We start from the raw sequence: 47,799 nt of genomic DNA, 5'->3' as shown, positions 1-47,799 counted from the left end.
CGGCCTGGAAATTGCGTTCTTGAGCGCAGCTGAAAAACAGGCTCTGCGCGATAAAGTCGCTGGCTAAGAAGTAAAAGGCCGGCAAATTTGCCGGCCTTTTTTATTACGCCAGACAGAGCGTCGAGCGGTGTTTCGCTGATTCGATGCCCAGCTCAATCAGTTCCATAATCTGAATCGCCTGGCTTGCCGGAACCGGGTTTTCGCCCGTGCCGTTCAGGGCATCGCGGATCGCCGCATAGTAGGCCGGATAGTTCCCCGGCAGAGTCAGCCAGGTTTCCTGCACCTGCTCCTCCCCTTCGACACGCGTTAACACGCCGTCACGCATATCGTAGCCCCAGTCTTCCTGCGGCAGGCGTTCGCCGTTTTTCAGACGGTCTTCCTGCGGGTCCAGACCAAATTTCACGTAGCTCCCGCGCGTACCGTGCACGATATAGCGCGCAGATTCTGCCGCCGCCAGCATGGTGCCGTGCAGCACCACACGACGCTGCGGATAGGTCAAAATCGCGTGGAAATAGTCCGTGGCCTGTGCGCCCGGGCGCAGCTGCGCCAGATCGACCGTCACGCTGACCGGCAGACCAAACAGATTCACCGCCTGATCCAGCAGATGCGGGGCCAGATCGTACCAGATACCGCTGCCCGGACCGGCCTGCTCGCGCCAGCGGTTGCGTACCTGTGGGCGGAAACGATCGAAATGGGATTCGAAGTACGCCACTTCACCCAGCGTCCCTTCGTTCATCAGCGCCTTAAGTGTGAGGAAATCACTGTCCCATCGACGGTTGTGGAACACCGACAGCAGACGTCCCAGACTTTTTGCCAGCGCATCCAGCTCGCGTGCTTGAGACAGCGTCACGGTAAAGGGCTTATCCACCACCACATGCTTACCCGCTTCCAGCGCCGCTTTTGCCAGCGGGAAGTGGGTGTCGTTTGGCGTTGGGATGACGATTAAATCGATATTTGGATCGTTAAACAGGTGCTTAGGTTCAGACACTACCGGAACCGCAGGCCAGTCGGCATGCACTTTCGACGCATCGCTGCTTGAAACCGCCGCCAGTTCCATTCCAGGCGTACCGGCAATCAGCGGTGCGTGAAACGTCTTGCTCGCATAACCATAACCAATTAATCCGACGCGGATTTTGTCACTCATGTCGTTGCCTCTCGTCTTGTCTTTCACTCATTTCACACTATCAACAAGCCTGTCACAACCGTTTTGTAATGGATTACAAAAAGTAAAACAGCACGACTGACCAGCGGTCTTTGTTACAATTATATAACCTGCTGAATTCATACAGAGAAACCGTTCCCAAAGGACTTGCGATAGTGGAAATCGCGCTGTAACATTCTCAATCTGTATTTATGGATAAATCACAAACAAGAATCATGACGTCAATTATCAATCGAATCGTTGAATTAGCAGGATGGGTTGTCCTGGGTGTTTCCGTCATTTTACTCGGCGTTGCCAGCCATATTGATAACTACCAGCCACCAGAACCGGTTGCGGCGTCTCAGACCAAATAAGTTCTGCTGGCAAAAGAGTGACATATCCTGTCAGTTGCCGGTTGCCAGCCACGGTCATCAGAGTTAACCTTCTTCTGCAGGCGTCGTCCGACGCCTGAAACTTTCAAAGAAAACTCCTAATTTAGTCTTAACCCTTAAGTGGGTTGTTTACGTCTTTATTTATCCGTTTATTATTCGAGCGAATTACCCTACTGATAAAATTTACTTTTAAAAATGGAAGCTTATTAAATGACAGTTCAGGATTATTTATTAAAATTTCGCAAGATCAGTTCTCTCGAGAGCCTGGAAAAACTGTTTGATCATTTGAACTACACGCTGACCGATAATCAGGACATCATCAATATGTACCGCGCTGCCGATCATCGTCGCGCAGAGCTGGTTTCCGGCGGTCGTTTGTTCAATATCGGCGAAGTCCCTAAATCAGTTTGGCGCTACGTGCTGTAAGACGGTAGCCATCGGCGCGAAATGTTATATACTCACGCCCCGGTAAATTTGCCGGGTATCATTTCGTGCAGACTGAGGGAGATAACATGACCGCATCGCCTGGAGAAAAAATCGGAGGCTGGTTACTCGCCCCGCTTGCCTGGTTACTGGTGGCTTTGTTAAGCGCATCGCTTGCGCTGCTGCTGTATACAACGGCTCTCGTGACGCCGTATGCGCTTAAGAATCTGACCTCCCAGAGCACAATGAATATTGCGCTGTGGTTTATCTCCTTCGGTTTTGCCATTGCCATGTGGTATTACACCCTTTGGCTGACCATTGCGTTCTTTAAACGCCGTCAGAAAGTGCCTAAGCACTATATTATCTGGCTGCTGATCTCTGTGCTGTTGGCGATCAAGGCCTTTGCCTTTTCACCGGTTTCAGACTTACTGGCTGTGCGCCAGCTGCTGTTCCCGCTGCTGGCCGCCGCGCTTTTCGCGCCCTACTTCAGGCGTTCCGCCCGGGTCAAAAAGACCTTCGTGAACCCGTAATAACCCTACAGTTATCCTGTTGTCGCCCGTTGTGGTTTATCCGATAATAGGCGGCTTTTTTATTTCAGGCTAAATAATGACCGATTACTTACTGCTCTTTGTCGGAACTGTGCTGGTGAATAACTTCGTGCTGGTGAAGTTCCTTGGCCTGTGCCCGTTCATGGGGGTTTCCAAAAAGCTGGAAACCGCAATGGGCATGGGACTGGCAACCACCTTCGTGATGACACTGGCCTCTATTTGCGCATGGTGGATTGATACCTGGATATTGATCCCCCTCGGCCTGATCTATCTGCGCACGCTGGCGTTTATTCTCGTGATTGCCTTTGTGGTGCAGTTTACGGAAATGGTGGTGCGCAAAACCAGCCCGGCGCTCTATCGCCTGCTCGGCATTTTCCTGCCGCTGATTACCACCAACTGCGCCGTGCTCGGCGTGGCGCTGCTCAACATCAACCTTGGGCATAATTTCCTGCAATCGGCCCTGTACGGTTTCTCCGCGGCGGTCGGTTTCTCGCTGGTGATGGTGCTGTTTGCCTCTATTCGTGAACGCATGGCCGCTGCCGATATTCCGGCGCCTTTTCGCGGTAACGCCATTGCACTGGTCACCGCTGGTTTGATGTCTCTGGCCTTTATGGGCTTCAGTGGTCTGGTGAAGTTGTAATGAATGCTATCTGGATTGCCATAGCCGCCATCAGCGTGTTGGGGCTGTTTTTTGGCATTATTCTGGGTTACGCTTCGCGCCGTTTTGCGGTTGAAGGCGATCCTGTCGTCGAAAAAATCGATGACCTCCTGCCGCAAAGCCAGTGTGGGCAATGCGGCTATCCTGGCTGCCGTCCCTATGCTGAGGCGGTAGGCAACGGTGAAAAAATTAACCGCTGTGCGCCGGGTGGCGAAGCCGTGATGTTAAAAATCGCGGCGCTGCTTAACGTCGATCCGCAGCCCGTTGATGGCGACGAGAGCGTACAAGAGCCTGCGCGCGTGCTGGCGGTCATCGACGAAGAAAACTGCATCGGCTGTACCAAGTGTATTCAGGCCTGCCCGGTGGACGCCATTGTTGGCGCAACCCGCGCGATGCACACCGTGATGGCGGATCTTTGTACGGGCTGCAATCTTTGTGTGGCCCCCTGCCCGACGCAATGCATCGAGCTGCGTCCGGTCGAAACGACTCCCGACAGCTGGAAGTGGGATCTTCAAACCATTCCGGTTCGTATAATTCCTGTGGAACACCATGTTTAAGTTATTTTCTGCGTTCAGAAAAGAGAAGATTTGGGATTTCGACGGCGGGATTCATCCGCCAGAGATGAAAACCCAGTCCAGCGGCACGCCGCTGCGCCAGATCCCGTTAGCAAACCGGTTCGTCATGCCGCTGAAACAGCACATCGGTGCGGAAGGCGAGCTGTGCGTGAAAGTCGGTGACAATGTGCTGCGCGGTCAGCAGCTGACCTTTGGACGCGGACGTATGCTCCCGGTCCACGCACCGACCTCCGGGAAAGTGGTGGCGATTGCCCCTCACACGGTTCCCCACCCTTCGGCACTGGCCGAATTAAGCGTCATGATCGAGCCGGACGGTGAAGACCGCTGGATCGACCGCGACGGCTGGAGCGATTACCGCGCTCAGACTCGCGAAGCTCTGATCGAGCGCATCCACCAGTTCGGCGTAGCCGGTCTTGGCGGCGCAGGCTTCCCGACCGGCACCAAGCTTCGCGGTGGTGGCGATAAGATTCAGACCCTGATTATCAACGCCGCAGAGTGCGAACCTTACATCACCGCTGATGATCGCCTGATGCAGGACTGCGCCGCGCAGGTCGTCGAAGGGATTCGCATCCTCGCCCATATTTTACAGCCGCGCGAAGTGCTGATCGGCATTGAAGATAACAAGCCGCAGGCGATCTCCATGCTGCGTGCGGTGCTGGCGGGCAGCCACGACATTGGCCTGCGCGTTATTCCCACTAAATACCCGTCCGGCGGCGCAAAACAGCTGACGCAAATTCTGACCGGGAAACAGGTTCCGCACGGCGGCCGCTCTTCTGACATTGGCGTGCTGATGCAGAACGTCGGTACGGCTTACGCGGTGAAACGCGCGGTGATCGACGGGGAACCGTTGACCGAACGCGTAGTGACGCTCACCGGCGAGTCCGTTTCGCAGCCGGGTAACGTCTGGGCGCGTCTGGGTACGCCGGTGCGTCATTTGCTGGAGCAGGCCGGGTTCTGTCCTGGCAGCGATCAAATGGTCATTATGGGCGGGCCGCTGATGGGCTTTACCCTCCCCTGGCTGGACGTTCCGGTCGTCAAAATCACCAACTGCCTGCTGGCCCCTTCCGCAAGCGAGATGGGCGAAGAGCAGGAAGAAAAAGGCTGTATCCGCTGTAGCGCCTGCGCCGACGCCTGTCCGGCCGATCTGCTGCCGCAGCAGTTGTACTGGTTCAGCAAAGGGCAGCTGCACGATAAAGCCACAGCCCACAACCTGGCCGACTGCATTGAGTGCGGGGCCTGCGCCTGGGTCTGCCCAAGCAGCATTCCGCTGGTGCAGTATTTCCGTCAGGAAAAAGCCGAGATCTACGCCATTTCGCTGGAAGACAAACGTGCCGCCGAAGCCAAAGCCCGCTTTGAAGCGCGTCAGGCGCGTCTTGAGCGTGAGAAACTGGCGCGTCAGGAACGTCATAAAAAGGCTGCCGTTCAGCCAGCCGAAAAAGATCAGGATGCCATTAACGCCGCGCTCGCGCGGGTGCGTGAGAAGAAAGCCTCTGCCGCACAGCCGGTGATCATTCCGGCCGGTGAAAAACCAGACAACAGCGAAGCCATCGCCGCACGTGAAGCGCGCAAAGCACAGGCCCGCGCCCGTCAGGCAGAAAAAGCCCAGGACGCACAGCCGAACGCTGAGAGCGATCCGCGCAAAGCCGCCGTTGAAGCAGCCATTGCCCGCGCCAAAGCGCGTAAAGCGGAGCAACAGGAAAAGAGCGTCGAACAGGAACCATCTGTCGATCCGCGCAAAGCCGCCGTTGAGGCCGCCATTGCCCGCGCCAAAGCGCGTAAAGCGGAGCAACAGGACAAGAGCGTCGAACAGGAACCAACTGTCGATCCGCGCAAAGCCGCCGTTGAGGCCGCGATTGCTCGCGCGAAAGCGCGTAAAGCGGAACAACAGGAAAAGAGCGTCGAGCAGGAACCGCCTGTCGATCCGCGCAAAGCGGCCGTTGAAGCCGCCATTGCCCGTGCAAAAGCGCGTAAAGCGGCCCAGCAGGACCCCGAACCCGCCGCCAATGACGACCCACGCAAAGCCGCAGTCGCCGCCGCGATTGCACGCGTTCAGGCTAAGAAAGCCGCACAGCAGGCAGTAAACGAGGATTAAATGGTTTTCAGAATCGCAAGTTCCCCTTACACCCATAACCAGCGCCAGACGTCGCGCATTATGATGCTGGTCTGCCTGGCGGCCTTACCGGGCATTGCCGTGCAGCTCTGGTTTTTTGGCTGGGGGACGCTGTTTCAGATTGTTCTCGGCTGCGTCAGTGCGCTGGCCGCCGAAGCGCTGGTGCTTAAGCTTCGAAAAATGCCTGTTCCCCGCATTCTCGCCGATAACTCAGCCCTGCTGACGGGCCTGTTACTGGCGATCAGTATTCCGCCGTTTTCCCCCTGGTGGATGGTGGTGCTGGGCACCGTTTTCGCGGTTATTATTGCCAAACAGCTGTACGGCGGCCTGGGGCATAACCCGTTTAACCCGGCGATGATCGGCTATGTGGTCTTGCTGATCTCCTTCCCGGTGCAGATGACCAGTTGGCTGCCGCCGCACGAGATTGCCGCGACGGTACCGGGATTTATGGATGCGCTTCAGGTGATCTTCACCGGCCACACGGCAACGGGTGGCGACATGACCACCCTGCGCATGGGCGTGGATGGTATCAGCCAGGCGACGCCGCTCGACACCTTTAAAACGTCGTTGCATGCCGGTCACAGCGTTGAGCAGATCATGACGTACCCAATCTACAGCGGCGTGCTGGCGGGCGCTGGCTGGCAGTGGGTTAATATCGCCTATCTGTTGGGCGGCGTGTTCCTGCTGTGGAAGAAGACGATTCGCTGGCACATTCCGGTCAGCTTTCTGGTGACGCTGACGATCTGCGCCACGCTCGGCTGGATGTTCTCGTCCGAGCCGCTGCCAAGCCCGCAGATGCATCTGCTCTCCGGTGCAACCATGCTGGGTGCTTTCTTTATCCTGACCGACCCGGTGACCGCATCGACCACCAACCGTGGACGCCTCATTTTTGGCGCGCTGGCGGGGCTGCTGGTCTGGCTGATCCGCAGTTTTGGCGGCTATCCGGATGGCGTGGCGTTCGCCGTACTGCTGGCCAATATCACGGTGCCGCTCATCGACTACTACACGCGTCCTCGCGTGTATGGCCACCGCTAAGGGATTCGCCATGCTGAAAACAATGCAAAAACACGGCGTGACGCTGGCGATCTTCGCCGCTGCCCTGACGGGGCTGACCGCGCTGGTGAATGAAATGACCAAAACGACGATTGATGAACAGGCATCGAAACAACAAAAGGCGCTGTTCGATCAGGTGATCCCGTCAGATTTCTACGATAATGACCTGCAGAAAAGCTGCTTTATCGTGCAGGCACCGCAGTTAGGCAAAGGTGAACACCGCGTTTTCATCGCCCGTAAAGGGGATACCGCCGTGGGTGCCGTGATGGAAGCGACCGCACCGGACGGCTACTCTGGCGCAATTCAACTGCTGGTCGGCACCGACTTCTCTGGTACGGTTCTCGGCACCCGTGTAACGCAGCACCACGAAACGCCAGGGCTTGGGGATAAAATCGAGCTTCGCCTCAGCGACTGGATTTTACATTTTGCCGGAAAATTGATTCACGATGAGAATGACACCGCCTTTGCCGTCAAAAAAGACGGCGGTGAGTTCGACCAGTTTACCGGCGCGACCATTACCCCACGCGCCGTGGTGAATGCGGTGAAACGCGCGGGGCTGTACGCCGAAACGCTGCCTGCGCAAATCAACAATCTTCCCGCCTGTGAGGAGTAATCATGAGCCAGGTTAAAGAGGTTATTGTCCAGGGTCTCTGGAAAAACAACTCCGCGCTGGTCCAGCTGCTGGGGATGTGCCCGCTGCTGGCGGTGACATCCACTGCCACGAACGCCCTCGGCCTTGGACTGGCGACCACGCTGGTGCTGACCCTGACCAACCTGTCGATCTCCGCCCTGCGTCGCTGGACGCCGTCAGAGATTCGTATTCCGATTTACGTGATGATCATCGCCTCGGTGGTGAGTATCGTGCAGATGCTGATCAACGCCTACGCGTTCGGCCTTTATCAGTCGCTGGGGATTTTTATTCCGCTGATCGTAACCAACTGTATCGTCGTAGGCCGCGCAGAAGCTTTCGCGGTGAAGAACGATCCGCTGATCTCGGCGCTGGATGGCTTTTCTATCGGCATGGGTGCCACCTGCGCGATGTTTGTGCTGGGCTCAATGCGTGAGATCCTCGGTAACGGTACCCTGTTTGACGGCGCTGACGCACTGCTGGGCGGCTGGGCGAAGGCCCTGCGTATTGAGGTCTTCCACACGGATACGCCGTTCCTGCTGGCGATGCTGCCGCCGGGCGCATTTATTGGCCTTGGTATGATGCTGGCGTTAAAATACCTCATTGATGAGAAGCGTAAACGCCGCGCCGCCGAGCGTAGCGTGCAGGAAGGACTCCCTGAGAAGGCTGTATGAATAAAGAGAAACGCATCACGATCCTGACTCGTCTGCGTGATAACGACCCGCATCCGACAACGGAGCTGAATTTCAACTCCCCTTTTGAGCTGCTGATCGCGGTGCTGCTCTCCGCCCAGGCCACCGACGTGAGCGTCAACAAAGCGACGGCGAAGCTCTACCCTGTCGCCAATACGCCGCAGGCGATGCTGGAGCTGGGCGTGGACGGCGTGAAGTCGTACATCAAAACCATTGGCCTGTTTAACAGCAAGGCCGAGAACGTGATTAAAACCTGCCGTATCCTGCTGGAACAGCACGGCGGCGAAGTGCCGGAAGACAGAGCCGCGCTGGAAGCGCTGCCTGGCGTGGGGCGTAAAACCGCCAACGTGGTGCTCAATACCGCTTTCGGCTGGCCGACCATTGCTGTCGATACGCATATTTTCCGCGTCTGTAACCGCACGAATTTCGCACCGGGCAAGAATGTTGAGCAGGTTGAAGAAAAGCTGCTGAAGGTGGTACCGGCGGAGTTTAAAGTGGATTGCCACCACTGGCTGATCCTGCACGGACGTTATACCTGTATCGCCCGTAAACCCCGCTGCGGTTCGTGTCTGATCGAAGATTTATGCGAATATAAAGAGAAAGTGTACGCCTGAATTTCCGTCACCTACCTCCTCTGCTCAATATATCAATCCCTTACTAAAGGAAGGTCTAACCGTAAACCTTCCTTTTGCCCATTTATTATCCGCTTCGTTCACTTTCAGACCTCTTGATTGTTCGGTTCATTAACACCCTGGCAGGTTAATTGTTTTTTCGTCAGCGAAATTTTCTATACATCTGTGATCGCGATCACTCTGATAACGTCATGTTGGATTTTTGTATATAAAAACCCACTAAGCCCTTGCGTGAACAAGCTATGACCGATCGTTCACAACAGATTAAACCAGTTGATTTTCAGAATATGGACCATATCACTGCCACAATGACCATATAGCAGAACATATCGCCATACAGCCCTTTTTTACGGGTCTCAGTAGTGAAAAAAACCACCAATTCTCATGCTGAAAGATTTAACGCTAAATAACATTTGTCTGACCCGCGTATTATACCACTGTGGTTATATGTAACAGAGTATTACAAACACCTTGCCAGATGGGTCAGGATAGTGAACATTACCCGCCGTTTCCCCTCCCAATATAACTATAAGGCGAATGGACTCCGGTCAATTACGCTATGAACACCCCCGTTAATATGGGATGTAAAAAAAGAGGTATATGTGTCTACTGCAAACAATAAACCAACAGAAGAGAGCGTAAGTTTAAACGCTTTCAAACAGCCTAAAGCGTTCTATCTCATCTTCTCTATCGAGTTATGGGAGCGTTTTGGCTTTTACGGCCTGCAAGGGATTATGGCTGTTTACCTGGTTAAACAACTGGGTATGTCCGAAGCGGATTCAATCACGCTGTTCTCCTCTTTCAGTGCACTGGTTTACGGCCTGGTCGCCGTCGGCGGCTGGTTAGGCGATAAAGTTCTTGGCACCAAACGCGTGATCATGCTCGGCGCCATCGTTCTGGCTGTCGGCTATGCGCTGGTTGCGTGGTCCGGTCACGATGCTGCGGTTGTCTACATGGGTATGGCGACAATTGCGGTTGGTAACGGGCTGTTCAAAGCGAACCCGTCCTCCCTGCTTTCTACCTGCTACAGCAAAGATGACCCGCGTCTCGACGGTGCATTCACCATGTACTACATGTCGGTGAACATCGGTTCCTTCTTCTCTATGCTGGCAACACCGTGGCTGGCAGCGAAGTTCGGCTGGAGCGTAGCGTTCTCACTCTCCGTTGTCGGTATGCTGATCACCGTGGTTAACTTTGCCTTCTGCAAACGCTGGGTCAAAGACTACGGCTCTAAACCTGACTTCGAACCGGTTCATATGGGCAAACTGCTGGCGACTATCGTGGGCGTTGTGATCCTCGCTACCATCGCCACCTGGCTGCTGCACAACCAGGGCGTTGCTCGCGCGGTACTGGGCGTGGTTGCTCTGGGTATCATCTGCATCTTCGCGAAAGAAGCGTTCGCTATGCAGGGCGCTGCGCGTCGTAAGATGATTGTGGCCTTCATTCTGATGCTGCAGGCGATTGTCTTCTTCGTGCTGTACAGCCAGATGCCAACCTCCCTGAACTTCTTCGCCATTCGTAACGTTGAGCACGCCATTCTGGGTATCGCGTTCGAACCTGAGCAGTTCCAGGCACTGAACCCTTTCTGGATCATGATTGGTAGCCCGATTCTGGCCGCTATCTACAACAAGATGGGCGACCGTCTGCCGATGCCGCACAAATTTGCCATCGGTATGGTGCTGTGCTCTGGCGCATTCCTGGTACTGCCGCTGGGCACTAAGTTCGCGACCGACGCGGGTATCGTGTCTGTTAACTGGCTGATTCTGAGCTACGCGCTGCAGTCTATCGGTGAGCTGATGATCTCGGGTCTGGGTCTGGCAATGGTTGCACAGCTGGTTCCACAGCGTCTGATGGGCTTCATCATGGGTAGTTGGTTCCTGACTACTGCGGGTGCCGCTATCATCGCAGGTAAAATTGCAAACCTGATGGCCGTTCCGGAAAACGTCACCGACCCTCTGGTCTCCCTGGAAGTGTACGGTCGCGTATTCATGCAGATCGGTATCGCCACCGCAATTATCGCCGTGCTGATGCTGCTGACTGCACCTAAACTGAATCGTATGACCCAGGACGACGACAAAACCGCTAAAGCGACGGATACCGCTACCGCGTAATTGTCATCGGGAAACGACTGAAGAGAAGCCGCTAACTGTGCGTTAGCGGCTTTTTTTTTATTCTGCCGCGCATTACCATGACCCCAATCTCAGCAAAAAGGAGTTACCGATGAAACTGTTCTACAAACCAGGCGCATGCTCTCTTGCTTCACACATCACCCTGCGCGAGAGCGGCAAGGATTTCACGCTCGATAGCGTCGACCTTATGAAAAAGCGTCTGGAGAATGGCGAGGATTATTTCGCGATTAACCCGAAAGGACAGGTTCCGGCTCTGGCGCTGGACGACGGCACGTTGCTCACTGAAGGCGTCGCCATTATGCAGTTCCTGGCCGATTCAGTACCCGATCGCCATCTGCTGGCACCGACGGGCAGCATTTCCCGCTATAAAACCCTCGAGTGGCTGAACTACATCGCGACTGAGCTGCACAAAGGCTTCACGCCGCTGTTCCGTCCGGACACCCCTGAAGAGTACAAACCGACCGTTCGTGCCCTGCTGGAGAAAAAACTGCAGTACGTTAATGACGCCCTGAAAGACGATCAGTGGATTTGCGGCCAGCGCTTTACCATTGCTGACGCTTATCTGTTTACGGTTCTGCGCTGGGCGCGGGCAGTGAAGCTGAATATGGAAGGATTAAGCCATATTGCGTCGTATATGGAACGCATGGCGGCACGTCCGGGCGTGGCGGCGGCGCTGAAAGCGGAAGGGTTGAACTAAGATATCTCTGCATTGCCCGGCGGCGCTGCGCGCTTGCCGGGCACTGTTTTTAAAGCTGCGTCGCGCTAAAGTAGTGCTCCGGCTTCGCAATACGCTCCTGCGCCGCCACGACCTGCAACTCATACTCATCCATCTGTTTCGTCGCGATCATGATTTCATAGACCGCTGCGGTCACATGCTCCAGCGCGTCGCGCAGGGATGCGCCCTGCAACAGTTTCACCAGCAGTAAACCACTCGTCACATCACCCACGCCCACCGGCTGGCGAGCGCCAAAGTCCACCAGCGGACGGCTGATATGCCAGGCGTCATCTTTCGTCACCAGCAGCATTTCAAAGCGGTCCGGGCTAAACCCCGCGCGCGCCAGATGTTTTACCAGCACAATCTCCGGTCCCTGAGCTATCAGCTCACGTGACGCTGTCACGGCTTCTTCTACGCTGTTCACCGGATGCTCGCAGAGAATTTCCAGTTCGATGAGATTTGGCGCGATGATATCGCTTGCCGGCATCGCATGACGCACATGAAACTCCGCCACACCCGGCGCCACGATGCACCCTTTTTCCGGATGGCCCATCACCGGATCGCAGAAAAATTTGGCCGACGGGTTCGCCGCTTTAACCTGACGTACGATACCCAGGATATGTTCGCCCTGCTCCGCCGATCCCAGATAACCGCTTAAAACGGCGTCACAGCGCTTTAGCTGATCGATATCCGCGATACCCTGCACAATCTCCGTCAAATGCGATGCAGGCAGCACGCAGCCTGTCCATTTACCGTATTGTGTGTGATTGGAGAACTGAACGGTGTTGAGCGGCCAGACGTTGGCCCCAAGGCGGCGCATCGGGAACTCTGCGGCGCTATTGCCGGCATGGCCAAAAACAACGTGGGACTGAATGGCGAGGATGTTATTCATTTTTCTTACCACAACCCTGAAAAAATAAAGGGGCGTGGTTTCCCACGCCCCTCAAACACTTGTGATTACTTCCAGCAAACCAGACAGTAATTCTTCTTACCGCGACGCAGCAGGGTGTAGCGCCCGTACAGACGATCGCTTTCTGCGAAGGTGTATTCCGGATCGGCCTGCTTCTCACCGTTGATGGTGATGGCATTGGAGGCGATGGTCTTACGCGCCTGACCACGGGACGGCTGCAGCTCGGAATCGACCAGCGCCTGCATCAGATCGGCGCCCTTTTCCATCTCAACCATTGGCACGCCATCCTGCGCCAGCTGCTCGAAATCTTCCACGCTCAGATCGCTCAGGGTGCCGTTAAACAGACTGGCAGTAATGCGTTTCGCCGCCGCCAGACCGTCTTCACCGTGAACCAGGCTGGTGACCTGATCGGCCAGCACATACTGTGCGCGAGGCGCTTTACCGCTGTTCTTGTCTTCTTCTTCCAGAGCATTGATCTCTTCGATGTCCATGAAAGTGAAGAACTTCAGGAAGCGATAAACGTCCGCATCGGCGGTGTTGATCCAGAACTGGTAGAATTTGTACGGGCTGGTTTTCTTCGGATCCAGCCAGACTGCGCCGCCTTCGGTTTTACCGAACTTGGTGCCATCAGCTTTAGTGATAAGCGGTACGGTCAGACCGAATACCTGGTTCTGATGCAGACGACGCGTCAGGTCGATACCGGACGTGATGTTGCCCCACTGGTCAGAGCCACCAATCTGCAGCGCCACGCCGTGCAGTTTGTTCAGACAGGCGAAGTCATAACCCTGCAGCAGGTTGTAGGAGAACTCGGTAAAGGAGATGCCCTGATCGTCACGGTTCAGACGCTGCTTCACCGCTTCTTTGTTGATCATCTGATTAACGGAGAAGTGCTTGCCGATATCACGCAGGAAGGTCAGCACGTTCATGTTGCCAAACCAGTCGTAGTTGTTGGCAGCAATCGCAGAGTTTTCACCGCAATCGAAGTCGAGGAATGGCGCAACCTGCTTGCGAATTTTGTCCACCCACTCCTGCACGGTATCTTCCGTATTCAGTTTACGCTCGGCGGCTTTAAAGCTTGGGTCACCAATCAGACCGGTTGCACCACCCACCAGCGCCACAGGCTTATGGCCCATCTGCTGGAAGCGTTTCAGGCATAACAATGGAACAAGATGCCCCAAGTGCAAGCTGTCAGCGGTGGGATCGAAGCCGCAATAGAGCGCGATCGGGCCTTGCGCCAGTCGCTCTGCTAACGCTACTTCGTCCGTCACCTGGGCCACCAGGCCCCGCTCTTGCAATTGTTTAATCAAGTTACTGCTTGCCATCAAATTCTCCATGTATAAACGACTGCACCTCTGTCGGTACACGACTTTTCGCCTAGCGCGAAAGAGACATAGAATAAAGCGCCAGCCCATCCAGCGCTAGCGCTTAAAACAACAAATTTCGAGGATTACGGGGCCAGTCGGTCGATTTTCCACGCGTCGTTGTCGCGCTGGTATAAAAAGCGGTCATGCAGACGGTGTTCGCCCCCCTGCCAGAACTCCATCTGCTCGATGGGAACGCGGAACCCCCCCCAGAAGCTTGGCAGAGGCACTTCGCCCTGCTGGAATTTTTGTTTTAGCTCGAGGAATTTGCTCTCCAGCACGCCACGTGCCGAAATGCGGCTCGATTGTTTCGAAACCCAGGCGCCAATCTGGCTGTCGCGAGGACGGCTGTGGAAATACTTCAGCACTTCGAGCGTTGAGAGGCGTTCGACTTTCCCTGTCACCATCACCTGACGCTCCAGCATGTGCCACGGGAACAGCAGGCTGATGCGCGGATTGTTTTCCAGATGGTGAGCTTTACGGCTGCCGAGGTTGGTATAAAACACCAGCCCTTTTTCGTCGTAATGTTTCAGCAGAACGATACGCTGGTAGGGCTGGCCGTTCTCATCGACGGTGGCGACGACCATGGCGGTCGGATCGGCCAGTTTGGCCTCACAGGCCTGTTTCAGCCAGCGCTCAAAAAGTACGAGGGGTTCAGCGGGAAGATCCTGGCGACGCAGGCCGCCTTTGGTGTACTCACGGCGCAGATGCGCAATTTGCTGCAATTCATCGTTATCTGACATGGCGTTAGCTGAAATTAGAATTGGGTGGCGCTATTGTGCGCCGCCCCTGTAAAAATCTCAACGCTTCGGATTTTGCAGCACGCAGTTGTTGAGCACTACGCGGTCGCGTTTGTAGACGGTGGCATCGTCACCTTTGGACCAGAATACATAGATGCCGTCCGTGTAACGCGCACCGGAGGCGGACATGCCCTGTTTCAGGTTCAGCATTTTATTGTCGTAGATGAAACTGGCTTCCTGACGCGGATTATTGAGCTTCACGGTCAGTGGTTTTTCATCACAGCGATACTCGAGGGTGTCGGTATTGAGGCGATCGACAACCTGGTTGTAGTAGCTACAGCCCGCGAGTAAGAGAGGGGCAAACGTAAGAAGAAGTTTTTTCATGAGCCTGTTCCGAAGACTATCCTGGTCATGGAGGGTGAAGTCACCCTCCTGTATTCCTTTCGATTTTAACGGCAACGGGCAGGGCTGGAATTCAGTTAACTCTGATTATGCCGTGGATTGGCCGGAAAAATCGCCCCCAGTACGCTGGCTTCGCGCGCACCGGTAACGGAAGGCAGATTCCCCGGCAGACCGGCGACCGTGCGCCAGGCAAGCCAGGCGAAGGCCAGGGCTTCCATATCGTCGCCGCTGATGCCTGCCGCATCGGTAGTGGTCACCTCGGTGCCCGGTAACAGCCCGGCGAGGCGCGCCATCACCAGCGGATTTCGGCTGCCACCGCCGCACACCAGCAGTCGCTCGCAGCCGCCGCTCAGCAAAACTTGCTCAGAAATCGAGATTGCCGTCAGTTCCACCAGCGTCGCCTGTACATCCTGCGGGGCCAGCGCCGGGAACTGCGCCAGCTGGCGCTCAAGCCAGCCGTAATTAAAATATTCGCGCCCCGTACTTTTTGGCGCAGGCGCGGCGAAATAGGGATCGCTCAGCATCGTTTGCAGCAGTGGAATAATGACTTTTCCCTCGCACGCCCACTGCGCGTCTTTGTCGTACGCTTTGCCACGCTGACGCCAGATCCAGGCGTCCATCAGCATATTGCCAGGCCCGGTATCGTAACCGCGCACCGGTCGCCCAGGAATGAGCATCGACAAATTGGCGATGCCACCAATGTTCAGCACCATGCGACGTTCATCCGGATGTGCCAGCAGCGCCTGGTGAAACGCAGGAACCAGCGGCGCGCCCTGCCCGCCAAGGGCGATATCGCGACGGCGGAAATCTCCCACGACCGTCACACCGGTTTTGGCGACGATCTGATTATTATCGCCAATTTGCATCGAATGCGGCGCGTCTCCAAGCGGTTCATGCCACACGGTTTGCCCATGACAGCCAATCGCCACGATGTCCTTTGGCTGAAGATTTTCCTGTTGCATGAGCGCCAGCACCGCATCGGCAAACAGCGATCCCAGCTGCACATCGAGCCGCCCCAGTTGCGAAAGGGTCAGCTGCTGTCCCTGGCAAATGCTCAGAATCGCTTCTTTCAGTTCAACGGGAATCGGCCAGCTCAGGCTTGCCTGCTGCGCCACCATGTTTTCATCAATTGCAGCAAGGACAACATCGACTCCGTCAAGACTGGTGCCTGACATGACACCGATATAACGACCCGATTTCATGCGCTTTCCTTAGGTTATCTGGGCTTGGGGTCACCACTCCACCATAAATGAAGGGGTATTTCTATGACCGGCTAATATTTTTTAACAATGTCCGATCTCAAGCACCCCGCCTCTTCCGTTTATGTCTCGTTAAGTCAAATTCAAGTACAATTTTCCTATTGTTAGTGCAAAGATATGATCTATGGCTCTCAATGCCATATAATTTAGCCATAACGGATGCTCAGTTTGAGCGTTGTTGGTGAACAGGAGATTCAAATGATTTTACGTGTACTGGGCGTTTCACTGATTGGTTTAACACTGGCTGGCTGCGTGAATAACGATTCCCTTTCGGGTGATGTTTACACCGCCTCCGAAGCCAAGCAAGTTCAGAACGTCACTTACGGTACTGTTGTTAACGTTCGCCCGGTTCAGATCCAGGGTGGCGATGACAACAACGTGATTGGCGCGATTGGTGGTGCTGTGCTGGGTGGCTTCCTGGGTAACACCGTCGGTGGTGGCACCGGACGTTCTCTGGCGACTGCCGCAGGTGCTGTTGCGGGTGGCGTAGCGGGTCAGGGTGTTCAGGGTTCAATGAACAAAACCCAGGGCGTTGAGCTGGAAATCCGTAAAGACGACGGCAACACCATCATGGTTGTGCAGAAACAGGGTAAAACCCAGTTTGCTAGCGGCCAACGTGTGGTCCTGGCAAGCAACGGTAGCCAGGTGACTGTATCCCCACGCTAATTCCATAATGGATGTGGCCTCAGGGTCACATCCATTACTCTTGAATGCATTCCGATTAATTAATCCGCTAAAACATATTCATCGTGTGAATTAATTACTTCCCCTTCTCTTGTTCCCGCGCAAAGTATTTCATCTCTCATTACATTATCCTCCGCGCTCATCTTCTTTTCTTAATAAAGTATTATCTGTCAGTTAACAACCGTATGATCGTGATAAACCGATATCTGGGAAACCGCTACGTTTCCTTCTCGCTTGCCTGTCTGGTCTTTTATGGAATATTACATACTCTTTATTTAAAAACAGAGAGTATTATTCCGAGCCTTTCGCCATTAATTTTTCCTACGCTAACGATATTTCTTTTAGTCTTTCATCTGTTTATTGCCTTTTTTATGCTGATGAAATACTGGTGCGATAAAAACCGGATTTTCCTGCTCGCCATCGCCTTTGCCTTCGCGGGCTCCGCGGTGCTGATGCTGGGGACGCTGAGCAGCTTCCCGGCGTGGCTCACCTCGTTCGGCCTGCATCGCATTAATTATAACGACGCGATGATTTTCTTCATGTTCCGCAACGCGATGATGGCCTTCCTGATCACATGCGCGGCGGTACTTTACACCCTGCGCCATCATGTATTACCGCGCCGCGTAAATGTAATTATTATTATCTGTTTATTTCTGTTTACCGTTTCAATGATTACTCTGGCGTGGATATATTCGAGCCACAGCACATTACTTTCGATAGATCTGGTCAGTAATGACACCCGGCAGATGACAATATTATGGAATCAAGTGATTAATCTCATTCTGATTATTTTCTGGATTGTCACTTTAATCACCATGCTGGTCATCACGCGTCTGCGTAATGAATTTTGGGTCAGCGGCAGCTTTTTGTGTGTCTGCTATATGATTACGCTGGTCACCCTGTTTGCCAGTGATTATGTGGGGGGATTTGCCTGGTACAGCTCGCGTCTGTTTGAAACGACCGCCACGTTGCTGATTATTTTTACCCTGCTGCACGATGTCTTCAGTCTCTACCGCGATTCCCATCTTAAATATCAGCAGTCTTATCAGAACTCGATTCGCGATGCCCTGACGCGTCTCTACAACCGCAGCTACTTCTACGAATCCTTGAACCATTTGCTCAGAACCACCAGCGCCAGTAAACCCGTGTCGGTGATTGTCAGCGATCTCGATCGCTTCAAGCGTATCAACGACACTTACGGTCATCTGCAAGGCGACAAAGTGCTGCAGTTTGTTGCCAATCTGCTGATGGATTCGGTACGTCCTCAGGATATTGCCGCGCGCATCGGCGGTGAAGAGTTTGTCTTGCTGCTGGCGAATACCCCGCCAGAGGCGGCACGCCAGGTGGCCGAGCGGATCCGTATCCTGCTGAGCAGTTTCGATCGTGAAACCACCCACGGACAGCTTCCGGAGCCAATCACTATTAGCATGGGCGTGTATACCGCGACGTCATCTGCGGTTACAGCTGAAGAGTGCGTCGAGCGTGCGGATAAGGCGATGTATGAGGCTAAAGAGACGGGGCGCAACCGGGTGGTGGTGTACCGTTAAAAAGAAAGCCTTGCGATGCAAGGCTTTGTCATGACGTCAGTCGCGGGTTTGCAGCTCATTGATGTTTTGCTCAAGGCGAGCAATCATATCAATCAGCTGTTCCAGCTCGGCCGGTGAAATCCCGGAGAGGATCTCCCCCCGCGTTTTGCTGATCACCGCTTCCATCTCAGTGATGATAGGCGCTGCCTTTTCCGTCAGTTTAATGCGTTTAGCACGGCGATCGCTGGCGCAGGTTTGCCGGGAAATCAGCCCCTTCTCCTCCAGCTGATCGAGCGTACGCACCAGGGATGGCTGCTCAATGCCAATCGCTTTGGCCAGTTGAATTTGTGACTGATCGGGCGGCAACTGATGAATGTTATGCAGCGTGACCCAATGCGTCTGTGTCAATTCCAGAGGTTTCAGGCGATGGTCAATCAGAGCACGCCAGATGCGTACCAACCTTGCCAGATCAGAACCTAATGGCGATTCCAATTTCATCTCCTTATAATTAGCTTGCTAAGTTATTATACTGATTTTAGAATAGTGTGCAGCATTTATATTGGCAAAACAAATGCAATACTGCATTCATCAATTCCGAACGGATCATTTACACTTAATGAAGACACTTCATTGTGTTAACACTGCTCCCTCACCACTGCAAAGGATCTCTGCTCGTGAAGTTCTCTACTAGCTCCGCGGGGTTACCCCTTCAGGACCTGATTGTCGGTGCGTCTGTCTATTTTCCCCCGATTTTCAAAGCCGTTATGCTGGGCTTTCTGATCTGGCTTATGGCTCACCGGCTGCTTCGCGACTGGATGTACTCCGGCGAAATCTGGCACCCCATGCTGATGGATCTTTCGCTGTTTACACTTTCCGTCTGTCTCGCTCTGGCTCTGTTGATTGCGTGGTGAATATGTCGCTGAAAACCCTTAAATATTTCTCCAGCCTGTTGGTTCTGGCTCTGGCACTGGTCGCGGGCTGGTGGCTATGGAATTTTTACATGCAGTCGCCGTGGACGCGCGATGGCAAAGTCCGCGCCGAGCAGGTCAGCATTACGCCGCAGGTCTCCGGGAGCATCACGTCTTTGCTGGTGAAAGATAACCAGCGGGTGAAGGCGGGAGACGTACTCTTTCGCATCGATGAGACACCGTTTCATATCGCGGTACTGAACGCCCAGGCGCAGCTGGCAAAAGCGCAGTCCGACCTGGCGAAAGCCAACAATGAAGCCAATCGCCGCCGCCACCTGCCGCAAAACTTTATCTCTGCTGAAGATCTCGATACCGCGAACATCAACGTCAAAGCCATGCAGGCCAGCGTTGAGGTGGCAGAAGCTACGCTGAAACAAGCCCAGTGGCAGCTCACGCAAACGGTCGTTAAAGCGCCCGTTGACGGATGGGTAACCAATCTTTCCACCCGCGAGGGGAACTACGCCACTCAGGGGCAGCCGGTCTTTGCGCTGGTAGACAGCCACTCGTTCTACGTTGTCGGCTATTTCGAAGAGACAAAGCTTCGCCATATTCAGGAAGGCGCACCGGCGCAGATCACGCTTTACAGCGGCTCCACCCGGTTACAGGGTCACGTCTCCAGCATTGGTCGCGCCATTTACGATCAGAGTGTCGAGACCGACTCCGGCCTTGTGCCCGACATCAAACCTAACGTGCCGTGGGTGCGCCTCGCCCAGCGCGTTCCGGTCCGCGTGGAGTTTGATAAACTCCCGGCAGACATCACGCTGGTCTCCGGCACAACCTGCACCGTCTCGATCGGAACGCGCTGATGGACCTCTCTGCTTTCTCCTGGCGCAAAATGCCGTGGTTCAAAGCAACCCCTGCGCAGTGGCGATATGCCCTGCGCAACGGCATCGCCATGTGTCTGGCCCTTTCGGTGGCCTATTATCTGAATCTGGATGAGCCTTACTGGGCGATGACCTCAGCGGCGGTGGTCAGTTTTCCTACCGTCGGAGGGGTGATCAGTAAAAGTCTCGGGCGTGTCGCGGGCAGCCTGCTGGGGGCCACGGCGGCGCTGATTATCGCCGGGCACACGCTCAACGATCCCTGGCTCTTTTTGCTAAGCATGGCCGCTTGGCTGGGCTTGTGTACCTGGGCCTGCGCCCATTTTACCAATAATGTGGCCTACGCGTTCCAGCTCGCCGGTTATACGGCGGCGATTATCGCCTTTCCGGTAGTCAACATTCTGGATACCACCGAGCTATGGGATATCGCTCAGGCACGCGTGTGCGAAGTGATCATCGGTATCCTCTGCGGCGGCGTGATGATGATGATTCTGCCCAGCACCTCGGACGGAACAACGCTTATCACCGCCCTGAAAACCATGCATGCTCGCCTGCTTGAGCACGCAAGTTTACTCTGGCAGCCTGACTCCAGCGACGCGATCCGCCTTGCCCATGAGAAAGTCATCGGGCTGATCCTGACGATGAACCTGCTGCGTATTCAGGCGTTCTGGAGCCATTACCGTTTTCGTCGCCAGAACACGTTGCTGAACTATCTTCTTCACCAGCAATTGAGGATGACCAGCGCCCTCTCCGGCCTGCGCAGGATGTTACTCAACTGGCCAAATCCGCCGGAAAACACGCGGGAAGTGATCGACCGTCTGCTGGCGGCGCTCGCTAACCCGCAAACCGATATCCTTACGGTGGCACGGATTATTGCCCCTCTCGCCCCGACGGATGAGTTTGACTACCGCCATCGCGCCTTCTGGCAGCGGCTGCTCTATTTCTGTCGTTTATATCTGCGCAGCAGCCGCTGGATCAGAGCCGTTGAGGAAGCCACGCCCATAACCGAATTCGCGGTGCCGGGCAGCCCGGCGCTGACCCGTCATACGGATAATATCGAAGCGCTCTGGAGCGGATTTCGCACCTTTTGCGCCCTGATGCTGGTGGGCGCATGGAGCATTACGACACAATGGGAATCCGGCTCGGCGGCGTTGACTCTGGCGGCAATCAGCTGCGTGCTTTACTCCGTGGCAGCTTCCCCCTTCAACTCCCTCACGCTGCTGTTGCGCACGCTGGTGCTGCTCTCGCTGTTCAGTTTCGCGGTGAAATTCGGGCTGATGGTGCAGATCACCGATCTATGGCAGTTCCTGCTGTTCCTGTTTCCGCTGCTCACGACCATGCAGTTGCTGAAATTGCAGATGCCAAAACTCGCCGGATTGTGGGGGCAGCTGATCGTCTTTATGGGTTCGTTTATCTCTGTCACTAATCCACCGGTGTACGATTTCGCCGATTTTCTGAATGATAATCTGGCGAAAATCCTCGGTGTTGGTCTGGCCTGGCTGGCGTTTGCGGTCCTGCGTCCTGGCTCCGATGCGCGCAAAAGCCGACGCCACATTCGCGAGTTGCGCGCGGGATTTGTCGATCAGCTCAGCCGCAAACCCCATCTGAGTGAAAATGAGTACGAATCGCTGGTTTATCATCACGTCAGCCAGCTGAACAACAGTCAGGACGAATTATCCCGCCGCTGGCTGCTGCGCTGGGGCGTAGTGCTGCTGAACTGCTCGCATGTGGTGTGGCAGTTGCGAGCGTGGGAAACGCGCTCAGATCCGCTGTCGCAGGTACGCGACATCTGTATCTCTCTGCTGAGAGATGTCATGAGCAAACGGGGCGTGCAGCAACGTCCGCTGGCGGTCACGCTTGCCGAGCTGCAGCGCATCAGTGAGACGCTCGCACGCCACCCCCTTCCGGCCGCGCGCGATTTAGCGTCTCTTGTCTGGCGTTTACACTGCTCCCTGTCGCAGCTGGAACAGGCCCCGCCGCCAGGGACAATCAGCGATCAGATCACGCCGCAGGCGTAGCGTGCGCCGCCACCGCCCAGCGGTTTAGGCTGATCGGACATGTTATCGCCGCCGACGTGAATCATCAGTGCTTTGCCTTTGATGTCATCAAGTTTTTTCAGACGCGGTGCCACAACGGGGTCGGTGGCTATTCCGTCGTTGTTCACCACCAGCACAGGCAGATCGCCCTCGTGGCCTAGCCCTTCCGGACCTTCGTGCTTGCCCGTCTGATGAGGGTCAAAGTGGCCGCCAGCGGCTTCTGCCGCAGAGGCTTTACCCTCTTTCAGTGCAGGCTGACAGCTGCCTTTAGCGTGAACGTGAAAACCATGTTCACCAGGAGGAAGTGCTTTGAGATCGGGCGCAAATTTCAGCCCTTTGTCGGTTTCGGAAATCGTCACCGTCCCGATGGACTGGCCGATCCCTTGTGAGGTAACGAGATTCATGTCGACGGTTTCGCTGGCTGCCTGCGCACCTGCGCACACAACCAGCGTCACGACTGCCAGAGCAAAACGCTTCATATGACCTCCTCGGGTTTAATTTGCCCCTAAAGTTTAGACCAGGGGCAATATTTTCACCGGAAAGTCAGGCTAATGCACAGTTAAGGTACGTCGTAGCCCAGCGCGGCCTTGCGGATGCGGAACCACTGCTGGCGCGTCATCTGCAACTCTTCTGCCGCAATCGCCGAGCGCACTCGCTCGATTTTGCCGGAGCCAATAATCGGCAGCGGCTGCGACGGCAGGCGCAGGATCCACGCATAAACGACTTGCTCAATACTCTCGGCGTTCAGCTCGCGGGCCACGGTTTCCAGTTCATCTCGCAGCGGCTGGAAGGCCTCGTCGTTGAACAGACGTCCACCGCCAAGGCAGGACCAGGCCATCGGACGAATGCGCAGCTGTTGCAGCTGATCGAGAGTTCCGTCGAGCAGCAGCGGCTGGTGAACCGGGGAGATTTCCACCTGGTTGGTCGCGAGCGTAAACGGCAGACGGGACTGAAGCAGCGCGAACTGCGCCGGTGTGAAGTTCGACACGCCGAAGTGGCGCACTTTCCCGCTCTGATGCAGCGACAGGAACGCCTGCGCCACGTCGTCCGCATCCATCAGGGGATCGGGACGGTGAATCAGCAGCAAATCCAGATGGTCGGTGGCCAGATTGACCAGGGACTGCTCGGCGCTTTTGATGATGTGATCGCTGTCGGTGATGTAATGCCCCAGGGCATTTTCGGCGCGCGCGGTGGTGGCGATACCGCATTTGGTGACAATCTCCATGCGCTCACGCAGGTGTGGCGCAAGTTTCATGGCCTCACCAAACGCCGCTTCGCACAGATAGCCGCCGTAGATATCGGCGTGGTCGACAGTGGTAATTCCGAGGTCGAGATGTTCCTCAATGAAACTGACCAGCTGGCGCGGGGACATATTCCAGTCCATCAGACGCCAGTAACCCATGACAAAACGCGAAAACTCTGGGCCCTGCGGGGCAAGGGCAATACGCTGAACCATAACAATTTCCTCAAGGAAGTGATGTCATGAGTATACGCATATCCGCCGCTAAAAAAGTGAAGGCTGCTGAGGTTCTTCCGTATCGGTCGGTTTGTTTGCGCGTAATTTGCGCAATAGACGCTGTCGGCACAGGCGTATGACGTCCTGTTTTTCCGCGTCGCTCATCTTTTGCCAGTTAAAACGCTCGTCGCGGCTGCGCATACAGCCCCGGCAAAAACCGCGTTCATCCGACTGACAAATTCCCCGGCACGGGCTCTGGATGGGGAAAAACTCCAGTTGCTCTGCCACACACACCTCCCGAAATCACTTAACACCTTCAGTGAAGACGTTAAACGCCGTGCCTGCAAGGGCTTTAGCACAGAAATGTGTCATTAAGGTTTCTCTAATCTTCGCTCCCTATACTCGCCTCATCAATATAACAAATGGTTTCTTAATGATGTGGTCTGCGAAAAAGTTACAGTGTAACGATATTAAATTTACCCTCGGCTGCGCCCTGTTCTTTACTCTCCTCAATGCCCTGTTTATTCAGCGCAGCTGGCAGATTATTGCCCCGTCGCATCTGCACGATTTCCTGTTTGCGGCGTCCGTGCCGCTGGTTCTGTTTTGTGGCTGGGTGATTATTTTCAGCCTGCTTAATATCCCCTTTATCCGTAAACCGCTGATGATTCTGTTGACCCTGGGCTGCGCCGGGGCCACGTACTTTATGTTCACCTATGGCGCCGTCATCGATCAGAACATGATGGTGAATATTTTCGAGACCAACTCACAGGAAGCCACAGCGCTGGTCACACCGCAAATGCTGCTGTGGATCGCGGCGATCGGCTTGATTCCCTCCATTGCACTGCTGTTTATTCGTATTCGTTCCGGGAAATGGTGGTACACGCTGCTTACGCGCGTCGCGGCCATTCTGGGTGCCCTGATGGTGATTATTCTGGTGGCCTCGGTCTTCTATAAGGATTACGCCTCGCTGTTTCGCAATAACAAAAGCATCGTCAAAATGGTGACGCCTGCTAACTACGTCAGCGCCATCGCCAAATACAGCAAAAACCGCTGGTTTGCAGGCGATCAAACGCTGGTACGCATCGGCCAGGACGCCCAGAAAGGGCCAGTCATTCTGGCGCAGAAGAAAAAAACGGTACTGGTGCTGGTGATTGGCGAAGCCTCTCGCGCGGAAAATTACTCTCTCAACGGCTACGGGCGCGACACCAACCCGCAGCTCAAAAAAGAGAACATGATTAACTTCCCGCAGGCGTCTTCGTGCGGAACAGAAACGGCAGTTTCAGTGCCGTGCATGTTCTCCGGTATGCCGCGCAAAAAATATGATGCCGATCTGGCGCGCCATCAGGAAGGTTTACTGGATGTGCTGGCGCACGCAGGTATTAATCTTCTGTGGCGTGAAAACGACGGCGGCTGTAAGGGTGCCTGCGATCGTATTCCGCACACGGATATGACCCAGTGGAAACTGGATCAGTTCTGCAAAGATAAATCCTGTATTGATGACGTCAACCTGCACCGTCTGGATAACGTGCTCGACGGCCTGAAGCAGGACTCGGTTCTGGTGATCCACCTGATGGGTAGCCACGGCCCGGCCTATTACCAGCGCTATCCAAAAGCGTATCGCCAGTTTACCCCGACCTGCGACACCAACCAGATTCAGGACTGCGATCATCAGGCGCTGATGAATACCTACGACAACACCATCCTCTATACGGATAGCGTGGTCAGTAAAACCATTGATGCACTGAAAGCGCGTCAGACGACAATGAACACCGCGCTGATTTATCTCTCCGATCACGGCGAATCGCTCGGCGAAAATGGACTGTATCTGCACGGCACGCCGTACATGCTGGCGCCGAAACAGCAGACGCATATTCCATTTATGTTCTGGCTCTCGCCGGATTACGTGAACAATTACAGTATCAACGAGCCGTGTTTACGCGATCGGGCGGCGAAAACAGAGGTGTCTCAGGATAATTTGTTCTCGACCGTGCTCGGGATGATGAACATAAAATCAGCGGTTTATCATCCGCAGATGGATCTCATCAGTACCTGTCGAAAATCGTGATACTTGCATTAGACCGATTGGTCTATTACAGTGAGCGCCATGAGCAAAAATACTGAACACGATACACGCGAACATCTTCTGGCCACCGGCGAGCGTCTCTGTATGCACCGCGGGTTTACCGGAATGGGGCTGAGCGAGTTGTTAAAAACCGCTGAGGTGCCTAAGGGTTCGTTTTATCACTACTTCCGCTCCAAAGAAGCGTTTGGCGTGGCGATGCTGGAGCGGCACTATGCCAGTTACCACCAGCGTCTCGCCGCCCATTTTGCCAGCGGCGAAGGGTGCTACCGTGATCGTGTGCTCAACTACTATCAAGAAACGCTGAACCAGTTCTGTCAGCAGGGCATTATCAGCGGTTGCCTGACCGTTAAATTGTCCGCCGAAGTGTGCGATCTGTCAGAAGATATGCGCACCGCGATGGACAAAGGGGCCAGCGGCGTTATCGCCCTGCTGGCTCAGGCGCTGGAAAAAGGTCGCGCTGAAAAAACGCTAAACTTTAGCGGCGATCCTTTAACTCAGGCCCAGGTGTTGTACGCGCTGTGGTTAGGCGCAAATTTGCAGGCCAAAATTTCCCGCAGCGCCGTGCCGCTTGAAAGCGCGCTGGCGCATGTGAAGAACAGTATTACGACGCCTGGCGTTTAACAGGCGTTTTTATTTATTCATCTACTAGTCGACCGGTCTACTCAGGAGTCATGATGTCAACTGAAAAATTATTTACCCCACTGAAAATCGGTGCGGTTACCGCACCTAATCGCGTATTAATGGCCCCTCTCACCCGTCTGCGCAGCATTGAGCCGGGCGATATCCCAACGCCGCTGATGGGTGAATACTATCGCCAGCGCGCCAGCTCCGGCCTGATCATTTCCGAAGCGACCCAGATCTCCGCTCAGGCGAAAGGTTATGCGGGCGCACCGGGCCTGCACAGCCCAGAGCAGATCGCAGCATGGAAAAAAATCACCGCAGGTGTTCATGCCGATGATGGTCGCATCGCGGTCCAGCTGTGGCATACGGGCCGTATCTCCCACAACAGCATCCAGCCTGGCGGCCAGGCACCGGTTTCCGCGTCTGCCCTGAACGCCGGAACCCGCACCTCGCTGCGTGATGAAAACGGCCATGCCATTCGCGTGGATACTTCTACCCCACGCGCGCTGGAACTCGATGAGATCCCAGGCATCGTCAATGATTTCCGTCAGGCGGTGGCGAATGCACGTGAAGCCGGTTTCGACCTGGTCGAGCTGCACTCTGCGCACGGTTACCTGCTGCACCAGTTCCTCTCCCCGTCGTCTAACCAGCGTACCGATCAGTACGGCGGCAGCGTGGAAAACCGCGCCCGTCTGGTGCTGGAAGTGGTGGATGCGGTGTGTCAGGAGTGGAGCCCGGACCGTATCGGTATCCGCGTCTCACCAATTGGATCGTTCCAGAACGTCGACAACGGCCCGAACGAAGAAGCCGACGCGCTGTATCTGATCGAAGAGCTGGCGAAACGCGGCATCGCGTATCTGCACATGTCCGAGCCGGACTGGGCGGGCGGTCAGCCGTACTCTGAGGCATTCCGTGAGAAAGTGCGTGCGCGCTTCCAGGGCGTCATCATCGGTGCGGGTGCGTACACCCCAGAGAAAGCGGAAGATCTGATCGGCAAAGGTTTGATTGACGCCGTCGCCTTTGGTCGCGATTACATCGCCAACCCGGACCTGGTGGCACGTCTGCAGCGTAAAGCCGCGCTGAACCCACAGCGTCCAGAAAGCTTCTATGGCGGCGGCGCTGAAGGCTATACCGACTACCCTTCCCTGTAATTCCTCGGTTGTCCATTGATAGCGGCGATGATTCGCCGCTATACTAAAACATCGTTTCTGTTCAAAAAGATAAGCCATTGAGTTGGTCAAGAGGAAAATATGCGCCTACTTCATACCATGCTGCGCGTTGGCAACCTGCAACGTTCTATCGATTTCTACACTAACGTACTGGGCATGCAGCTGCTGCGCACCAGCGAAAACCCGGAATACAAATATTCCCTGGCGTTCGTCGGTTACGGCCCGGAAAGCGACGAAGCGGTTATAGAGCTGACCTACAACTGGGATGTCGATAGCTACGAGCTGGGCACCGCTTACGGCCACATCGCGCTGGAAGTGGATAACGCGGCAGAAGCGTGCGAGCGCATTCGCAGCAACGGCGGCAACGTGACGCGCGAAGCGGGTCCGGTCAAAGGCGGCACCACCGTAATTGCCTTCGTGGAAGATCCTGACGGTTACAAAATCGAACTGATTGAAGCCAAAGACGCCGGTCGCGGTCTGGGCAATTGATCCCTCCGGGCGCGTTCTGCGCCCGTTGTTTTACTGCATCGCCTCGCAAAATTTGTCATAATACGCACTGCTTTTTTCCCTTGTAAGAGACCCTGATGTCCGATAACGCTCAACTTACCGGTCTGTGCGACCGTTTTCGTGGTTTTTATCCTGTTGTGATTGACGTAGAAACAGCCGGATTTAACGCTAAAACCGATGCGCTGCTTGAGATTGCAGCCATTACGCTGAAAATGGATGAACAGGGCTGGCTTACACCGGACACCACGCTGCATTTCCATGTTGAACCCTTTGAAGGCGCGAACCTGCAGCCAGAAGCGCTGGCCTTTAACGGCATCGATCCTACGAACCCACTGCGTGGCGCGGTGAGCGAATATGACGCCCTGCACGCCATTTTTAAAATGGTGCGCAAAGGTATGAAGGACAGCAACTGTAATCGCGCGATCATGGTGGCGCACAACGCCACGTTCGATCACAGCTTTATGATGGCCGCCGCCGAACGCGCGTCGCTCAAGCGTAACCCGTTCCATCCGTTCGTGACCTTCGATACCGCCGCGCTGAGCGGGCTGGCACTGGGCCAGACCGTGCTCTCCAAAGCCTGTATTACTGCGGGCATCGATTTCGACGGTACTCAGGCTCACTCGGCGCTGTACGACACAGAGCGCACATCAGAACTGTTCTGTGAGATTGTGAACCGCTGGAAGCGTCTGGGCGGCTGGCCGCTGCCGATGGGCGACAGCGAGGAATAAAAAAAGCGACCGAAAGGTCGCTTTTTTTTGCCTGATGCAAAAGAACTTATTCTGCGTCTGGCTCTTCGGTTTTGTACTTGGCAGCGGTTTCTTTGATCAGTTGCTGCAGTTCGCCACGCTGATACATTTCGATCAGAATGTCGCAACCGCCGACCAGTTCACCATCAACCCACAGCTGCGGGAAGGTTGGCCAGTTAGCGTATTTCGGCAGCTCAGCGCGGATGTCCGGATTCTGGAGAATATCAACGTAAGCAAAACGCTCGCCACAGGCAGACAGCGCCTGCACGGCTTGTGCAGAGAAACCGCAGTTTGGCAGCTTCGGTGAACCTTTCATGTACAGCAGAATCGGGTTTTCAGCGATCTGGCGCTGGATTTTTTCAATAGTCGTGCTCATGTCTTGCTTCCTTTAACTTCTGTTACGGCGATCGTCTGACATTGTAGCGGGTCAGAGAGACATCGGAAAATAACATTTTCGTCACCTGCTTATATCTTAACGGTTGTCGGCTAAAGTTGCATTCCAAAGATAGCTTACCCCCTCACCCGGTGTGGTTTTGTTCAGGGAGTGAACAACGCGGCAACAATCTGACTTTTTTTTTTTGCACTCGCTAACGAAACAGACTTTTAGACCGATAAATGCTATTAACTTCTCGCAGATTTTTAGATTAGAATCGACGGGCTTTGTAAATCATACGTGGGTACTATTGATGACCCACATCTAATTCAGGGGAATGCTCAGTGGCGCGGATAACAAAAATCTCGATCACGCTCTGTGCTTTACTGTTTACATCACTCGTTTTCACGCCAGCGGCTAACGCCTCGGAGCAGGCGCGGCACTCTGCCGTGCAGAAGTCACATCTGGCGAAAACCACAGAACGTAAGAAAAAAACACCTACCAGCACCCGTAAAAGCGAAAAGAAAAAAACCACTACCGCACGAAAGCAGTCCACCTCCAGTAAGGCCCTCACCAGTAAAACCCGCAGCAAACCCACCCGCACTGCCGCAAAAGTTGCAAAAGTGGCTCCGGAAAAATGCACCGTACGGAAAGGCCACAAAACGAACTGTGTGAAAGTGGGCAAAACTGCGAAGCTCTCTGAGGTGCATAAAGTGCGCGTACAGAAAGCGCAGAAAACCGCGATGAACAAGTTGATGGGGCAGATTGGCAAACCCTATCATTGGGGCGGCACCTCCCCGCGCACCGGTTTCGACTGCAGTGGTCTGGTCTATTATGCCTATAAAGATCTGGTGAAGTTCCGCATCCCGCGTACGGCGAATGAGATGTATCACCTGCGCGATGCAGCAGCCGTGAATCGCGGTGAGCTGGAGAGCGGAGATCTGGTCTTCTTCCGCACCCAGGGTCGCGGCACCGCCGATCACGTTGGCGTTTACGTTGGCAACGGCAAGTTTATCCAGTCGCCTCGCAGCGGCCAGGATATCCAAATCACCTCCCTGAGCGAAGATTACTGGGTTCGCCACTACGTTGGCGCCCGCCGCGTAATGACCCCGAAAACCATTCGCTAATCCCTGCCCTGCCGCACCGTCGGCAGGGTAAGTTCCTCTTTTGCATACCCTTTCAATTTGCTACTCTATCCTTGCACTCAATAGGGTTATTGCAGTGCAACACTATAATAAGGAGAGAAGCAATGTCGTTCGAATTACCTGCATTACCGTATGCAAAAGACGCCCTGGCTCCGCACATTTCGGCGGAAACACTGGAATATCACTACGGCAAACACCATCAGACCTATGTCACTAACCTGAACAATCTGGTTAAGGGCACTGCGTTTGAAGGTAAAACGCTGGAAGAGATTGTGCGCAGTTCTGACGGCGGTGTGTTCAATAACGCCGCTCAGGTCTGGAACCACACGTTCTACTGGCACTGCCTGGCACCGAACGCCGGTGGCGAACCAACCGGTGAACTGGCGGCTGCCATTAACGCCGCATTCGGCAGCTTTGCGGATTTCAAAGCGAAGTTTACTGACGCAGCAATTAAGAACTTCGGCTCTGGCTGGACGTGGCTGGTCAAAGAGGCCGACGGCAAACTGGCTATCGTCTCAACGTCAAACGCGGGAACCCCACTGACCACCAGCGCGAAACCGCTGATGACCGTTGATGTGTGGGAACACGCGTATTATATCGACTACCGTAACGCTCGTCCGAACTACCTTGAGCACTTCTGGGCGCTGGTTAACTGGGAATTTGTGGCGAAGAACTTCGCGGCATAAATGAGACGCAGAAGGGGCAGCCCTTCTGCGTTTTTTGATTACTCTGTGACGCGAACAGGTTCCGGCTGTTTACGGCCCGATGTCAGGACCAGCAGCAGACCGAGCGCCGCTATAATCGCCCCCATCACCGGTACAAAAGCGTATCCCAGCCCGCCTGAAATCACCGCCCCACCGGCTGCCGCACCCAGCGCATTCCCGAGATTAAACGCCCCGATATTCACGGAAGAGGAGAGGCCCGGCGCTTCGTGCGCCACACGCATGACGCGCATCTGCAATGGCGGAACCACGGCAAAGGTTGCAGCGCCCCACACCACCATCGCAATGGCCGCCCCAAACTCGTTGCGCGCAAGCCAGGGAATCGCGAGCATAATCACAATCAGCAGCGTTAAGAAGCCTTTCAGCGTCCCGGTGACCGAGCGATCCGCCAGTTTACCGCCGAGATAGTTGCCCAGAGAGAAACCGACGCCAATCAGCACCAGCATCGCCGTCACGAACAACGGTGTGGCGTGAGTAATATCGTGCAGAACCGGTGAAATGTAGGTGTAGAGCGTAAACATCGCGCCCGCCCCGAGCACCGTGGTTAACAGAGCAGACAACACCTGTGGACGAACCAGCACCGACAGCTCTTTACGCACGTCCGGACGCTCGCCCGCCTCGCCTTTCGGAAGCGAGAAGAACAGGGCAATCATCGCCACTACGCCCAGCCCTGCGGTTGCCATAAACGACATCCGCCAGCCAATGACTTCACCAAGCCAGGTCGCCGCCGGTACACCGCCAATATTGGCGATGGTTAGCCCCATAAACATGGTTGCCACCGCGCTGGCCTGTTTGTGTTTTGGCACCACGCTCGCCGCCACCACTGAGCCTAAGCCAAAGAACGCGCCGTGGTTCAGGCTGGTCAGAATGCGTGACAGCAGCAGCGTGGTATAATCCGGTGACAGCGCCGAGAGCACGTTACCGAGGGTAAAAATCGCCATCAGGAAGATCAGCGCATTGCGACGGGCACGATGGGATAACAGTAGCGTCATGAGCGGCGCGCCAATCATCACGCCAATGGCATAGGCGCTGATCAGCATGCCCGCGGCCGGAATAGAGACATCTACCCCTTTTGCGATAACCGGCAACAGCCCCATCGGGGAAAACTCGGTGGTGCCGATGCCGAAGGCGCCAATCGCCAGGGCCAGCAGGGGAAAATTGATTTTCATAGATTAACTCCGGATGCCGTGTCGTCGCGCGACACGGGACTAAGATGTCAAAAGCATGACATCAATCACAAAAAATGAGAAGTTAACAAATTAGCAAAAGATTTTTGCCGTGCGGGTAACAATCAGGGTACAGGCAGGAGACGAGGGAGAGAACTCTCCCCCGCTTAAATCAGTGCAGCGCAGCGGTCAGACCCGCAGCGACAATCAGGGCCAGAACAATAATGGTTGTCGTCAGCGAAAACTTCAGATCGGTACTCATCAATTTTTCTCCTTTTAATCACCCCACGAAAAGTGAGCTTGCTCATTTTTACACAGTTTACCCCAAAAATCTTCCTGGATTTAGGCTGATAACCGTTTTTGCTCTTCCCCTTTTCATCAAGATAAGACAAAATTCTACGCTAAATTTATAAGCGTACCGGCCACTGACCCCCTCCTGACGTTCTGAGTCGTTTTCCCGGCGTATCGCAATTCACATTGCGAGATAAGGGTGAGAGAAGGCAAACGTTTACCTTTAAGTATTTCAGGAGTTTAAGATATGGTCTGGAGTGACATGTAATGGCAACAATTAAAGATGTGGCGAAACGCGCAAACGTTTCCACTACAACCGTATCACATGTAATTAACAAAACGCGCTTCGTTGCGGAAGAGACGCGCAACGCCGTATGGGCCGCCATCAAAGAGCTGCACTACTCCCCAAGTGCCGTGGCGCGTAGCCTGAAGGTGAACCACACCAAATCGATCGGCCTGCTGGCGACCAGCAGCGAAGCCGCCTATTTTGCCGAGATCATCGAAGCGGTTGAGAAAAACTGCTTCCAGAAGGGCTACACCCTGATTCTCGGCAACGCATGGAACAGCCAGGAGAAACAGCGCGCTTACCTGTCGATGATGGCGCAAAAGCGCGTTGATGGCCTGCTGGTGATGTGTTCTGAATACCCGGAGTCCGTACTCTCCATGCTCGAAGAGTACCGCCACATTCCGATGGTGGTAATGGACTGGGGTGATACCCGCGCTGATTTTACCGATTCCGTCAACGATAACGCCTTTGAAGGCGGCTACATGGCAGGTCGCTACCTGATTGAGCGTGGTCACCGCGAAATCGGCGTCATTCCGGGTCCGCTGGAGCGCAACACCGGCGCAGGCCGTCTGGCAGGGTTCATGAAAGCGATGGAAGAAGCGCTGATCACGGTGCCAGAAAACTGGATCGTGCAGGGCGACTTCGAGCCGGAGTCCGGCTACCGCGCGATGCAGCAGCTCGTCTCCCAGTCGCACCGCCCTACCGCGGTCTTTATCGGGGGTGACATTATGGCAATGGGCGCTCTTTGCGCAGCCGATGAGCTGGGTTTGCGCGTGCCGCAGGACATTTCCGTGATCGGGTACGATAACGTGCGCAACGCCCGCTACTTCACCCCGGCGCTAACGACCATTCACCAGCCGAAAGACTCGCTGGGTGAAACGGCGTTCAATATGCTGTTGGACCGCATCGTCAGCAAGCGTGAAGAGTCGCAGTCGATTGAAGTCCACCCACGTCTGATTGAACGCCGCTCCGTGGCGGACGGTCCGTTCCGCGACTACCGCCGTTAATCCCCCGAGGGGCCGGTTATTCCGGCTCCCTCAGCCACTCCCTGTTCAGCGTTTCGCTATCCCCCAGATAATCCAGCAGCCACGCCAGCGCCGGTGACATATCGTTTTGCTGCCACGTCAGGCAACAGGCCGCATCCGGGAACGGGTTTTCCAGCGTCAGCGCCACCCACTCACCTCGATCGATGCGTGGACGTGCAAAATGCACCGGCACCATTCCCACGCACAGCCCCGCAGAAAGACAGGTCGCCGACGTCTCCCAGTCAGGTGCGACCACACGCCGCTGGTTATCCAGTAACCAGGTAATCCGTTTTGGCAGCGATCGTGAGGTATCTTCCAGCACCAGCGACGGCCAGTTGCGCAACGTATCATCGCTCAACGGGCCTGCAATGGCGGCCAGAGGATGATCGCGGGCGACAACGCAGGTCCAGCTCAGGGCTCCCATATCGCGAAACGCATAGCGCCCCCCCACCGGGATCGCCTGGGTCGCGCCGATCGCCATCTCCACCCTGCCGTCAGAGAGCGCATCCCACACGCCGTTGAACACCTCCTGCGAGACGCGCAGCTCCACATCAGAGAAGTGGCGATAGAAATCGACCACCATCTGTCGGGTGCGTTCGGGTTTGACGATGTTATCCACCGCAATGGCGAGATGCCCGCGCCAGCCGTTCGCAATCTGCTGGCACTGCTCGCGGGTGATCATCATTTTTTTGATAACAGATCGCCCTTCTTTCAAAAACCAGACGCCCGCTGGCGTCAGAACCACGTCACGGTGACGACGCTCGAACAGCGGAACCGCCAGCCACTCTTCAAGCTGACGCACCGTATAGCTCACCGCAGAGGGGACGCGGTGCAGTTCCTGGGCCGCGCCACTAAAGCTGCCGTTACGCGCAACCGCATCCACCACTTCTAACGAATATTCTGACCACATTTTCTGCCTGCAAAATTTTTGAATGCAACCACCAAATATTAGCGTTTCACAAGGCAGTTTGCACTCCCTACACTTTGCGCCAGTGATTACCTGCCCTCTTTAGGAAATAAAAAATAATGCAACCCAACAAAGGATTCCTGGTCTGGCTCGGCGGTTTAAGCGTGCTGGGCTTTTTGGCGACCGACATGTACCTGCCCGCGTTTGCCGCGATGCAGGCCGATTTACAGACCCCTGCCGCCGCCATCAGCGCCAGCCTGAGCCTGTTCCTCGCCGGTTTTGCCTTCGCGCAGCTGTTATGGGGCCCACTCTCTGACCGTTACGGTCGCAAACCGATTCTGCTCTTCGGTCTGGCGATTTTCGCCGTTGGCTGTCTGGGAATGCTGTGGGTGCGTGATGCCACCTGGCTGCTGGTGCTGCGATTTATCCAGGCATTCGGTGTGTGTGCCGCAGCTGTCACCTGGCAGGCGCTGGTGACGGACTATTATCCCGCGTCTCGCGTGAACCGCATTTTTGCCACCATTATGCCGCTGGTCGGTCTCTCTCCGGCGCTGGCTCCCCTGCTCGGTAGCTGGATCCTGGTGCACTTTGACTGGCAGGCAATTTTCGCCACCCTGTTTATCATCACGCTGGTGCTGATGTTACCGGCCTTCACGCTAAAACCTGCTCAGCCGAAACCGGCTGAAAACCACGATAATCGCGTTACTTTCCTGTCGCTGCTGCGTTCACGCGCGTATCGCGGCAACGTGCTGGTCTACGCCGCCTGTTCCGCCAGCTTCTTTGCGTGGCTGACCGGTTCGCCGTTTATTCTGCATGATATGGGCTACAGCCCGGCGGTGATCGGCCTGAGCTATGTTCCACAGACCATCGCGTTCCTGGTGGGGGGCTACGGCTGCCGCGCCGCGCTGCAAAAATGGCAGGGACAGCAGATGCTGCCGTGGCTGCTGGTGCTTTTCGCCGTAAGCGTCATCGGTACCTGGGCGGTTGGCTTTATTCCACACGTCGGGCTGACTGAAATTCTGATCCCATTCTGTGTGATGGCCGTGGCAAACGGGGCGATTTACCCGATTGTAGTGGCTCAGGCACTGCGTCCGTTCCCTCATGCAACGGGCCGTGCGGCGGCGCTGCAAAATACCCTGCAGCTCGGTCTGTGCTTCCTCGCAAGCCTGATTGTCTCTGCGTTAATCGCTACACCGCTGATGACCACCACCAGCGTGATGCTGGCTACCGTGGTTCTCGCCGCGCTGGGTTATCGCATGCAGGCCTCAGTGAAGACGCTGGCGGAGGACACTGCCCAGGCGAAATCGTCGCAGGCGTAATCGCGTGAGCAATTATGTTACATTTCAGTCATTAGGCTGCTAACAACTTTCAGTTGAATCGCTCTTTTTTGCGGCCTATACTAAATTTGGTTCATATAAATACGATAAATATTATGTGTTAACGGGAGCCGGAGTGCTCCCGTTTTACCATGGAAGGCCTTTCGGTAAGGGTTATCTCCCTTCCTCTGTTCTACGTCGGATATTAGCCTCACGGAAAAACCGTGGGATTTCTCACAAACCATAAAAAGCGGCTACGCTGTTTGAAGGTTCTGATCACACAACGTGATGGAGAAGCTATGAGTTCATCGTGTATAGAAGAAGTCAATGTTCGGGACAATAACTGGTTCCGGATCGTCAATGAATTACTGAGTCGGGCGGGCATCGCGATTAACGGGTCTGCTCCTTCAGATATTCAGGTAAAACATCCCGATTTTTTCAAACGCGTGTTGCAGGAAGGTTCGCTGGGTTTAGGCGAGAGCTATATGGACGGCTGGTGGGATTGCGAGCGGCTGGATATGTTTTTCCATAACGTTCTGCGCGCCGGGCTGGAAAACCAGCTCCCCCACCACCTGAAGGATACGCTGCGGATCGCCTCTGCACGGTTGCTAAATCTGCAAAGTAAAAAACGGGCATGGATTGTCGGGAAAGAGCATTACGATCTTGGCAACGATCTTTTCAGCCGCATGCTTGACCCGTTGATGCAATATTCCTGCGCCTACTGGAAAGAGGCCACCACGCTCGAAGATGCACAGCAGGCGAAACTGCGTTTAATCTGCGAAAAACTGCAGCTTCAACCTGGTATGCGGGTGCTGGATATCGGCTGCGGCTGGGGTGGGCTTGCCTGGTACATGGCGAAACACTACGGCGTGAGCGTCGTGGGCGTGACCATTTCGGCTGAACAGCAGAAACTGGCGCAAGAACGCTGCGCGGGGCTGGATGTGACCATTCTGCTGCAGGATTATCGCGATCTGGACGATCAGTTCGATCGTATTGTCTCCGTGGGGATGTTCGAGCACGTCGGGCCCAAAAATTACAACACCTATTTCACGGTTGCGGATCGCAACCTGAAACCGGAAGGTCTTTTCCTGCTACACACCATTGGTTCCAAAAAGACCGATCATTCGGTCGATCCCTGGATCAATAAATACATCTTCCCGAATGGCTGTTTACCTTCGGTTCGCCAGATAGCCGATGCCAGTGAGTCGCACTTTATTGTCGAAGACTGGCACAATTTTGGTGCCGACTACGATACGACACTGATGGCCTGGCACGAACGTTTTCTGGCGTCATGGCCGGAAATTGCGGAGAACTATTCTGAACGCTTCAAGCGGATGTTTGTCTATTACCTGAATGCCTGTGCGGGCGCATTTCGTGCCCGGGATATTCAGCTCTGGCAGGTCGTGTTCAGTCGTGGCGTGGAGCATGGTTTGCGGGTCGCGCGATAAAAAAATAAACCCCGGATATCCGGGGTTTATTTTATTCGTCTTCCGACGTCAGTTTACTCGCTAATTCTTTCGCCGCCAGCACCCGTTCTACGGTATCCACTACCGCCTGGGTCTGGGGATCAATTTCGATATTAATGCGATGGCCGAGTTTTTTCGCCCCGAGCGTCGTGCGCTGCAACGTTTCCGGAATTAAATGCACGCAGAAACGGGTTGGCGTCACTTCACCCACCGTCAGACTAATCCCATCCACGCCAATAAATCCTTTGTACAGGATGTATTTCATTAATGACGCGTCTTGTACCTTAAACCAGATCTGACGGTTATTTTCTGAAGTCAGGATTTTCGAAATCTCGGCGGTCGTCATAATATGACCCGACATTAAATGCCCGCCAATCTCATCGCTAAACTTCGCCGCGCGCTCAACGTTCACCATGTCGCCCACCACCAGCTCGCCGAGGTTAGTAATACGCAGCGTCTCTTTCATCAGATCAAAGCTAATACGGTTGCCGTTAATTTCTGTCACTGTCAGACAGCAGCCGTTGTGTGCCACCGATGCCCCGGTCTCCAGACCGTCGAGCATATATTCCGGCAGCTCGACCACATGGGTACGGAAATTAGGTTTTTCATCTATGGACACCAGTTTTGCAGTGCCCTGCACGATACCAGTAAACATGCTTACCACTCCTGTATTATCCCAACGGTAGTGACACCGTTTAATCGCAACACAATAACAGTTGGAAAAACAGGTTGCCAGCGGAGCGCATTTTCTGGCGATTTTTTCACTAGATAAATAGAGAAACCCCGCTACAATAGCTGGCATTCCCCCTGTTTTTTCTTCTTGCTGCCAGTTTCGGCGGGTTTTTTAGTCTCTCAAATAACAACAAAACAAAAGGTGTTCACGTGCAGAAGTACATGAATGAAGCGCGTCAGTTATTAGCGCTGGCAATACCGGTGATCATCGCGCAGGTCGCTCAAACCGCAATGGGATTTGTGGATACGGTTATGGCGGGTGGTTACAGCGCCACCGATATGGCCGCCGTTGCTATCGGTACCTCTATCTGGCTTCCGGCTATTCTGTTCGGCCACGGACTGCTGCTGGCCCTTACGCCGGTTATCGCCCAGCTTAACGGCTCAGGCCGACGCGATCGTATTGCCCATCAGGTACGTCAGGGCTTCTGGCTCGCCGGATGTGTCTCCGTTCTGATCATGATTGTGCTGTGGAATGCGGGTCATATTATTCGCTCGATGCACAATATCGACCCGGCCCTGGCCGATAAAGCCGTCGGCTATCTGCGTGCGCTGCTGTGGGGCGCGCCCGGCTACCTGTTCTTCCAGGTGGCGCGTAACCAGTGTGAAGGACTTGCGAAAACCAAACCCGGCATGGTGATTGGCTTTATCGGGCTGCTGGTAAACATCCCGGTGAACTATGTCTTTATCTACGGTCATTTCGGCATGCCAGAGCTGGGCGGCGTGGGCTGTGGCGTCGCGACGGCGGCGGTGTACTGGGTCATGTTTGCCAGCATGCTCTCTTACGTCAAACGCGCGCGCTCAATGCGCGATATCCGCAATGAGCCGGGTTTCGGCAAGCCGGATATGAGCGTGGTGAAACGTCTGGTGCAGCTCGGTCTGCCTATCGCGCTGGCGCTGTTCTTCGAAGTGACGCTGTTTGCGGTCGTCGCCCTGCTGGTCTCCCCGCTGGGGATTGTCGACGTGGCGGGCCACCAGATTGCGCTGAACTTTAGCTCGCTGATGTTCGTACTGCCGATGTCCCTTGCGGCAGCGGTAACGATCCGCGTCGGCTATCGTCTGGGGCAGGGTTCGACGCTCGATGCACAGACGGCGGCGCGTACCGGCCTGATGGTGGGCGTGTGCATGGCGGCCTGTACCGCCATCTTTACCGTGTTACTGCGCGAGCAGATCGCCCTGCTTTATAACGACAATCCGGAAGTGGTGATCCTCGCCTCACAGCTGATGCTGCTGGCGGCGGTATACCAGATTTCCGATTCGATTCAGGTGATCGGCAGCGGTATTCTGCGTGGGTACAAAGATACGCGTTCGATCTTCTTTATCACCTTCACCGCCTACTGGGTGCTAGGGCTGCCGAGCGGTTACGTGCTGGCGCTGACGGATCTGGTGGTCGACAGAATGGGTCCAGCCGGTTTCTGGATGGGCTTTATCATCGGATTAACCTCCGCCGCGATCCTGATGATGCTGCGTATGCGCTTCCTGCAACGCCAGCCATCGAATGTGATTTTGCAACGCGCTGCGCGTTAATTACCCGCTAGCCGTCTACGGGCGGCTACTTTCTCTTCATTTTGCGCGGGAATGAAGCAATCGCGTGAAATACGGAAGAAAATTGCATTTTCCCTCTTGCCTCATCCCGTCACTGTCGCTAATATTCGACCCCGTTGTCACAGACAACATGATGCGTCCGTAGCTCAGTTGGTTAGAGCACCACCTTGACATGGTGGGGGTCGGTGGTTCGAGTCCACTCGGACGCACCATCAAAAAAATCTGTACAGTGCGTCCGTAGCTCAGTTGGTTAGAGCACCACCTTGACATGGTGGGGGTCGGTGGTTCGAGTCCACTCGGACGCACCATTTCAGGTTACACCTCTTCAGCTTTACCTCCCTTTTCAACATTCCAGAATATCCCTGATTAGCCCGTTTATAACAGGCATTGCGGCTGTCTCTCAACGAACTTCCCGTTTTACATTTTCACCGCTCAACCCTCTGCTTCTCTGCGCGAATCCTGTTTCATCCCCTGACGTAATGTATTCCATAAGTGACATCCTGACGGATAACGGCTTTCTGATGGCGCCCCCGCTTCTGCTATAGAAATAGTGACAGCGTATATACTGTTTGATGTACGGGAAATCCGGCACTAAAAGTGGTGATGACTCAGAAATGGACGAGGGCAGACGGGCAAAAGGCGTTAACGCCCGGCGAAGTCGGCGCCCGGTTGCCCTCCAGGAATCAAACAATAATAACGGGTGAGAATGGATGAAACAGATTGCGATTATCGGTGCCGGCCCTACTGGCATTTATACCCTTTTCTCTCTGCTGAAAAATCAGACGCCACTGGCCGTGGATATTTATGAGCAGGGTGACGAGGCCGGTGTTGGCATGCCTTACAGCGATGAAGACAACTCGCGGATGATGCTCGCTAACATCGCCAGCATCGAAATCCCCCCGCTCTTTTCGACCTATCTCGACTGGCTGCTTACCCAGAGCAGCGAACACCTGGCACGCTACGGTGTGCAGAAATCCTCCCTTCATGACCGTCAGTTCCTGCCACGCATTTTGTTGGGCGAGTATTATCGCGACCAGTTTGTACAGCTGATCGCACAGGCGAAACAGCGCGGATTTAGCGTTAAGGTACAGGAGTCCTGCCAGGTTAAGGACCTGGAGGTGACACCTAAGGGCGTCAAGGTCTGGGCGGAGAACCGGGCAGAACCCGCGACGTACGATCTGGCGGTGATCGCCACCGGCCACGTCTGGCCAGACGAAGAGGAATCAACGCGGTCGTTCTTCCCCAGCCCCTGGTCGGGATTGATGGAAGCTACTATTCGCGCCTGTCGCGTCGGCATAATGGGCACCTCCCTCAGCGGGTTAGATGCGGCGATGGCGGTCGCCATTCAGCACGGTGAATTTATCGAGCCGGAAAATCAGCCCGTGGAATTCAGGCTCGACAAAGGGAGCGATGCGCTCGACATCGTGCTGATGTCGCGCTCGGGCATTCTGCCAGAAGCCGATTTTTACTGCCCTCTCCCCTACGAACCGCTCACCCTCGTCACGGAACAGGCCATCGAAAAAGCGATCGCCGCAGGATCTGAGGGGCTGCTCGATCGCGTGTTCACCCTGATGAAGCAGGAACTTGAGCTGGCCGATCCGCAGTGGAGCCACGCCATTGGCCTTGAAGCGCTGAACGCCGATACCTTCCACGACGCCTATTTTGCCGAGCGCCACAAACACGATCCCTTCAGCTGGGCGCAATCCAATCTCGATGAGGTCGAGCGCAACAAACGTGATAAACGTACGGTGCCCTGGCGCTACACCATTTTGCGGATGCATGAAGTGGTGCAGGAGATCGTCCCGCATCTGACGGATAAGGACCGCAAGCGTTTTGACGCCGGGCTGTCGCGCATTTTTATCGACAACTATGCGGCCATTCCCTCCCAGTCGATTCGTCGGCTGCTGGCGCTGCGCGAGGCCGGCATTATCAGCGTGCTGGCGCTCGGCGCGGACTATAAAAGGGATGTGCAGGACGACAGGACGATCATTATGGCGAAGGGAGAGCGTTATGAATTCGATCTCTTTATTGATGCCCGCGGACAAAAACCACTGAAGACCAAAGATCTGCCGTTCCCGACGCTGCGCCAGCAGCTACAGGAAAACGGCGATGAGATCCCGGACGTCGGTGAGGATTACACCCTGCTGGCACCCGACAGCGTGCGCGGGCGCATCGCCTTTGGTGCTCTGCCGTATCTGATGCACGATCAGCCCTTTGTTCAGGGGCTGACCGTGTGTGCGGAGATTGGCGAGTCGATGGCGAAAGCGATCGCCCAACGCGCGTCGCGCGCGCGTCGTCGCCTGCCATTTAGCGAGGAGTAAGGCCTGGCGGAGGGCCAGGCTGCTGATTTAATCGCGCGTGCCCGAGGTGATTGCGTCAATCGCCTCAGGCCGCAGACGAATCTCCGCCGCGCGCCGGTGCCCCTGCATCCCTTCCGTGCGGCTCTGGCGTATCGCCGGTTCCGCAATCGCTGCAATCCCTTTGTCATCAATCCACTGATGGGTACAGATTTTCACATAGGCGCCCACCCACAGCCCGCCGGTGTAGCGCGCCGCCGCCATCGTCGGCAAGGTGTGGTTGGTCCCACAGCATTTGTCCGAAAACACCACGCTGGCGTTCTGGCCGATAAACAGCGAACCGTAATTGCGGATCTTCGCCGCCGTGCCGTGCGGATCGCGGGTGTGCACCTGCAGATGTTCCGTTGCCATAAAATCGGCAAACGCGATCAGCTGCTCCTCGGTGTCACACAGCACGATTTCGCCCTGACGACGCCAGGCTTCACCCGCCGTAGCCGCCGTCGGCAGCGTGGTCAGCTGACGTTCGATCTCCATCAGCGTACCTTCGGCAATGGCGCGACTGGTGGTCGCCAGCCCGACGCGGGTATGGACGTCATGCTCTGCCTGCGCCAGCAGATCCGCCGCCAGAATACGCGGATCGGCGCTGTCATCGGCAATGGTGAAGATTTCGCTTGGCCCGGCCAGGGCATCAATCCCCACTTTGCCAAACACCTGACGCTTGGCTTCGTTCACAAAGGCGTTGCCCGGCCCGACGATTTTATCCACCGCCGGAACGCTGTCGGTTCCCCAGGCCATCGCCGCAATCGCCTGGGCACCGCCAATTTTGAAGATCCGATGTGCGCCCGCCAGATGGCAGACGGCAATCATCGCCGGATGAGCGGCGGGCGGCAGACAGGCGATAATCTGCTCGCAGCCCGCGACCGTTGCCGGAACAATCGACATCACCGGCGCCGAAAGGATCGGATAGCGCCCCCCCGGTACGTAACAGCCGACGGTCTGCACGGGAATAATGCGGTGTCCGAGATGCACGCCCGGCAGGGTTTCCACCTCCAGCGGCTGCATGGTCGCCAGCTGCGCCTGGGCAAAACGGCGCACCTGCGCAATGGCGAACTCGCTGTCGTGCCGCGTCTGCGGATCCAGATCGTTCAGCGCGTTTTCAATCTCCTGCTCGGTCACTTCAAACTGCTCAGGCACCACGTTGTCGAACTGCTGCGAAAATGCCCGCAGCGCCGCATCGCCTTCCGTTTTCACGCGCTCGACGATGGCGCTGACTTTATCCGTTAATGTACGGTCGGCCTGCGCATCCTGCCCCTGCGGCCGCTTGATCCAGCTCACCTGTTCCGTAATCGCTTGTGCAGACATTACGCCTCCTCCATCTGGCCGAGTTTGATTTGCGCCAGCAGCGCCAGGTGGTCGTACACCACCCATTCATCGACGATTTTGCCGTTGACGATGTGGTAGTGGGACATGCCCATCACGAACAGACGCTCGCCCGTCGGTTTGCCCAGCGCGCCATAGCCCAGGTGGTGGCCTTCGACAATCCAGCGCACCGCCACTTTCACCCCGCCCTCATCGCATGGATTCGAACAGATATGCTGCGGCAGCCATGCACCATCAGGGATCATGCCGATCAGCGCCAGCGTCTGGTGCGTCACCGCCGCCGTGCCGTACAGCTCTTTCATTAACGGGCCGTGCCACTGCACGGTCGGGGCGTACACCTCTTTGATTTTGCCCAGCATCCGGCGGTTATAGATCTCATGCAGCCAGCGCAGAAGCTGCTCTTCGGTGTCCGTGTGGGCGATAGAGACGTCACAGGCCACATCCGGCGGATACTGGCCGAGCATCCGGCCGTTCTCGCCAATATCGGTGACGCGAAAACCTTTATCGAACTGCTCTTTCGCCATGTTAAAGGCGATTTCATCGGTGTTCAGCCCAAGCTGCTTCATCAGCGACATGTTGTCGCTCACCACCCACTCACGGTAAATTTTGTTTTCGTGGATCATACAGTCGGCGACGGTACGGTTCACAAAGGTGCGATTGGTCGGTTTGCCCAGATGGCTGTACTGGGTGTGACGCCCGCTGCCGGTCACCAGATGCGAGGTATAGAAACCGTCCACGTCATTACCGTTCCAGATAACCTGGGTCGCCATGCCGCGACGCTCCGGGAACGCAATTAAGCGCTGGAGCGTATCCTGCACGACCTGCTCACGGTTATAGAGGGTTCCCAGCGCGTTATATAACACGCAGTTGTGGGTGTAATGGGTGTAAATTAACCCGACATCACGCTCATCCCATATTTTATGGGTACAGCGGACAATATAATCGACAATATCCGTATAACAATCATCAAAGCCTCGTAATGATTGGGCACGCGGACGTTTTTCCGGAACCAGATCAATAAAGTCACGACGCTCGACCTGTAATACCGGCTCGTCTCGCGCGGGTTTGCTATTATTTTTCTCGGGTACTGCTGGAGCTTTATTGGTTGCTTCAGTTGAAGACATATGACCTCCTGCATTTCTTTTCAGACAAAAGGATCCCGCACCCGGAATGGATGGAGAAATTAACCGCAGAACCTAATACGGCGATGTTATACAGCGTTAATAAAAGAAGAGTAGCGGGAGGCGAACCTCCCTTTTTTTATTTCACAATCTGATTTATTTCACAATCTGCGACCAGATCGCTAATTCATCGATACCCAAATATTCGCGAATAATTAAACCGTCGCGTAATTCGAGCTGGGTAATACCGGTAATTGAAATGGGTTTACGGGTCGGCGCGCCAAATTTGCCGTAGCCATCGTGCCAGGTCAGCAGAGACCAGCGCAGGGAAATGCGCACCGGCTCGTTCGGATCTTTGCGCACAATCAGGTGGTGCAATTGGGTTTCACTGTCCGCAAACGACGCGCGATAGCCCGACAGCCAGGCGCCGATCTCCTGCTCGCCTGTGGCCATGCAGTGCCCTGGTCCGTAGAGCGTCGCGGCAGGATGGTACAACCCCGGCACCGTGCCGCCGTTGCCGCCCGCCCACATGGTCAGATAGCGTTCCACCACTCCCGCCAGCGGCCCGTCGATATCATCACCTTCCGGGCCACCCGCCCAGCGTGCGTCGAGGGTTTCGGCCGATTCCGGCTCAATCCCAAGCTGCTGCTGCGTGGCGGAAAGGCTGCGGGCGAACTCACGAATATCCAGCCCCAGCTGAGAGACAATCGCCGCCCGGTCCTGGAGCAGCCACTCCTGGCGCACCGCGCCGTCGGCGCAAATGCGGTCTGCCCAGGTGCGCACCCAGACATTTTTCCCGGTCGGCGCACCGAAAAACCCCTCCCCCTGATGGCGAATCGACGCCACCGTGCGCTGCGCCGCGTAATACTCCTCGCCCGGCGTATGGCTGCACAGGATATCTTCCGTCAGCACGGAGCGTTGCGGGAAGCTGTGCATCGCCTCCAGGGTCAGGCGCATAAATTGCGACAGTTCGTTAAGCTGTTTTTCCGGCGTAATAAACACCACCGGTGTGGCGTAGAAATCCGCCAACTGACCGATATCCTTCTGCTCCCAGACCACGTGGGTCAGCGTCAGAATAAATTGCTGAATAGAGTCGAACTGGGGGCTGAAGCCCGGCAATCTGCTCATTTGACCTCCTGAGGCTGGAACAGAGATAAACCGTCTTTTTCGATGACTCCCGTGCGCGGGCGACGCGCCGAATGGCGAACCACCAGCATTCCGGGCAGCGTAATTTGTTCAGGCTCGATGTTGCCGCTGTCGATCTGCTTCATCAGTAATTCCACCGTCGCTGTCACCATCGCCTCCACCGGCTGAGAGGCCGAGGTTAAGGCGTAGGACGGCCAGCCGGACGGCCCGATGTCGTCGTAGCCAATAATCGACAGATCCTCCGGCACCCGCAGGCCAAATTCGTAGCGCGCCACGTCCATCACCATCACCGCCATATGATCGTTGGCGACAAAAATGGCGTCTGGCGCAGGCGTCTTCGTGAAAAGCGAATACGCCGCGCGGGTGGTTTGCTGCGCGTCATAGTTACCGTTCACCACTTCTACGTCTGTGACGCCGTGTTCCGCGAGGGTGTCGAGATACCCCCGCTGGCGGGCGATATTCACCGATGAATCTGCGACGCCGCCCACGTAGGCGAAGCGCTTGTGCTCTCCGGCGAGCAAGAATTCAGCAATCTGCCGCGCGGCGGCTTCGTTGTTGCTGTTGACGCTCGACGCCATTCCGCTCTCTTCGCTGCGATTGAACAGCACCACCGGAATTCCGGCGGCAAGACACTCCTGAGAGAGATCCAGCGACAGCGTCACAGACGCCAGCACAATGCCGTCGACGCGATACTGCATAATCTGGTCGAAAATGCGATCGACGTTGCCGTCCCTGTCGCCGACAAACAGCAGCAGGTGGTAGTTAAGCGTATCCAGCTTCTGCGCCAGCGCTTCCAGCACCTGCGGATAAAACTGGTTATCAAAATAGGAGATCACCACGCCGATAATGCGCGACCGGGCCGTGTTGAGCGAACGGGCAATCGCATTCGGGCGATAGCCCAGCTCACGCGCCGCCTTGAGCACTTTTTCACGCGTGGCGGGCGAAATGCTCGCCCCCGGCGTAAAGGTGCGGGATACCGCTGACTGCGACACCCCTGCCAGCTGTGCCACCTGCTGGCTGGTCACCGCCGCAAACGTCTTACGCTTCATTACCCTGGGTTCCTTATCCTGTCACTTCCACATTCAGGCCATGTGTTTCAAAGAGATAACATACCATCTTCGATAACCACCCCGTTAAAAGCGCCTCAGGAAGTGAGTGCTTTTTAGTCTTACACCACTTTTGCATGCGTATGCAACAGCCTAAATTATTTTTTTCACAATGGTGATATTGAACCTTTACAAAATTGAAACCTTTTCGTAACTTCAATTTTTGAATACGTATGCATGCCGTCAATTGTACCGGGCAAATTGGGATGTCATCAGAGGGACTGAGCCGGTAAACGTTGTACTTGATTGGTTATAACCCATTAATTTTTAAGAGGTTCACAACCATGTTTCGAGCACTGTTGCGCCGACCGGAAGCCCGGCTGTTTTTTATCATTAGCGTGTTGTTTTATATCTGTATTCACAGCATCGATGCGTTTCTGGCGCCATGATGATCAATCAAGGCATCGAACCGCAGGTGATGGGCATCATCATGGGCGCCAGCGGTCTGGCGACGCTGATGATTCGTTTCCCGCTGGGGATCATCTCTGACGTGGTGAAGAGCCGCAAAATCTTTATCCAGATAGCGCTGGTGCTGCCAATCATCGCCTGGCCGATTGCCTGGCTTGAGCCGAACGCCATTACCCTGTATCTGGCGAAAGCCGCCGATGGCGTAACCGCCGCCACCTGGGTGCTGTATAACATTCTGTTTATTCGCTACTTTGATCGCAAAGAAGCCCCGGCGGCTGTCGCCCTGCTGGCGCTTGCTGGCCCCATCGGGGTGTTTCTCGGCAACTGCATCGGCGGCGTGCTGATTCACTATTTTGCGAACAACATCGCATTTTTCGTCTCCTGT

Annotated in this window: 49 protein-coding genes and 2 tRNA genes (1 of these 51 running past the window's edge); 32 read left to right on the top strand and 19 right to left on the bottom strand. The window is 55.3% G+C overall.

Annotated elements, in window-relative coordinates; translation table 11 throughout:
• Positions 1-103: 103 nt before the first annotated feature.
• Positions 104-1,144, bottom strand: a complete 1,041-nt coding sequence (locus ETG88_RS02465; RefSeq protein WP_102103576.1) for an oxidoreductase — start codon at positions 1,142-1,144, stop codon at positions 104-106.
• 245 nt (positions 1,145-1,389) lie between these two features.
• Between ETG88_RS02465 and blr the strand changes: the two genes are divergently transcribed.
• From blr to gstA, 12 genes are all read left to right on the top strand, one after another.
• Complete coding sequence (gene blr / locus ETG88_RS02460) at positions 1,390-1,515, top strand: division septum protein Blr (protein WP_181827939.1); 126 nt, start codon at positions 1,390-1,392, stop codon at positions 1,513-1,515.
• A 228-nt stretch (positions 1,516-1,743) separates the two neighbouring features.
• Complete coding sequence (ydgT, locus tag ETG88_RS02455) at positions 1,744-1,959, top strand: transcription modulator YdgT (RefSeq protein ID WP_064325909.1); 216 nt, start codon at positions 1,744-1,746, stop codon at positions 1,957-1,959.
• 86 nt (positions 1,960-2,045) lie between these two features.
• Entirely contained in the window at positions 2,046-2,486 is a 441-nt protein-coding gene (locus ETG88_RS02450) for a DUF2569 domain-containing protein (protein WP_100780380.1), read from the top strand.
• Between the two features lie 76 nt (positions 2,487-2,562).
• A complete protein-coding gene (gene rsxA, locus ETG88_RS02445; protein ID WP_100780381.1) occupies positions 2,563-3,144 on the top strand; it encodes an electron transport complex subunit RsxA in 582 nt (193 codons plus the stop codon).
• A complete protein-coding gene (gene rsxB / locus ETG88_RS02440; RefSeq protein WP_129034462.1) occupies positions 3,144-3,719 on the top strand; it encodes an electron transport complex subunit RsxB in 576 nt (191 codons plus the stop codon). Before rsxA ends, rsxB begins: the two co-directional genes overlap by 1 nt.
• Positions 3,712-5,829 (top strand): electron transport complex subunit RsxC, encoded by a 2,118-nt coding sequence (gene rsxC / locus ETG88_RS02435; RefSeq protein WP_129034461.1) that lies wholly within the window; start codon positions 3,712-3,714, stop codon positions 5,827-5,829. The genes rsxB and rsxC overlap by 8 nt, the downstream gene beginning before the upstream one ends.
• A complete protein-coding gene (gene rsxD, locus ETG88_RS02430) occupies positions 5,830-6,882 on the top strand; it encodes an electron transport complex subunit RsxD (protein WP_129034460.1) in 1,053 nt (350 codons plus the stop codon).
• A 10-nt stretch (positions 6,883-6,892) separates the two neighbouring features.
• Positions 6,893-7,513 carry an electron transport complex subunit RsxG gene (rsxG, locus tag ETG88_RS02425; RefSeq protein WP_129034459.1) on the top strand — a complete coding sequence of 207 codons (621 nt, stop codon included), beginning with the start codon at positions 6,893-6,895 and terminating at the stop codon, positions 7,511-7,513.
• 2 nt (positions 7,514-7,515) lie between these two features.
• The gene (locus ETG88_RS02420) at positions 7,516-8,202 is read left to right on the top strand and encodes an electron transport complex subunit E (RefSeq protein WP_129034458.1); all 687 of its coding nucleotides are present in this window, start codon (positions 7,516-7,518) and stop codon (positions 8,200-8,202) included.
• A complete protein-coding gene (gene nth, locus ETG88_RS02415) occupies positions 8,199-8,834 on the top strand; it encodes an endonuclease III (protein ID WP_107703691.1) in 636 nt (211 codons plus the stop codon). Before ETG88_RS02420 ends, nth begins: the two co-directional genes overlap by 4 nt.
• Before the next feature lie 620 nt (positions 8,835-9,454).
• Positions 9,455-10,963, top strand: coding sequence for a dipeptide/tripeptide permease DtpA (gene dtpA, locus ETG88_RS02410; protein WP_100780388.1), 1,509 nt, complete (start codon positions 9,455-9,457; stop codon positions 10,961-10,963).
• Between the two features lie 109 nt (positions 10,964-11,072).
• The gene (gene gstA, locus ETG88_RS02405; protein WP_100780389.1) at positions 11,073-11,678 is read left to right on the top strand and encodes a glutathione transferase GstA; all 606 of its coding nucleotides are present in this window, start codon (positions 11,073-11,075) and stop codon (positions 11,676-11,678) included.
• Positions 11,679-11,727: 49 nt separating this feature from the next.
• Here the strand turns inward: gstA and pdxY are convergent, their stop codons facing one another.
• The 5 genes from pdxY to anmK form a co-directional block, all read right to left on the bottom strand.
• The gene (gene pdxY / locus ETG88_RS02400; protein ID WP_100780390.1) at positions 11,728-12,588 is read right to left on the bottom strand and encodes a pyridoxal kinase PdxY; all 861 of its coding nucleotides are present in this window, start codon (positions 12,586-12,588) and stop codon (positions 11,728-11,730) included.
• Between the two features lie 65 nt (positions 12,589-12,653).
• Positions 12,654-13,928, bottom strand: coding sequence for a tyrosine--tRNA ligase (gene tyrS / locus ETG88_RS02395; RefSeq protein WP_107703692.1), 1,275 nt, complete (start codon positions 13,926-13,928; stop codon positions 12,654-12,656).
• A 125-nt stretch (positions 13,929-14,053) separates the two neighbouring features.
• Positions 14,054-14,710 carry a pyridoxamine 5'-phosphate oxidase gene (gene pdxH / locus ETG88_RS02390; protein WP_100780392.1) on the bottom strand — a complete coding sequence of 219 codons (657 nt, stop codon included), beginning with the start codon at positions 14,708-14,710 and terminating at the stop codon, positions 14,054-14,056.
• 57 nt (positions 14,711-14,767) lie between these two features.
• The gene (gene mliC / locus ETG88_RS02385) at positions 14,768-15,091 is read right to left on the bottom strand and encodes a C-type lysozyme inhibitor (RefSeq protein ID WP_100780393.1); all 324 of its coding nucleotides are present in this window, start codon (positions 15,089-15,091) and stop codon (positions 14,768-14,770) included.
• Between the two features lie 95 nt (positions 15,092-15,186).
• Positions 15,187-16,311: an anhydro-N-acetylmuramic acid kinase gene (gene anmK, locus ETG88_RS02380; RefSeq protein WP_100780394.1), complete on the bottom strand. Its 1,125-nt coding sequence runs from the start codon at positions 16,309-16,311 to the stop codon at positions 15,187-15,189.
• Positions 16,312-16,566: 255 nt separating this feature from the next.
• Here anmK and slyB point away from each other — a divergent pair, with 255 nt between their 5' ends.
• Together slyB and ETG88_RS02370 are read left to right on the top strand one after the other, a co-directional pair.
• Positions 16,567-17,034: an outer membrane lipoprotein SlyB gene (slyB, locus tag ETG88_RS02375; protein WP_100780395.1), complete on the top strand. Its 468-nt coding sequence runs from the start codon at positions 16,567-16,569 to the stop codon at positions 17,032-17,034.
• Between the two features lie 203 nt (positions 17,035-17,237).
• A complete protein-coding gene (locus ETG88_RS02370) occupies positions 17,238-18,599 on the top strand; it encodes a sensor domain-containing diguanylate cyclase (RefSeq protein ID WP_129034457.1) in 1,362 nt (453 codons plus the stop codon).
• Between the two features lie 36 nt (positions 18,600-18,635).
• Here the strand turns inward: ETG88_RS02370 and slyA are convergent, their stop codons facing one another.
• The gene (slyA, locus tag ETG88_RS02365) at positions 18,636-19,076 is read right to left on the bottom strand and encodes a transcriptional regulator SlyA (RefSeq protein WP_100780397.1); all 441 of its coding nucleotides are present in this window, start codon (positions 19,074-19,076) and stop codon (positions 18,636-18,638) included.
• Positions 19,077-19,252: 176 nt separating this feature from the next.
• Between slyA and ETG88_RS02360 the strand changes: the two genes are divergently transcribed.
• From ETG88_RS02360 to ETG88_RS02350, 3 genes are read left to right on the top strand one after another with little or no spacing between them, the layout of a single operon-like run.
• The gene (locus ETG88_RS02360) at positions 19,253-19,489 is read left to right on the top strand and encodes a DUF1656 domain-containing protein (RefSeq protein WP_129034456.1); all 237 of its coding nucleotides are present in this window, start codon (positions 19,253-19,255) and stop codon (positions 19,487-19,489) included.
• A 2-nt stretch (positions 19,490-19,491) separates the two neighbouring features.
• Complete coding sequence (locus tag ETG88_RS02355) at positions 19,492-20,352, top strand: efflux RND transporter periplasmic adaptor subunit (RefSeq protein ID WP_129034455.1); 861 nt, start codon at positions 19,492-19,494, stop codon at positions 20,350-20,352.
• The gene (locus ETG88_RS02350) at positions 20,352-22,385 is read left to right on the top strand and encodes an FUSC family protein (protein ID WP_129034454.1); all 2,034 of its coding nucleotides are present in this window, start codon (positions 20,352-20,354) and stop codon (positions 22,383-22,385) included. Before ETG88_RS02355 ends, ETG88_RS02350 begins: the two co-directional genes overlap by 1 nt.
• On the opposite strand, the gene sodC is transcribed toward ETG88_RS02350, so the two are convergent.
• From sodC to ETG88_RS02335, 3 genes are all read right to left on the bottom strand, one after another.
• The gene (sodC, locus tag ETG88_RS02345) at positions 22,364-22,882 is read right to left on the bottom strand and encodes a superoxide dismutase [Cu-Zn] SodC (protein ID WP_100780401.1); all 519 of its coding nucleotides are present in this window, start codon (positions 22,880-22,882) and stop codon (positions 22,364-22,366) included. The two genes, ETG88_RS02350 and sodC, sit on opposite strands and share 22 nt — an antisense overlap.
• An 80-nt stretch (positions 22,883-22,962) precedes the next feature.
• A complete protein-coding gene (locus ETG88_RS02340) occupies positions 22,963-23,859 on the bottom strand; it encodes an aldo/keto reductase (protein ID WP_100780402.1) in 897 nt (298 codons plus the stop codon).
• Between the two features lie 48 nt (positions 23,860-23,907).
• On the bottom strand, positions 23,908-24,147 hold the full coding sequence (locus tag ETG88_RS02335; protein ID WP_100780403.1) for a DUF1289 domain-containing protein: 240 nt from the start codon (positions 24,145-24,147) through the stop codon (positions 23,908-23,910).
• 148 nt (positions 24,148-24,295) lie between these two features.
• On the opposite strand from ETG88_RS02335, the gene eptA reads away from it, so the two are divergent.
• The 5 genes from eptA (at position 24,296) to rnt (ending at position 28,967) form a co-directional block, all read left to right on the top strand.
• Positions 24,296-25,924, top strand: coding sequence for a phosphoethanolamine transferase EptA (eptA, locus tag ETG88_RS02330; RefSeq protein ID WP_129034469.1), 1,629 nt, complete (start codon positions 24,296-24,298; stop codon positions 25,922-25,924).
• A 39-nt stretch (positions 25,925-25,963) separates the two neighbouring features.
• Complete coding sequence (locus ETG88_RS02325; RefSeq protein WP_102103566.1) at positions 25,964-26,563, top strand: TetR/AcrR family transcriptional regulator; 600 nt, start codon at positions 25,964-25,966, stop codon at positions 26,561-26,563.
• A 53-nt stretch (positions 26,564-26,616) separates the two neighbouring features.
• Positions 26,617-27,714: an alkene reductase gene (locus tag ETG88_RS02320; RefSeq protein WP_129034468.1), complete on the top strand. Its 1,098-nt coding sequence runs from the start codon at positions 26,617-26,619 to the stop codon at positions 27,712-27,714.
• Positions 27,715-27,813: 99 nt separating this feature from the next.
• A complete protein-coding gene (gene gloA / locus ETG88_RS02315) occupies positions 27,814-28,221 on the top strand; it encodes a lactoylglutathione lyase (protein WP_012017189.1) in 408 nt (135 codons plus the stop codon).
• A gap of 95 nt (positions 28,222-28,316) precedes the next feature.
• Complete coding sequence (rnt, locus tag ETG88_RS02310) at positions 28,317-28,967, top strand: ribonuclease T (RefSeq protein ID WP_100780407.1); 651 nt, start codon at positions 28,317-28,319, stop codon at positions 28,965-28,967.
• A gap of 46 nt (positions 28,968-29,013) precedes the next feature.
• Here rnt and grxD read toward each other — a convergent pair whose 3' ends face one another.
• The gene (gene grxD / locus ETG88_RS02305; RefSeq protein ID WP_095281803.1) at positions 29,014-29,361 is read right to left on the bottom strand and encodes a monothiol glutaredoxin 4; all 348 of its coding nucleotides are present in this window, start codon (positions 29,359-29,361) and stop codon (positions 29,014-29,016) included.
• Between the two features lie 341 nt (positions 29,362-29,702).
• On the opposite strand from grxD, the gene ETG88_RS02300 reads away from it, so the two are divergent.
• Together ETG88_RS02300 and sodB are read left to right on the top strand one after the other, a co-directional pair.
• Entirely contained in the window at positions 29,703-30,485 is a 783-nt protein-coding gene (locus tag ETG88_RS02300) for a C40 family peptidase (RefSeq protein ID WP_100780408.1), read from the top strand.
• A 122-nt stretch (positions 30,486-30,607) separates the two neighbouring features.
• Complete coding sequence (gene sodB, locus ETG88_RS02295) at positions 30,608-31,189, top strand: superoxide dismutase [Fe] (RefSeq protein WP_100780409.1); 582 nt, start codon at positions 30,608-30,610, stop codon at positions 31,187-31,189.
• 38 nt (positions 31,190-31,227) lie between these two features.
• Here sodB and ETG88_RS02290 read toward each other — a convergent pair whose 3' ends face one another.
• Together ETG88_RS02290 and cydH are read right to left on the bottom strand one after the other, a co-directional pair.
• Positions 31,228-32,394 (bottom strand): MFS transporter, encoded by a 1,167-nt coding sequence (locus ETG88_RS02290; RefSeq protein ID WP_100780410.1) that lies wholly within the window; start codon positions 32,392-32,394, stop codon positions 31,228-31,230.
• A gap of 169 nt (positions 32,395-32,563) precedes the next feature.
• On the bottom strand, positions 32,564-32,653 hold the full coding sequence (gene cydH / locus ETG88_RS02285; protein WP_100780411.1) for a cytochrome bd-I oxidase subunit CydH: 90 nt from the start codon (positions 32,651-32,653) through the stop codon (positions 32,564-32,566).
• 296 nt (positions 32,654-32,949) lie between these two features.
• Between cydH and purR the strand changes: the two genes are divergently transcribed.
• The gene (purR, locus tag ETG88_RS02280) at positions 32,950-33,975 is read left to right on the top strand and encodes an HTH-type transcriptional repressor PurR (RefSeq protein WP_129034453.1); all 1,026 of its coding nucleotides are present in this window, start codon (positions 32,950-32,952) and stop codon (positions 33,973-33,975) included.
• A 16-nt stretch (positions 33,976-33,991) separates the two neighbouring features.
• Here purR and punR read toward each other — a convergent pair whose 3' ends face one another.
• Positions 33,992-34,903 (bottom strand): DNA-binding transcriptional activator PunR, encoded by a 912-nt coding sequence (gene punR, locus ETG88_RS02275; RefSeq protein ID WP_100780413.1) that lies wholly within the window; start codon positions 34,901-34,903, stop codon positions 33,992-33,994.
• 116 nt (positions 34,904-35,019) lie between these two features.
• Here punR and punC point away from each other — a divergent pair, with 116 nt between their 5' ends.
• Both punC and cfa read left to right on the top strand, forming a co-directional pair.
• Positions 35,020-36,219, top strand: a complete 1,200-nt coding sequence (gene punC, locus ETG88_RS02270; RefSeq protein WP_129034452.1) for a purine nucleoside transporter PunC — start codon at positions 35,020-35,022, stop codon at positions 36,217-36,219.
• Positions 36,220-36,515: 296 nt separating this feature from the next.
• Positions 36,516-37,664 (top strand): cyclopropane fatty acyl phospholipid synthase, encoded by a 1,149-nt coding sequence (gene cfa / locus ETG88_RS02265; RefSeq protein ID WP_107703700.1) that lies wholly within the window; start codon positions 36,516-36,518, stop codon positions 37,662-37,664.
• 31 nt (positions 37,665-37,695) lie between these two features.
• Here cfa and ETG88_RS02260 read toward each other — a convergent pair whose 3' ends face one another.
• The gene (locus tag ETG88_RS02260) at positions 37,696-38,337 is read right to left on the bottom strand and encodes a riboflavin synthase subunit alpha (protein WP_100780416.1); all 642 of its coding nucleotides are present in this window, start codon (positions 38,335-38,337) and stop codon (positions 37,696-37,698) included.
• A 227-nt stretch (positions 38,338-38,564) separates the two neighbouring features.
• On the opposite strand from ETG88_RS02260, the gene mdtK reads away from it, so the two are divergent.
• The 4 genes from mdtK (at position 38,565) to ETG88_RS02240 (ending at position 42,277) form a co-directional block, all read left to right on the top strand.
• The gene (mdtK, locus tag ETG88_RS02255) at positions 38,565-39,938 is read left to right on the top strand and encodes an MdtK family multidrug efflux MATE transporter (RefSeq protein WP_102103557.1); all 1,374 of its coding nucleotides are present in this window, start codon (positions 38,565-38,567) and stop codon (positions 39,936-39,938) included.
• A gap of 153 nt (positions 39,939-40,091) precedes the next feature.
• Positions 40,092-40,168: transfer RNA gene (locus ETG88_RS02250), tRNA-Val, on the top strand.
• 19 nt (positions 40,169-40,187) lie between these two features.
• Positions 40,188-40,264 (top strand) — tRNA-Val (locus tag ETG88_RS02245).
• Between the two features lie 402 nt (positions 40,265-40,666).
• On the top strand, positions 40,667-42,277 hold the full coding sequence (locus ETG88_RS02240) for an FAD-NAD(P)-binding protein (RefSeq protein WP_129034451.1): 1,611 nt from the start codon (positions 40,667-40,669) through the stop codon (positions 42,275-42,277).
• Positions 42,278-42,304: 27 nt separating this feature from the next.
• Here ETG88_RS02240 and hisD read toward each other — a convergent pair whose 3' ends face one another.
• From hisD to ETG88_RS02220, 4 genes are all read right to left on the bottom strand, one after another.
• Positions 42,305-43,615, bottom strand: a complete 1,311-nt coding sequence (hisD, locus tag ETG88_RS02235) for a histidinol dehydrogenase (protein ID WP_129034450.1) — start codon at positions 43,613-43,615, stop codon at positions 42,305-42,307.
• Positions 43,615-44,757 carry a nuclear transport factor 2 family protein gene (locus ETG88_RS02230; RefSeq protein WP_129034449.1) on the bottom strand — a complete coding sequence of 381 codons (1,143 nt, stop codon included), beginning with the start codon at positions 44,755-44,757 and terminating at the stop codon, positions 43,615-43,617. The genes hisD and ETG88_RS02230 overlap by 1 nt, the downstream gene beginning before the upstream one ends.
• Positions 44,758-44,910: 153 nt before the next feature.
• Positions 44,911-45,882 (bottom strand): nuclear transport factor 2 family protein, encoded by a 972-nt coding sequence (locus ETG88_RS02225; RefSeq protein ID WP_100780421.1) that lies wholly within the window; start codon positions 45,880-45,882, stop codon positions 44,911-44,913.
• Entirely contained in the window at positions 45,879-46,949 is a 1,071-nt protein-coding gene (locus ETG88_RS02220; protein ID WP_129034448.1) for a LacI family DNA-binding transcriptional regulator, read from the bottom strand. The genes ETG88_RS02225 and ETG88_RS02220 overlap by 4 nt, the downstream gene beginning before the upstream one ends.
• Before the next feature lie 442 nt (positions 46,950-47,391).
• Between ETG88_RS02220 and ETG88_RS02215 the strand changes: the two genes are divergently transcribed.
• Positions 47,392-47,799, top strand: the start of a protein-coding gene (locus ETG88_RS02215) for an MFS transporter (RefSeq protein WP_233446103.1). Its footprint extends 726 nt past the window's final position; the window shows 408 of its 1,134 coding nt (coding positions 1-408); its start codon is at positions 47,392-47,394; the stop codon falls past the right edge of the window.

The sequence above is a fragment of the Lelliottia nimipressuralis genome (assembly GCF_004115925.1).
Classification (GTDB): Bacteria; Pseudomonadota; Gammaproteobacteria; order Enterobacterales; family Enterobacteriaceae; genus Enterobacter; species Enterobacter nimipressuralis.
This window is presented reverse-complemented; position numbering and strand designations above follow the sequence as displayed.

Bases quoted from the DNA above. Each gene is read 5' to 3' on its own strand.
- cydH (WP_100780411.1), bottom strand. From the start codon at position 32,653: ATGAGTACCGATCTGAAGTTTTCGCTGACGACAACCATTATTGTTCTG.
- punC (WP_129034452.1), top strand. From the start codon at position 35,020: ATGCAACCCAACAAAGGATTCCTGGTCTGGCTCGGCGGTTTAAGCGTG.
- ETG88_RS02320 (WP_129034468.1), top strand. From the start codon at position 26,617: ATGTCAACTGAAAAATTATTTACCCCACTGAAAATCGGTGCGGTTACC.
- ETG88_RS02290 (WP_100780410.1), bottom strand. From the start codon at position 32,394: ATGAAAATCAATTTTCCCCTGCTGGCCCTGGCGATTGGCGCCTTCGGC.
- hisD (WP_129034450.1), bottom strand. From the start codon at position 43,615: ATGTCTGCACAAGCGATTACGGAACAGGTGAGCTGGATCAAGCGGCCG.
- purR (WP_129034453.1), top strand. From the start codon at position 32,950: ATGGCAACAATTAAAGATGTGGCGAAACGCGCAAACGTTTCCACTACA.
- rsxC (WP_129034461.1), top strand. From the start codon at position 3,712: ATGTTTAAGTTATTTTCTGCGTTCAGAAAAGAGAAGATTTGGGATTTC.
- gstA (WP_100780389.1), top strand. From the start codon at position 11,073: ATGAAACTGTTCTACAAACCAGGCGCATGCTCTCTTGCTTCACACATC.
- slyA (WP_100780397.1), bottom strand. From the start codon at position 19,076: ATGAAATTGGAATCGCCATTAGGTTCTGATCTGGCAAGGTTGGTACGC.
- ETG88_RS02220 (WP_129034448.1), bottom strand. From the start codon at position 46,949: ATGAAGCGTAAGACGTTTGCGGCGGTGACCAGCCAGCAGGTGGCACAG.
- gloA (WP_012017189.1), top strand. From the start codon at position 27,814: ATGCGCCTACTTCATACCATGCTGCGCGTTGGCAACCTGCAACGTTCT.
- punR (WP_100780413.1), bottom strand. From the start codon at position 34,903: ATGTGGTCAGAATATTCGTTAGAAGTGGTGGATGCGGTTGCGCGTAAC.
- ETG88_RS02420 (WP_129034458.1), top strand. From the start codon at position 7,516: ATGAGCCAGGTTAAAGAGGTTATTGTCCAGGGTCTCTGGAAAAACAAC.
- grxD (WP_095281803.1), bottom strand. From the start codon at position 29,361: ATGAGCACGACTATTGAAAAAATCCAGCGCCAGATCGCTGAAAACCCG.
- sodB (WP_100780409.1), top strand. From the start codon at position 30,608: ATGTCGTTCGAATTACCTGCATTACCGTATGCAAAAGACGCCCTGGCT.
- ETG88_RS02240 (WP_129034451.1), top strand. From the start codon at position 40,667: ATGAAACAGATTGCGATTATCGGTGCCGGCCCTACTGGCATTTATACC.
- ETG88_RS02355 (WP_129034455.1), top strand. From the start codon at position 19,492: ATGTCGCTGAAAACCCTTAAATATTTCTCCAGCCTGTTGGTTCTGGCT.
- cfa (WP_107703700.1), top strand. From the start codon at position 36,516: ATGAGTTCATCGTGTATAGAAGAAGTCAATGTTCGGGACAATAACTGG.
- rsxA (WP_100780381.1), top strand. From the start codon at position 2,563: ATGACCGATTACTTACTGCTCTTTGTCGGAACTGTGCTGGTGAATAAC.
- ETG88_RS02230 (WP_129034449.1), bottom strand. From the start codon at position 44,757: ATGTCTTCAACTGAAGCAACCAATAAAGCTCCAGCAGTACCCGAGAAA.
- slyB (WP_100780395.1), top strand. From the start codon at position 16,567: ATGATTTTACGTGTACTGGGCGTTTCACTGATTGGTTTAACACTGGCT.
- ETG88_RS02370 (WP_129034457.1), top strand. From the start codon at position 17,238: ATGATCGTGATAAACCGATATCTGGGAAACCGCTACGTTTCCTTCTCG.
- ETG88_RS02465 (WP_102103576.1), bottom strand. From the start codon at position 1,144: ATGAGTGACAAAATCCGCGTCGGATTAATTGGTTATGGTTATGCGAGC.
- rsxB (WP_129034462.1), top strand. From the start codon at position 3,144: ATGAATGCTATCTGGATTGCCATAGCCGCCATCAGCGTGTTGGGGCTG.
- ETG88_RS02260 (WP_100780416.1), bottom strand. From the start codon at position 38,337: ATGTTTACTGGTATCGTGCAGGGCACTGCAAAACTGGTGTCCATAGAT.
- ETG88_RS02350 (WP_129034454.1), top strand. From the start codon at position 20,352: ATGGACCTCTCTGCTTTCTCCTGGCGCAAAATGCCGTGGTTCAAAGCA.
- ydgT (WP_064325909.1), top strand. From the start codon at position 1,744: ATGACAGTTCAGGATTATTTATTAAAATTTCGCAAGATCAGTTCTCTC.
- ETG88_RS02340 (WP_100780402.1), bottom strand. From the start codon at position 23,859: ATGGTTCAGCGTATTGCCCTTGCCCCGCAGGGCCCAGAGTTTTCGCGT.
- anmK (WP_100780394.1), bottom strand. From the start codon at position 16,311: ATGAAATCGGGTCGTTATATCGGTGTCATGTCAGGCACCAGTCTTGAC.
- sodC (WP_100780401.1), bottom strand. From the start codon at position 22,882: ATGAAGCGTTTTGCTCTGGCAGTCGTGACGCTGGTTGTGTGCGCAGGT.
- rsxD (WP_129034460.1), top strand. From the start codon at position 5,830: ATGGTTTTCAGAATCGCAAGTTCCCCTTACACCCATAACCAGCGCCAG.
- ETG88_RS02325 (WP_102103566.1), top strand. From the start codon at position 25,964: ATGAGCAAAAATACTGAACACGATACACGCGAACATCTTCTGGCCACC.
- ETG88_RS02450 (WP_100780380.1), top strand. From the start codon at position 2,046: ATGACCGCATCGCCTGGAGAAAAAATCGGAGGCTGGTTACTCGCCCCG.
- rnt (WP_100780407.1), top strand. From the start codon at position 28,317: ATGTCCGATAACGCTCAACTTACCGGTCTGTGCGACCGTTTTCGTGGT.
- tyrS (WP_107703692.1), bottom strand. From the start codon at position 13,928: ATGGCAAGCAGTAACTTGATTAAACAATTGCAAGAGCGGGGCCTGGTG.
- ETG88_RS02225 (WP_100780421.1), bottom strand. From the start codon at position 45,882: ATGAGCAGATTGCCGGGCTTCAGCCCCCAGTTCGACTCTATTCAGCAA.
- eptA (WP_129034469.1), top strand. From the start codon at position 24,296: ATGTGGTCTGCGAAAAAGTTACAGTGTAACGATATTAAATTTACCCTC.
- rsxG (WP_129034459.1), top strand. From the start codon at position 6,893: ATGCTGAAAACAATGCAAAAACACGGCGTGACGCTGGCGATCTTCGCC.
- mliC (WP_100780393.1), bottom strand. From the start codon at position 15,091: ATGAAAAAACTTCTTCTTACGTTTGCCCCTCTCTTACTCGCGGGCTGT.
- pdxH (WP_100780392.1), bottom strand. From the start codon at position 14,710: ATGTCAGATAACGATGAATTGCAGCAAATTGCGCATCTGCGCCGTGAG.
- pdxY (WP_100780390.1), bottom strand. From the start codon at position 12,588: ATGAATAACATCCTCGCCATTCAGTCCCACGTTGTTTTTGGCCATGCC.
- nth (WP_107703691.1), top strand. From the start codon at position 8,199: ATGAATAAAGAGAAACGCATCACGATCCTGACTCGTCTGCGTGATAAC.